The organism is Micrococcus sp. EWR3.9.1 (assembly GCF_052615555.1).
The window spans coordinates 114029-170254 of the sequence record NZ_JBQXFD010000002.1 but is presented as its reverse complement, the minus strand read 5'-3'; the positions used below and the strand labels follow the sequence as shown (position 1 = coordinate 170254).

Here is a 56226-nt window from a genome sequence, read left to right as displayed (position 1 = left end):
AGGTCTCCCGCTCGCTGGCCGCATGCGAGGGCGCGATCCTGCTGGTGGACGCCGCCCAGGGCATCGAGGCCCAGACCCTGGCGAACCTCTACCTCGCCATGGAGCACGAGCTGGAGATCATCCCCGTGCTCAACAAGATCGACCTGCCCGCCGCGGATCCGGACCGCTACGCGGCCGAGCTGGCCTCCCTGATCGGCTGCGAGCCCGAGGACGTGCTGCGCGTCTCCGGCAAGACGGGCGTCGGCGTCGAGGACCTGCTGGACCGCGTGGTCCGCGCCATCCCCGGCCCGGAGGGGGACGCGGACGCCCCGGCCCGCGCGATGATCTTCGACTCCGTGTACGACACCTACCGGGGCGTCGTCACGTACGTGCGCGTCGTGGACGGCCGGCTCTCCCCGCGGGAGAAGGTCCGCATGATGTCCACGGGCACCACCTACGAGCTCCTCGAGATCGGCGTCTCCTCCCCGGAGCCCGTGCCCACGAACGGTCTGGCCGCGGGCGAGGTGGGCTACCTCATCACCGGCGTGAAGGACGTGCGTCAGTCCAAGGTGGGCGACACGGTCACCAACCACGCCCACCCGGCGGAGCAGTCCCTGGGTGGCTACGAGGACCCCAAGCCCATGGTGTTCTCGGGCCTGTATCCCATCGACGGCTCGGACTATCCCGTGCTGCGTGACGCCCTGGACAAGCTCAAGCTCAACGACGCCGCGCTCGTCTACGAGCCGGAGACCTCGGTCGCGCTGGGCTTCGGCTTCCGCGTCGGCTTCCTCGGTCTGCTGCATCTGGAGATCGTGCGCGAGCGCCTCGAGCGCGAGTTCGACCTCGATCTCATCTCCACCGCGCCCAACGTGGTCTACGAGGTCACCCGGGAGGACCGTGAGGTCGTCACCGTGACCAACCCCTCCGAGTTCCCCGAGGGCAAGATCCTCGAGGTGCGCGAGCCCATGGCCTCGGCCACGATCATCGTGCCGGCGGAGTTCATCGGCGCCGTCATGGAGCTGTGCCAGGCCAAGCGCGGCAACCTCAAGGGCATGGACTACCTCTCCGAGGAACGCGTGGAGATCCGCTACTGGATCCCCCTGGCCGAGATCGTGTTCGACTTCTTCGACCAGCTCAAGTCCCGCACCAAGGGGTACGCCTCGCTGGACTGGAAGGCCGACGGCGACCAGGTCGCCGACCTCGTCAAGGTGGACATCCTGCTCCAGGGCGAACAGGTGGACGCGTTCTCCTCCATCACCCACAGGGACAACGCCTACGCGTACGGCGTGATGATGACGGGCAAGCTCAAGGAGCTGATCCCGCGCCAGCAGTACGAGGTGCCGATCCAGGCCGCCATCGGCTCGCGCATCATCGCCCGCGAGAACATCCGCGCGATCCGCAAGGACGTGCTCTCCAAGTGCTACGGCGGAGACATCTCCCGCAAGCGCAAGCTGCTCGAGAAGCAGAAGGAGGGCAAGAAGCGCATGAAGATGGTCGGCCGGGTCGAGGTCCCGCAGGAGGCCTTCATCGCCGCCCTATCCTCGGACGGCGCCGGCGCCGACCAGGCCGCGAAGAAGTAAGTGCCCGCCCTGCCCCTCGGCGAGCCCGTCCCCGACGACGGCCGGCTGCCGGCCGACGTCGGGCAGCGGGTGCGCGCGGCCGCCCGCGACGGCGCGGCGCGCACCTTCAGCCTGTACGTCCACGTGCCGTTCTGCACGGTGCGCTGCGGCTACTGCGACTTCAACACGTACACGGCCGTCGACTTTGGCCCCGGCGCGGGTCGCGGCGACTACTGGGAGTCGGCGGTCGCGGAGCTGGACTTCGCCGCGGACGTGCTCGCGTCCTCGGACGTGCCCGCCCGCCCGCTGCACACGGTGTTCTTCGGCGGCGGCACGCCCACGCTCCTGCCGGCCGCGGACCTCGTGCGCATCCTCCAGGCGGCGGTGGACCGGTTCGGGATCGCGCCCGGCGCGGAGGTGACCACCGAGGCCAACCCGGACACGATCACCCCGGAGTACGCCCGCCAGCTCGCGGCCGGCGGCTTCACCCGCCTCTCCCTGGGCATGCAGTCCGCGATGCCGCACGTGCTCGCCACGCTCGAGCGCACCCATCGGCCCGAGTCCGTCCCCGCCGCCGTCGCCGCGGCCCGCGAGGCCGGCCTGGAGGTGTCCCTGGACCTGATCTACGGGACCGCGGGGGAGTCCCTCGCCGACTGGCGGGCCACGCTCGAGGCCGCAGTCGTCCTGGCCCCGGACCACGTGAGCGCGTACTCGCTGATCGTGGAGGAGGGCACCAAGCTCGGGGCCCAGGTGGCCCGCGGCGAGGTGGCGGACGTGGACCCCGACGACCAGGCGGACAAGTACCTGCTCGCCGAGGAGCTGCTCAGCGCCGCCGGCTACCGCTGGTACGAGGTGTCCAACTGGGCGCGGGATCCGCGGGGGTCCGGGGTCCACCGCGCGCGGCACAACGTGGCGTACTGGGAGGACCAGGACTGGTGGGGGATCGGCCCGGGCGCGCACTCGCACCTCGCCGGCGTCCGGTTCTGGAACGCCAAGCACCCCGCCGCCTACGCGCAGCGGCTGGCCACGGGGGTCACCCCCGCCGTCGGCCGCGAGCGGCCCGACGCCGACGCGCGGCGCCTCGAGCGCATCATGCTCGCGGTGCGCACGGTGGGCGGGCTCCCGACCGCGGAGCTCGTCTCGGAGACGCCGGGGGAGGCCGCGCGGATCCGCGGGGCGATCGCCGAACTCATCGCCGCGGGCCTGCTGGACGGGCGCGCCGCCGTCGACGGGCGCATCATCCCGACGCTCGAGGGGCGGCTGCGCAACGACGCGATCGTCCGGGCGCTGGCCGGCTTCTGACCGGCCGACCCCGGGTCAGCGCAGGATGCGCAGGTTGAACGGGTACCGGAACGGACGGCCCTTGGACACGTGCGAGGCGCCCATCACGCCGTAGACCGCCATGGCGGCCCACGTGAGCGCGCCGAGGATCGCGAAGATCGGGCCGACCACCGGCAACAGGGACAGGAAGAAGAACAGGAGCGTGATGAGCGTGGGCGGCCCGGAGAAGTTCAGGGCCTCCCGCGACTCCTGCGAGGTGAACGGGCCGCGGTCGCGATAGAGCAGCCACACGACCAGCGGGCCGAGCACGCCGAACGCCAGACTGAGATGGGCCAGCGCCGCGCGGTCACGGTCCTGCTTCGCCGTGAGCGGGGCGCCGCGGCCGCCGGCCGAGACGAGCCAGGCGGGCGGGCCGTGGCCGGTGCGGCCGGCGTCGGGCTGCGCGCGGGTGTTCACGAGGGGCTCCTCCTGGATCGCGGGACCCGCGCGCCGGGGACCGGGCGCAGGGCATGGGCCAGCATAGCGCGGGCGGGCGGGGGCCGCGCCGAGATCAGTGCTCGGGTGCGGCGGTGAGGAAGTCGATGAGCTCCTCCACGCGGCCCAGCAGGGACGGCTCGAGGTCCGCGTACGTGGTGACGTGGGAGAGCAGCCGCTTCCACCCCAGCCCCGTGGCCTCCTTGCTCCCGTGCGGCCAGCCCAGTCCCCGCAGGATCCCCGTCTTCCAGTCCTGCCCCTTCGGCACGACGGGCCACGCGGGGATGCCGAGGACGGAGGGCTTGATGACCTGCCAGACGTCCACGTAGGGGTGACCGAGGATGAGCACGTTGCCCGCGGCCCCCGGCACGCGCATGGCCTCGGCCGCGAGGCGCTCCTCCTTGGACCCGGTGACGAGATGGTCCACGAGGATCCCGAGCCGGCGCCGCGGACCGGGGGCGAACGCACGGATCGCCCCGGCGAGGTCGTCCACGCCGTGCAGGGGCTCCACGACGATGCCCTCGAGGCGCAGGTCCTCGCCCCACACCTTCTCCACCAGCTCGGCGTCGTGCACGCCCTCCACCCAGATGCGAGAGGCGCGGGCAGTGCGGGCCCGCGCCCCCTCGACCCGTCGCGAGCCGGAGGCGGTGCGGGCCGGCGCCGCCGGGGCCGCGGCGGTCGGGGGGACCAGGGTCACGGGCTCGCCGTCGATCCAGAAGCCGCCGCCGAGGGGGAAGCCGCGGCGCACGCCGCGGCGGTCCTCCAGGACCACCACGTGCACGCCGCCGGAGCGCTCGATGCCGCTCACGGCCCCGGTGAACCCGGAGGCCACGTCCTCGACCACCGTGCCGGGGGTGGCGGGCACATCGGGGACGGTCCGGGCGGGGCGGCGCGTCAGGTCGTCGTGGCCCGCGGGGCCCCAGCTGCTCCAGTCCATGGGAGAGCACGGTAGCAACGGGGGCGGGCGATCACCGTGAGCGAAGCCGTGCGGGCCGGTCGGGTCGTCCCCCGGGTCGGACGGTAGCATTGGCACTTGACCCGCCGGAGTGCCAGCCAGGGGCACCTCCGGGGTCGCCCCGGATCCCGACGGACCAGAGGAGGACCGAGATGTCGGAGCAGCCCCGCCGCCTGCAGGTGCTCCAGGCGATCGTGGAGGACTACGTGGCGCTGCGCGAGCCCGTGGGCTCCAAGGCGCTCGTGGAACGGCACGCCCTGGGCGTGTCCTCCGCGACCGTGCGCAACGACATGGCTGCGCTCGAGGAGGAGGGCCTCATCGTGGCCCCGCACACCTCCGCCGGGCGCGTCCCCACGGACAAGGGCTACCGCGTGTTCGTCGACCGCCTCTCCGAGGTGAAGCCGCTGTCCCCCGCCGAGCGCCGGGCCGTGCGGACCCTGCTGGACCCGGAGACGGACACCGAGCACATGATGGAGTCCACGGTGCGCCTCCTGGCCCAGCTGACCCAGCAGGTCGCCGTCGCGCAGTTCCCCCACGAGGACGGCTCCACGATCCGCCACCTCGAACTGGTCTCCCTCGCGCCCACGCGCGTGCTCGTGGTCCTCATCCTGTCCACGGGGCGGGTGGACCAGCGGCACGCCGTGCTGGACCGTCCGGTCGACGAGGCGGAGCTGTCCGTGCTCCGCGGCCTCCTGCTGGACGCCCTGCTGGGGCTCGGTCCGGTGCAGGCGGCCACCGTGGTGGACGACGTCGTCACCCGGGTCCGCCCGGAGCACCGGCCGGCCGCGGCCCTCGTGGCCGCGGCCGTCCAGGACCTGCTCGAGGCCGGCCGGCAGGACCGCATCGTCCTGGCCGGCACCGCCAACCTGGCCCGCTCCCCGGGGGACTTCGGCGCGTCCATCGGGCCGATCCTGGAGGCGCTCGAGGAGCAGGTGGTGCTGCTGCGCCTGCTCACGGAGATGGAGCAGGACGCCCACGGGGTGTCCGTGCGGATCGGCTCCGAGAACGCCGGATCGCTCGCGGACACCTCGGTGGTCGCGGCCGCCTACGGCCCCGGCGCCGTGGCGAAGCTCGGCGTCATCGGTCCGACCCGGATGGACTATCCGGGCACCATGGCCGCCGTCCGGGCGATCGCCCGCTATCTCTCCCGCATCCTGACCACCTGACGTGCCTCCGCGCGTCCTGGCGGGCCCCGTCCCGCACCGCCCCACGTCCCGCTCGCCCCGAGAGGAATCCCCACCGTGACCGACCACTACGAGACGCTCGGCGTCAGCCGTGACGCCAGCACCGAGGAGATCCGCCGCGCCTACCGCAAGCTCGCGCGCACCCACCACCCGGACGTCAACCCCGACCCGGAGGCGGCCGAGCAGTTCAAGCGCATCTCCCACGCCTATGAGGTGCTCTCGGACGAGGACCGGCGTCGGGCCTACGACACGACGGGCAATGAGAACGGCCAGGCCGGCTTCCCGGGCGGCTTCGGTGGGGCGGGCGGCTTCGGGGGCTTCGCCGACATCTTCGAGACCTTCATGAACGCGGCCGGCCAGGGCGGCCGCGGTGGCCCCGCCAGCCGCGCCCGCCGCGGCCAGGACGCGCTGGTGATCGCGCGGATCGACCTGCGCGACGCGGTCTTCGGCGGCGAGCAGACCATTGAGCTGGACACGGCCGTGCGCTGCGAGCGGTGCGGGGGCTCGTGCTGCGAGCCCGGCACCCAGCCGGAGACCTGCCAGACCTGTCAGGGCCACGGCATGATCCAGCGCCCCGTGCGGTCGCTGCTGGGCACCGTCATGGCCACCGAGGCCTGCCCCGCCTGCCAGGGGTTCGGCACCGTCATCCCGACGCCCTGCCACGAGTGCGACGGGCAGGGCCGCGTCCGCACCCGGACGTCGCTGACCCTGCGCATCCCCGCGGGCGTGGACGACGGCACCCGCATCCACCTCGCCGGCCGCGGCGAGGCCGGCCCGGGCGGCGGCCCGAACGGCGACCTCTACGTGGAGATCGCGGTCCGCCCGGACGAGACCTTCCGCCGCGAGGGCGACCACCTGGCCACCACCGTGACCGTCCCCATGGCGGCCGCGGCCCTGGGCACCACCGTCACGCTGGACACCCTGGACGGCAAGCAGTCCGTCAGCCTGGACCCGGGTGTGCAGTCCGGCCACGTCGAGGTCCTCCAGGGCCTGGGCGTCGGCCGCCTGCGCGGGCAGGGCCGTGGTGACCTCAAGGTGGACGTGGTGGTCACCACGCCCACCGACCTGGACGACGAGCAGCGCCAGCTCCTGGAGCGCCTGGCGGAGGTGCGCGGCGAGGAGGTCGTGCACGGCGCACCCCAGGCCAGGGGCATGTTCGCCCGGCTGCGGGAGAACCTGAGGAACCTGTGACCGCCCCCCTGTTCCACCTCGAGCCGGGCGCTCTGGCCGGCGCGAGCGCCGGCGTGGAGGTCGTCTTCGGTGGCCCCGAGGCCCGCCACGCCGCCGCGGCCATGCGCCTGGCCCCCGGGGAGGCCGTGATCCTGGCCGACGGGTCGGGCACGCTCGGCCACGGCACCGTGCTCGCGGCCGCCCCGGACGGGGTGTCCGTGCGGCTGGACGCGGTGGCGGAGGAGCCGGCACCCACCCCGGCGCTCGTGCTCGTCCAGGCCCTCGCCAAGGGCGATCGGGACCTCATGGCGGTCCAGGCCGCCGTCGAGCTCGGCGTGACCGCCGTGGTGCCCTGGGAGGCCGAGCGCTCGATCGTCCGCTGGAAGGGCCCCAAGGCCGCCAAGGCCCGCCAGAAGTGGGCGGACACGGCCCGCGCGGCCGCCAAGCAGGCGCGTCGCGCCCGGGTGCCCGCGGTCCGGGACCACGTCTCCGGGACGGCGGTGGCCGGGCTGGTCCAGGACGACGACGGCGGCCGGCTCGTCCTCGTGCTGCACGAGGACGCGGAGCACGGGGTGTCCTCGGTGCCGGCGGAACGACTCTCCGAGGCCGCCGAGATCGCCGTCGTCGTGGGCCCCGAGGGCGGGATCGGCGCGGCCGAGCTCGAGGCCTGCGTGGCAGCGGGGGCCGTGCCGGTGCGGCTCGGCCCGCACGTGCTGCGCGCCTCCACGGCCGGCCCCGCCGCCCTCGCCGTGCTCCAGCACCGGCTCGGCCGCTGGTGAGCCCCGGCAGGACCGCGCACCGACGCCTAGACTGGATTCGATGTCCCGCCCCCGCGACCCCGAGGTGATCCGCCCCATCGTGACCGTGCCCCCCACGACCCCGACCCCGCCCGCCACTGCGCACGAGGGCGTCGCGTTCGAATCCGCCGACCTCATGGTCCGCACCCTCGGACCGCAGGACGCCCTGCTGCGGATCCTCGGCGGCGTGTTCCCCACCGTGGACGTCACGGTCCGCGACCAGCGGCTGGACCTGGCCGGGCCGGTGGCCGACGTGGCCACGGTGCGGCGCGTCGTCGAGGACCTGCGCTCGATCGCCCGCCGCGACCAGGCGGTCACCCCCGAGGTGATGGGCCAGGTCGTCCATCACGTCCGCGGAGCCGCCACCGGGCGCGGCGCGGGTCAGCTGCACCTGGACTCGATCCTCTCGGGCCGGGGTCGCCGCATCCGCGCGAAGACCCTGCACCAGCAGGACTACGTGGAGGCGATCGACCGCTCCACCGTCGTCTTCGGCGTCGGCCCGGCCGGCACCGGCAAGACCTACCTGGCCATGGCCAAGGCCGTGCAGGCGCTGCAGGCCAAGGAGGTCAACCGGATCATCCTCACCCGCCCGGCCGTCGAGGCCGGCGAGCGTCTCGGCTTCCTGCCCGGCGGGCTCTCCGAGAAGATCGACCCGTACCTGCGCCCCCTGTACGACGCGCTGCACGACATGATCGAGCCCGAGTCGATCCCGCGGCTGATGGAGGCCGGGACCATCGAGGTCGCCCCGCTGGCGTACATGCGCGGCCGCACCCTGAACGACGCGTTCGTGATCCTCGACGAGGCCCAGAACACCACCGGCGAGCAGATGAAGATGTTCCTGACCCGCCTCGGCTTCGGTGCGCGCATGGTCGTCACGGGCGACACCTCGCAGGTGGACCTGCCGCGCGGCACCCAGTCCGGCCTGGCCCAGGCCGTCGAGGTGCTCGAGGGGATCGAGGGACTGGAGATGGTCCGCTTCGACTCCTCGGACGTGGTCCGGCACTCGCTGGTGAGCGCCATCGTGGACGCCTACGACGCCGCCCGCGGCCCCGCGGAGCGGTCCCAGAAGCGAGGAGGGGCCCGCCGTGGCCGTTGAGATCCTGAACGAGTCGGGGATCGAGGTCCCCGAGGACGCGCTGCTGCGCATGGCCCGGCACGTGTACGCGCGCCTGCACGTCCACGAGCGCGCCGAGACGGCCGTGACCGTCGTGGACGCCGCGCGCATGGCCGAGCTGCACGAGGAGTGGATGGACCTGCCCGGGCCCACCGACGTGATGAGCCTGCCCATGGACGAGCTGACCCCCGGCTCGCCCGAGGCGCCGGCCGAGGGCGTGCTGGGCGACGTCGTGCTCTGCCCCGAGGTCGCCGCCGAGCAGGCGGCGCGCGGCGGGCACTCCCGTGACGACGAGCTGCTCCTGCTGCTCACCCACGGCATGCTCCACCTGCTCGGGTACGACCACGTCGAGGACGCCGAGCGCGAGGAGATGTTCACGCTCCAGGATCGGCTCGTCTCCGAGGTCCTCGGCCGGCCCGCCCCGGCCCCCACCGTCGAGGATTGACGGCACCGCCCATGCTGACACCCGCCGTCCTCTTCGCCCTCTTCCTGGTCTTCCTCGGCCTGACCTGGACGCTGTCCCTGGCCGAGTCCGCGTTCTCCTACCTCTCCCGGCGGGATGCGGAGGACATCGTCCGCGAGCAGCCCGGCTCCAAGGTCCTGGAGATCGCCCGCGAGCGGGAGAGCCACCTCGGGGCCCTGCGGGTCTGGCGCTTCGTGGCCGAGGCCCTGTCGGCCGTCTGCCTGACCGCGGCCGCCGACGCGGTGGTGGACGACACGTGGCTCGCCGTGGCGATCGCCGCGGTCGTGCTCGTGGGCGTGGCCGCCCTGCTGGGCGTCTGGAGTCCGCGGCCGATCGGCTCCCGCAACGAGGCCGCCGTCGCCCGCCGCCTCGGCGGGCTCGTGTGGGTGCTCCGCCGAGCCCTGGGCCCGCTCGCCGCCCGCCTGGACCGGGACCGGCGCCGTCGCGAGGTCGAGCCGGAGGACGAGGACGACTTCCAGGAGCGCCACCTGCGCGAGTTCGTCGCCCGCGCCCACGACGCGGACGTGCTCGCCGACTCCGAGGCGGAGCTGATCCAGTCGGTGTTCTCCATGAACGACACCATCGTCCGCTCCGTCATGGTGCCGCGCACCGACGTCGTCACGATCGACGCGGACCACACGCTCGGCCAGGCCATGGCCCTGTTCCTGCGCTCCGGCAACTCCCGCATCCCGGTGATCGGCGAGGACGCCGACGACATCCGGGGCATGCTGCACCTCAAGGACGTCACCCGCGCCCTGCACCACGACGGCGCTGCGACCGACACCCCCGTCACCGAGGTCATGCGCGACGTCCGCTTCGTCCCCGAGTCGAAGTCCGTGGCGACCCTCCTGCAGGAGCTGCAGCGCGACTCCACCCACGTCGCCGTGGTGGTGGATGAGTACGGCGGCACGGCGGGGCTCGTGACGCTCGAGGATCTCATTGAGGAGATCGTCGGCGAGATCTACGACGAGGACGACCACCCGGACCGCCCCGAGGTGGAGTTCGTCGCGCCCGGCGTCTACTCCGTCGACGCGCGCATGGGCATCCACGACTTCCGCGAGGAGTTCGAGCTGCCGGAGGAGGACGAGGACGACGACGTCGACACGGTCGGCGGCCTCCTCGCCAAGGAGCTCGGCCGCGTCCCGATCCAGGGCTCGCGCGTCGTGGTCCAGGGGATCGAGCTCGTCGCGGACACCCTCGAGCCCCGCCGCAACCGGGTCGCGCGCCTGCGCGTCTCCGAGACCCCCGACCGCCCGGTGCGGCTGCGCCGGCGCGAGGAGCGGGCCCACGGCGCCGCACCCGCCGACCCCGTGGCCTGAGCCGGCCGCCCCACCCCACGCCCCGCCTGACAAGGATGACCCCATGACCGATCTCGTCGATCCGGCCCGCGCCGCGGACGGCTTCCGTTCCGGCTTCGTCTCGCTCGTGGGCCGGCCGAACGCCGGCAAGTCCACGCTCACCAACGCGCTGGTGGGGGAGAAGGTGGCGATCACCTCCTCCAAGCCGCAGACCACGCGCCACACCATCCGCGGGATCGTCCACCGCGAGGACTTCCAGCTCGTGCTCGTGGACACCCCGGGCCTGCACCGGCCCCGCACCCTGCTCGGCGAGCGCCTCAACGACCTCGTGGCGGAGACGCTCAACGAGGTCGACGCCGTGGGCATGTGCCTGCCGGCCGACGAGGCGATCGGTCCCGGCGACCGGTTCATCGCCCAGCAGCTCTCGTACCTGCACCGCACCCCCGTGGTCGCCGTGGTCACCAAGACGGACAAGGTGGGCCCGGAGCAGCTCATGGCCCAGCTCGTTGCCGTGACCGCCCTGGGCGAGGAGGTCCTCGGGCCGGAGAACGGCGGGGAGGGCTTCGCGGCCGTCGTGCCGGTCTCGGCGGTGGCCGGCCGCCAGGTCGACGACGTCCTGGGCGTCTTCGCGGGCCTGCTGCCGGCCGGGCCGCCCCTGTACCCCGACGGCGAGCTCACGGACGAGCCGGAGGCGGTCATGGTCGCCGAGCTCATCCGGGAGGCGGCCCTGGAGGGAGTGCGCGACGAGCTGCCGCACTCGGTGGCCGTGGTGGTCGAGGAGATGTCCCTGCGCGAGGACCGCCCCGCGGATCGGCCCCTCATGGACGTGTGGGCGAACGTCTTCGTCGAGCGGGACAGCCAGAAGGGCATCATCATCGGCAAGGGCGGCTCCCGGCTGCGTGAGATCGGCGCGCAGGCGCGGGCGGGCATCGAGCGCATGCTCGGCACCAAGGTGCACCTGGACCTGCGGGTCAAGGTCGCCAAGGAGTGGCAGCGCGACCCCAAACAGCTCGGCCGACTCGGCTTCTGAGCCCGAGGCCCCGGCCCGGGCGCGCACGCGCCGGAGCGGGCCGCCGTCGTCGTGCGTCACACGGGGACGGCCTCCTGTGGCCCGGCCCACCTCGGTGCTAGGGTCGGGGGCATGTCCCTCCGCCTCGCGACGACAGCGCCGGCCACGGCCCGCCTGCTACTTCCCGGCCGCACGGTCCCCGTGCCAGGCCGTGATCCACGCCGCCTGAGCGCATGCGGAGGCAGGACGCCTCCCACCGGACCGGACACCCCGTGCGGAGCCCCTGACCTCCCGGTCCGGCCACCGACCACCCACCTTTCGCGCGCCCGCCGCGCGCACGTCGAGGGAGAACACGCATGAGCGCCCACCTGCAGAAGTCGTCGGGGATGAAGTTCCACAAGTACGTCCCGTTCCAGGACCAGATCGAGGTCGCCCTGCCGGACCGCACCTGGCCGGACAAGGTCATCGAGAAGGCGCCGCTGTGGTGCGCCGTGGACCTGCGCGACGGCAACCAGGCCCTGATCGACCCCATGGGCCCCGAGCGCAAGCTGCGCATGTTCCAGCTGCTCGTCGGCATGGGCTTCAAGGAGATCGAGGTCGGCTTCCCCTCCGCCTCGCAGACCGACTACGACTTCGTCCGCCAGCTCATCGAGGGCGACCACATCCCGGACGACGTCACCATCCAGGTCCTCACCCAGTCCCGTGAGCACCTGATCGAGCGCACCTTCGAGGCGCTCGAGGGCGCCGACCGGGCCATCGTGCACCTGTACAACTCGACGTCGGTGCTGCAGCGCCGCGTGGTGTTCCGGCAGGACGAGGACGGGATCGTGGACATCGCGACCTCCGGCGCGCGCCTGGTGAAGAAGTTCGAGGAGCAGCTCAAGGGCACGCAGATCACCTACGAGTACTCGCCCGAGTCCTACACGGGCACCGAGCTCGAGTTCGCCCGGCGCATCTCGGACGAGGTGGCCACGGTCCTGGAGGCCTCCACCGACCGCAAGATGATCCTGAACCTGCCGGCGACGGTGGAGATGTCCACCCCGAACGTGTACGCCGACTCGATCGAGTGGATGCACCGCAACCTGGAGCACCGCGACTCGCTCCTCCTCTCCCTGCACCCGCACAACGACCGCGGCACGGGCGTGGCCGCCGCCGAGCTGGGCTACCTGGCCGGGGCGGACCGCATCGAGGGATGCCTGTTCGGCAACGGCGAGCGCACCGGCAACGTCGACCTGGTGACGCTGGGCATGAACCTGTACTCGCAGGGCGTCGACCCCATGATCGACTTCTCCGACATGGACCACATCAAGCGCACGGTCGAGTACTGCAACCAGCTGGCCGTGCCCGAGCGCTCGCCGTGGGGCGGCGACCTCGTCTTCACGGCCTTCTCCGGCTCCCACCAGGACGCCATCAAGAAGGGCTTCGAGGCCATGGAGGTCGACGCGAAGGCGGCCGGCACGGACGTGGACGGCATCCCGTGGGCCGTGCCGTACCTGCCCATCGACCCGAAGGACATCGGCCGCTCGTACGAAGCCGTCATCCGCGTGAACTCGCAGTCCGGCAAGGGCGGCGTCGCCTACCTGCTCAAGTCCGAGCACAACCTGGACCTGCCGCGCCGCGCGCAGATCGAGTTCTCCCACGTCATCCAGGATCTGGCCGACGCCCAGGGCGGCGAGGTCTCCGGCGCCGACCTGTGGCGCGTGTTCCAGGACGAGTACCTGCCCGCCGACGCGGCCGAGGCGCAGTGGGGCCGCTACCGGCTCCGCTCGGTCTCCTCGGCCTCCGGCGAGGACGGCGCGTTCCGGATGGAGGCCGAGCTCGAGGTCGACGGCGTCACACAGACCCGCGCGGCGCAGGGCAACGGCCCGATCGACGCGTTCCTGCGCATCCTCGGCGAGGAGGGCGTGGACGTCCGCGTCCTCGACTACTCCGAGCACGCACTGTCCGAGGGCGGCGCGGCCATGGCCGCCGCCTACGTGGAGGCGGCCGTGGGCGACCGTGTCCTCTGGGGCGTCGGCCTGGACCACAACACCACCACCGCCTCGCTGAAGGCCGTGGTGTCCGCGGTGAACCGCGCCCTGCGCGCGTGAGCGGCTCCGGCTCCTCTTGGCGGGGTGCGCGGCACGGCGGCTACGCGGCGAACTCGTTCCGCACCGAGGCCATCGTGCTGCGCACCCACCGTCTGGGGGAGGCCGATCGCATCGTCGAGGCGCTCACCCCCGAGCACGGCCTGGTCCGGGCCGTGGCCAAGGGGGTGCGCAAGACATCCTCCCGGCTGGGCTCGGTGGTGGAGCCGTTCATGCACTCCACGCTCCAGCTCGCACGCGGCCGGGGCGAGCTGCACACCGTGAGCCAGGCGCAGCTGCTGCACCCGTACGCGACGATGCTGGCCGCCGACTACGACGCCTACACCGTCGCCGGCGCCCTCGCCGAGGCCGTCGAGCGGGTCCCCGCGGTCGACGACGACGGCCGGCGCGCCCAGTACCGCCTGTTCCACGGCGCGCTGGCCGCGCTGGCCCGTGGCGCGCACGACCCGCGGCTGATCCTGCACTCGTTCCTGCTGCGCGCGCTCGCCCAGGCCGGCTGGGCCCCCACCTTCGACCGGTGCGCCCGCTGCGGCGCCCCCGGCCCGCACACGGCGCTGCACGTGGGCCTCGGCGGGGCCGTCTGCCCGGAGTGCAGGCCACCCGGTGCCGCGCACCCGGCCCCGGAGACCTTCGATCTGCTCTCGGCCCTTGCAGCGGGGGACTGGGCCACCGCGGACGCCTCCGGGGGCCCCGCCCGCCGAGAGGCGGCCGGTATCGTGGCGGCGTACCTGCAGTTCCACGCCGAGCGGCGCCTGGTGTCCCTGTCCGTCCTGGACCAGGACCTCGGCCTCCCCGCCCCGCGCGTCGAGAGGAGACCATGAGCGCCGACCGTGCCCCGCAGCCCCCGCCGCCGCACCCCTCGGGTGCGGTCGCCCCGCGGATCGATCCGCGTTTCGTGCCCCGGCACGTGGCGATCGTGATGGACGGCAACGGGCGGTGGGCCAACCAGCGCGGCCTGCCCCGCACCGAGGGCCACCGGGCCGGCGAGGCGGCCCTGCTGGACGTCGTCGCCGGGGCGGTGGAGCTGGGGATCGGCCACGTGTCCGCGTATGCGTTCTCCACGGAGAACTGGCGGCGCTCGGCGGAGGAGGTGCGCTTCCTCATGGGCTTCTCCCGGGACGTGCTGCGCCGGCAGCGGGACACCCTGCACTCGTGGAACGTGCGGATCCGGTGGAACGGGCGGGCCCCGCGCCTCTGGACCCCCGTGATCCGGGAGCTGCAGGAGGCCGAGGAGCTCACGCGCCACAACACCGGCACCACCCTGCACATGTGCGTGAACTACGGCAGCCGGGCCGAGATCCTGGACGGCGTCCAGGCGATCGCCGAAGAGGTCCGGGCCGGCCGGATGCGGCCGGGGGAGATCAGCGAGGACGTCATCACCCGCTACCTCGACCGCGGTTTCCGCACGGGTCAGGACGTCGACGTCGTCCCGGACGTGGACCTGTTCCTGCGGACCTCGGGGGAGCAGCGCCTGTCCAACTATCTGCTGTGGCAGTCCGCCTACGCGGAGCTGCTGTTCCTGGACGTGCTGTGGCCGGACGTCGACCGGCGGACCCTGTGGGCCGCCGTCGAGACCTACGCCCGACGGGACCGCCGCTACGGCGGCGCCGTGGACACCCCTCAGCCGGCGCCGTCGTCCGGCGCGCCGGACTCGGCCTCGGACGCCGACGGCGGCGCGTAGGCCCCCAGCCACGTGAGCGTCGCGGCACCGGCCGCCTCGCGCACCGACGCGGGGGAGGCGAACACGTCGTGCAGCGCGTCGGGGAGCCGGTGGACGGTCACCCGGTCGCCGAGCCGCAGGGAGCGGCGGGCCATGGCGTCGGGGTCCAGGACGATGTCCGAGGTCAGCATCGCCTCGGCGTAGGACGTGCCCCGATGCCCGCGCGCGGAGACGAGCACGAGGATCGGCACGGTGACGTGGAGCCGCCCGGCCACGGCCCGGTGCCCCGAGAGGACCGCGCTCAGCCAGGCGGCCGGCACCTCGAACGCGTGCGGGGGACGCCAGAGCGGGTGCAGGTCCCATTCGCCCTCGGCCTGGTCCGAGAGGGTGCGCCAGTAGTGGTCGATGCGCGGCAGTGTGAGCATGGCGTAGGGCTTCATGGCGGAGACGGGCCCCACGATGGACTTCGCCAGCAGGCGCACCCCCGCGCTGCCCTGCATCTCCAGCCACGGGCTGTTGAGCACGAGCGCGGCGAGGCGGCCGGGATTCCGGTCCGCCCACAGCGCGGCGATCAGCCCGCCGGTGGAGTGTCCCATGAGGATGGGCGGCAGCGGGTGGTCCTGGGCGATGGTCTCGAACGCGGCCTCGAGGTCCGCGTCGTAGCGGGCCAGGTCGTCCGTCCAGCCGGGCGTCTGTCCCGCGCGCAGCGAGCGGCCGTAGTGGCGGAGGTCGACGGCGTGGAAGGCGTAGCCGGCGGCCTCGAACGCGCGGGCGAGCGGGGCGTTGTAGAAGTAGTCGCTCCAGCCGTGCACCGAGAGGATGGGTCGCCGGGCCGGGTCACGGGCGGCGTCGGTGCGCGGACGCACCACTGTGACAAGGTTCTGTCCTTGTTCATCGGTGTCGAGGCCGAGCGTGCATCGTTCGAAGCCCGGCAGCCCGTCCGGGACCCAGCCCAGGCCCGGCGGATCGTCGAGGAACGGGCGGGTGTCCTCCTCCGTCGGTCCGCCGGCGGGTGCGCCGTGCGGGGCGGAGGGGTCCGGGGGCGGCGGCTGGAGCGGGTCACGGGCCATCCGACCACTGTAGGAGGACCCCGGGCGGGCGGTAGGCCCGTGCGAGGATGGGGGCATGCAGCTGCCTGATCCCAAGTCCGCCGTCGACGGCATCCTGACCTCCCGCGCGCCTCGCCTGTACCCGCCCTTCTTCCGTGCCGTGTTCGGCGGCATGGACGCGGAGCAGGCGCACCATCGGGGCTTCGACGCGATCCGGCTGGTCGAGCGCACCGGGGCGTCCGCCGCCCTGCGCGCCGCCTTCCGCCCGGACCCGCTGCTCGCGCGCACGGTCATGGGCCTGCGGTTCCCGACGCCCTTCGGCCTGGCCGCGGGGTTCGACAAGGACGGCCGGGGGACCGCCGCCCTGGCCGACCTCGGGTTCGGCCACATCGAGGTCGGCACGATCACGGCGCAGCCGCAGCCCGGCAACCCGCAACCGCGACTGTTCCGTCTCGTGGACGACCGGGCGCTGGTCAACCGCATGGGCTTCAACAACGACGGCGCGGCGGCCGTCGCCCCCCGCCTGGCGCGGACCCGGCAGACACTGGAGCGCCGCTTCGGCCCGGCCCGGCCGGTCCTGGGCGTGAACATCGGCAAGACCAAGGTGGTCCCCCTCGAGGACGCGGCGGACGACTACCGGGCCTCGACCCGCCTGCTCGCGCCCCACGCCGACTACCTGACGGTCAACGTGTCCTCGCCGAACACGCCGGGGCTGCGCCAGCTGCAGGAGATCGACGCGCTGGAGCCGATCCTCACGGCGGTGCGCGAGGAGGCCGACCGTACGGTCCCGGACCGTCGCGTGCCGCTGACCGTGAAGATCGCCCCGGACCTGGCGGACGACGACGTGCGCGCCGTCGGGGCGCTCGCCGAGCGCCTTGGGCTCGACGGCGTCATCGCGACCAACACGACCGTCTCCCGGGAGGGCCTGCGCACCCCGCGTGCCGACGTGGACGCCCTGGGCGCGGGCGGCCTGTCCGGCGCCCCGCTCCAGGAGCGGTCGAGGCGGGTGCTGGAGGTCCTGCGGACGGCGCTGCCGACGGGCACCGCCGTCGTCAGCGTGGGCGGGGTGACGGACGCCGACGACGTCCAGGCCCGGCTCGACGCGGGCGCGGACCTCGTCCAGGGCTACACCGCGTTCCTCTACGAGGGGCCGTTCTGGGCCGGCCGGATCACCGCCGGGCTGGCGCGGTCCCTGCGGGGCTGACGGTCTGCTCGCCGGGGCCGCGACGGCCCGGACCCACCGGGGTCCGGGCCGTGGCGCGGTGTCGTGTCAGGCGGGGTACTCGCCCCGCTTGACCTGGGGCTTGGGCAGACGCAGGCGGCGGAACTGCAGGGCCCGCATGATGCCGTAGAAGCCGGTCCCGGGCTCCGGCGTGCCGAAGCGCTCCGTCAGGCCCTTCTTGATGTGCCGGCTGACCAGGAAGCTCTCGATGAGCACGAGGGCCACGAGGACGTACAGGCTGATCATCAGGATCAGCTGCGCCTCGCGGCCGGGGATGAACATGAGCAGGACGTAGGCGAAGACGACGGGCATGAGCCACTCGCCGATGCCGGTGCGCGCGTCCACGTAGTCACGGACCCAGCGCTTCTGCGGTCCCTTGTCGCGTGCCGGGAGGCCGCGCTCGTCCCCGGTCTCCAGCGCGGCGCGCTGGCGCATCCGCTCCTGGGCCATCGCCTGACGCTCGGCCTTGCGGGCCGCCTTGCGATCTTCGGGGACCAGGGTGCGACGGCGCGCGGCCTCCTGGTCGCGGCGCCGTGGAGTCGGGCCCTTCTTGCCCTGCGAGCGGTCGCGCGGCCCGGCCTCGGCCACGGCGGCGCCCTCGGCGGGAGCGGCCGAGGAGCCGTGAGTCGAGGGGGCGGGCGCGGTCTCGGGGGTCTTGTCTCGCTTGAACACCCGTCCAGTCTAGTGGTGGGGCGCGTCCGGCCTGGCCGGAGGCGCGGCCCTCGGCCCGGCCGCCGTCTACGCTGGCCGTCATGACTGACATCACCTCCCGTGCGCCGCAGGACGCGGCCCTCGTCTCCGCCGTCCGTGAGGCCGTCGAGGCCCGTTTCCCGACGACCCTCCAGACCCTCACCGACCTCGTGGCGATCCCGGGCATCGCCTGGGACTCCGCGGACCGCGCCCAGCTCGAGCGGTCCGCGGAGGCCGTCGCGGGCCTGCTGCGCGAGGCGGGCCTGCAGGATGTAGAGATTGTGTCCGAGATCCGCGACGACGACCGGCCCGGCGGGCCGGCGGTGATCGGCGAGAAGCCCGGCACCTCTGACAAGCCCACTGTCTTGTTTTATGCCCATCATGACGTGCAGCCGATCGGGGACGAGGACCTCTGGGACACCCCGCCGCTCGTGGCCACCGAGCGCGGCGGGCGGCTGTACGGCCGCGGCGCCGCCGACGACAAGGCCGGCATCATGGTCCACCTCGCCGCCCTCGCCGCCCTGCGGGACGTCCTGCCCGACGCCGGCGTCGGCGTCCGCGTCTTCATCGAGGGCGAGGAGGAGGCCGGCTCGCCCACCTTCCGCACCTTCCTGGAGAAGCACCGGGCGCGCCTCGACGCCGACGCGATCGTGGTCGCGGACTCGTCCAACTGGGCTGTGGGGGAGCCCGCGCTGACCACCTCCCTGCGCGGGCTGGTGGACGGCACGGTGACCGTCCGGGTGCTCGACCACGCCGTGCACTCCGGCATGTTCGGCGGGCCGGTCCTGGACGCCGTCGTCCTGCTCTCGCGGCTGATCGCCACGCTCCACGACGCGGACGGCGCGGTCGCCGTGCCCGGCCTCGAGCCGCGGCAGACCGCGGGCCTGGACTACCCCGAGGACGTCTTCCGTGCGGACGCGGGCGTGCTGGACGGGGTGACCCTGGCCGGCCGCGGCCCGGTCGCGGACCGGCTGTGGAACGCTCCCGCGCTGAGCATCATCGGGATCGACGCGCCCTCGGTCGCGGAGTCCTCGAACACGATCCAGCCCGCGGCGCGCGCGAAGTTCTCGCTGCGCCTGGGCCCCGGCATGGAGCCCGCGGAGGCCTTCGAGGCGCTGCGCACCCACCTGGAGGCGCAGTCCGCGGCGGTGCTCGGCGCGGAGATCACGGTCACCGAGGGGGAGTTCGGTCAGCCGTTCACGACGGACACCTCGGCCCCCGCCGCGGCCGCGATGATGGCCGCCCTGGAGGACGCCTGGGGCGTCGAGCCCCGGGCGATCGGCATGGGCGGCTCCATCCCGTTCACCGCGGACCTCGCCGAGGTCTTCCCGGAGGCCACCCTCCTCATCACGGGCGTGGAGGACCCGGACACGCGGGCGCACTCGGCCAACGAGTCGCTGCACATCGACGACTTCAAGCGGGCCGTCGTGGCCGAGGCGCTCTGGCTCGCGCGGCTCTCCGCGTGAGCGCCGCCCGGCCCGTCGGTGCGGCGGGCCGGGAATGCCCCGTGGGCGGCTAGTGTTGCCCGGGAGACCACACGCGCGTGACGGCCCCGTCCGCGCCCCATGATCTGAGGAGGTCACGATGGCTCTGTCCGCAGAGGAGACCGGCGTCGAGATCGGCGCAACCCAGGACGCCGAGGGCCTGCCCCCGCACGAGGTCGAGCTGACCGACGTGGCGGCCGGCAAGGTGCGCTCGCTGCTCGAGCAGGAGGGTCGCACGGACCTGCGGCTGCGCGTCGCCGTGCAGCCGGGCGGCTGCTCCGGCCTGATCTATCAGCTCTACTTCGACGAGCGCGTCCTCGACGGCGACACCGTCCGTGACTACGACGGGGTCGAGGTGATCGTCGACAAGATGAGCGTGCCCTATCTCATGGGCGCGACCATCGACTTCGAGGACACCATCTCGAAGCAGGGCTTCACGATCGACAACCCCAACGCGGGCGGCTCCTGCGCCTGCGGCGACTCCTTCCACTGATCTGCGGGCGCCCGGAGCGCCTCGGACCACGAACCGGCGGGTCGGCCTCGGTCGGCCCGCCGTCGTCGTGCCCGGGCACCGTGCCCAGGATGCTCGGACCCGACTCCCAGACACGATCGGCACGTGTCACGGTGCGGAGAATCCGCGCGTTTCGGCGTAGACTGGCTCTGAATCATCAGGGCATACCCGTGCTCCCTGCGAGGACGCTGCGAGAAGTCGCCGAATCGCCGGGGGAGCGGGGACGCCCCTCGCACACGAGATGAAGAGGAAGGCCGTCTGTGAGAGCACAGAATGACGCCGGACGTCGGACTCGCCGCCGCTGGACCGCCGGTGCCGTGGGCACCACGGCGCTCCTGGTGCTGACCGGCTGTTCGGCAGAGGTCCAGCGCGGCTGGTACCCCGGCACCCGGGACACCACCAACCACAACGCCCAGCTCACCGACCTGTGGGTGAACTCCTGGATCGCGGCCATGGTCGTCGGCCTGCTCGTCTGGGGCGCCATGATCTGGTGCATGGTGGCCTACCGCCGCCGCAAGAACGACCAGGGCTTCCCGAAGCAGACGGCCTACAACGTGCCGCTCGAGACCATGTTCACGGCCATCCCGATCCTGACGGTCTTCACCCTCTGGGGCTTCACCGACCGCGTCCAGACCGAGGTCGACCGCCCCGTGGACGACTCGCCGCTGACCGTCACCGTGTACGGCAAGCAGTGGTCCTGGGACTTCAACTACTCCTACGAGCAGGAGAACGGCGAGGTCATCGAGGCCCACTACTCCGGCATCCAGGCCCAGCTGGACGGCACCGAGGGCGTGCGTGACACCCTTCCGGTCCTGTACCTGCCGAACGACGTGCCGGTGCACTTCGAGCTGAAGTCCCGCGACGTGGCGCACTCCTTCTGGATCCCGCAGTTCCTCCAGAAGCGCGACATGATCCCCGGCAAGACCAACCACCTCTACCTGACCCCCCAGGAGCTGGGCAGCTACGACGGCAAGTGCGCCGAGCTGTGCGGCGAGTACCACTCCGAGATGCTCTTCAACGTCGAGGTCGTGGACGAGGCCGAGTTCGTGGACCGCCTCGAGGAGATGGAGCCGGGTCAGGTGGGCGAAGAGTACAGCCGCAACCCCAACAACAACCCTGACGGCGCCGGGACGATGGAGCGCGATCTCCAGACCCCCCGCGGTGGAGGTAGCCACTGATGACCACTTACGAGTACGCAACGGATGAGGTGCGCTCACAGGCGCAGCCTCGTGTGGTGCCCCGTTCGCTGGGCAAGATCGTCGTCAGCTGGCTGACGACGACCGACCACAAGGTGCTCGGGTACATGTACCTGATCACGTCCTTCATCTTCTTCTGCATCGGCGGCGTCATGGCCCTCATGATCCGCGCGGAGCTCTTCGAGCCCGGCATGCAGATCCTGCAGACGAAGGAGCAGTACAACCAGCTGTTCACCATGCACGGCACGCTCATGCTGCTCATGTTCGCGACCCCGCTCTTCGTGGGCTTCGCCAACGTGCTGGTGCCGCTGCAGATCGGCGCTCCGGACGTGTCCTTCCCGCGTCTGAACGCCCTGGCGTTCTGGTTCTTCCTGTTCGGCTCGCTCATCGCGACCGCCGGCTTCCTCACCCCGCAGGGTGCGGCCTCGTTCGGCTGGTTCGCCTACGCCCCGCTCTCCAACACCACGTACTCGCCGGGCGTCGGCGGTGACCTCTGGGTGTTCGGTCTGGTCCTCCAGGGCTTCGGCACGATCATGGGCGGCGTCAACTTCATCACCACGATCCTGACGATGCGTGCTCCTGGCATGACGATGTGGCGCATGCCGATCTTCACGTGGAACACGCTCATCACCGGCATCCTGATCATGATGGCGTTCCCGCCGCTGGCCGCCGCGCTCTTCGCGCTGGGCCTGGACCGTCGCTTCGGCGGCCACATCTTCAACCCGGAGAACGGCGGCGCCATCCTGTGGCAGCACCTCTTCTGGTTCTTCGGCCACCCCGAGGTGTACATCATCGCCCTGCCGTTCTTCGGCGTCGTGTCGGAGATCATCCCGGTGTTCTCCCGCAAGCCGATCTTCGGCTACAAGTCCATCGTGTTCGCGACGACGGCGATCGCCGCGCTCTCCGTGACGGTGTGGGCGCACCACATGTACGTGACCGGCGCCGTGCTCCTGCCGTTCTTCTCCGTAATGACCATGCTCATCGCGGTCCCGACCGGCGTGAAGTTCGTGAACTGGATCGGCACCATGTGGCGCGGTTCGATCACCTTCGAGACCCCGATGCTGTGGACGCTCGGCTTCATGGTCACCTTCCTGTTCGGTGGCCTGACCGGCGTCATCCTGGCGTCGCCGCCCCTGGACTTCCAGGTGTCCGACACGTACTTCGTCGTGGCGCACTTCCACTACGTCGTCTTCGGCACCGTGGTGTTCGCGATGTTCGCCGGCTTCTTCTTCTGGTGGCCGAAGTTCACCGGCAAGATGCTGAACGAGCGTCTCGGCAAGATCCAGTTCTGGATGCTGTTCGTGGGCTTCCACGGCACGTTCCTGATCCAGCACTGGCTCGGTGTCATCGGCATGCCCCGTCGCTACGCGGACTACATGGTGGAGGACAGCTTCCAGGCGATGAACGCGTTCTCCTCGGTGTTCTCCTTCGTTCTCGGCGCGTCGCTGATCCCGTTCTTCTGGAACGTCTACATCACCTCGCGCTATGGCAAGAAGGTCACCGTGGACGACCCGTGGGGCTTCGGCGCCTCGCTCGAGTGGACCACTTCGTGCCCGCCGCCGCGGCACAACTTCCACTCCCTGCCGCGCATCCGCTCCGAGCGTCCGGCGCTGGATCTGCACCACCCGGAGCTCTTCCCGCACTCGCCTCAGAACACGTCTGAGGCCTTCGGAGAGAAGGTCGCCCAGTGAAGGTCGCAGCCAACATCTTCTGGATCATCGGCCTGTTCTTCATCGCAGCCGCCACCCTCTACGGGTTCTGGGTCGAGTGGACCGAGTGGGCAGGCATCCCGGCCATCTACGCCGTGGGCGGGATGTCCTGGATGATCGCGTGGTACCTGAACGTCACCGAGCGGAAGTACGGCGTCGGGCCCGCCGATGATGCGGACGGCCAGATCGCCGACTACGCCGGCACCTACGGCACCTTCGCTCCCTGGAGCTGGTGGCCGCTGGGCCTCGGCCTGGCCTGCGCGATCATCGTGACCGGTCTGGCCGTCGGCTGGTGGATCTTCATCATCGGCGTCATCGCGGGCGCCTACTTCACCTTCGGGTGGGTCTACGAGTTCTCTCGGGGCAAGTACGCCCACTGACCCGACCGTCGTCGAACGCCGCAGGCCGGACCCCTTGGGGTCCGGCCTGCGGCGTTTTCATGCCGCGTGTGCTGCGGAGCGACACGGCGCCGTCGCGGGCAGCCAGCTCCTGCGCCGCGGGGCCGGTCACGGCGACCGGCCTACTCGCCGCTCGGGGGCCAGGCGTGGTGCCCGGGTGAAGGGTTCGCCTGGTGGCCCGTCCCGCTGTCTCGTGGTCTGCGTAGGCCCGGGCATCGACCGCCGCGCAGAGTCAGCGGCGCGCCAGGAGCGCCTCACCGCGCTGCCCATGACGACGTCTGCGTGCCGCGGCGGCACTTGAATGGGCCGTCCCGTCGCGCGTCCCGTTGATGCCCGTGCCCGCGACTCCTACGCCGCTCTCAGCGGCCGGAACGAGCCTCGTCACGTAGAGACCGGGCAGGGGAGTCGCACGGGGTGCAGGCCAGCAGGGCCGTCGCTTGTGACGGTCCACGTGGCGAGGTGAGGGTGACACTTTCGGTGGGCGCCGGACGAGGCCCCCTCCGCCCCCTCTGCACCGTCCGAGGGGGCGGGGCCGGCCCGGCCTCCGGAGAGCCCGTGGCCGCGTCCGCACGGGCACCTGCCACGCACTGTCGACAGCTCCTCGGTCAGGAAGAAAGGGCTGGCCGGTGGTTGCGGCGATGGGCCTCATCATCACCATCGGTGCATCGGTGCATCGGTGCATCGGTGCAGCGGAGTACGGCTTGGCTCTGCACCGGTGCCCACCATGTTGACCGTGACGCCGTGGCCTGCATCCGGGCCGTCGTCCATCTCGGGGCCCAGGGGTGGCGGATGGCCACCCTGCCGGGACAGCCCCCGCCGCCAGGACACACCGTCGGGCACGGGCCCGCGGCACCTGGGAGTCCGGAACCGGGCACGTGGCCGTCAGCAGGGGCCGGGCACGTCCCAGGCTGGCGGGAAACGCTGGGCAGGCCCACGGGGGTGGCCCGGGACCGGCGGGCCTGAACCCTTCGCCGTCCATGCGGGCCGATGCGCGCCGCGGCGTCGGGGCTGCTCAGGGCAGCGCGTCCTCGAGGTCACCCTGGGAACGTCGAAGGGCCCCACGCACCATGGTGCGTGGGGCCCTTCGTCAGGGAATCAGCCGCTCGGGATCAGCGATCCAGGTGAGGGGCGTGCGAGCCGTGCTCGAGCTCGACGGGGTGCTCCTCGTGGCCGTGCTGGCCGTGGGTGCGGGCCTCCACCAGCTCCTCGCGGGAGACCGGGGCGACGCGATCCTGGTAGAACATGCGGTTCAGGCCGGCACGGGCCTTCTCCAGCATGCCCACCTTGCCGTTGCGGCCGGGGATGGCCGGCACCGGGCGACGATCCTCGAAGGACACCAGGCGGTACAGCTCGTAGTCGGTGAGCTGACGGTGCCGCTCGTGGAAGCCGCCCTCGGGGGACATCTCGATGACACCGGCCTCGTGGCCGTGGAGCACGAGCTCACGGTCCTTGCGCTGCAGGGAGAGGCAGATGCGGCGGGTGACGATGAAGGCGATCACCGGGCCGAGGAAGAACAGCGCGCGCAGCACGTACAGCACGTCGTTCAGGGAGAGGCGGAAGTGGGTGGCGATGAGGTCCGAGGACGCGGCCGCCCACATGACGCAGTACCAGACGACGGCGGCCACGCCGATGCCCGTGCGGGCCGGGGCGTTGCGCGGACGGTCGAGCAGGTGGTGCTCAGTGTTGTCCTTGGTGATCCACCGCTCGATCCAGGGCCAGGTGCACATGCCGACGAGCAGGACGCCGACCGGGATCAGCGGCACGAGCACGCCCATGGGCAGGGACACCGAGGAGCCCCACGGCATCGGGATGTTCCAGAGGAAGGAGTAGTCGCCGATCATGCCCGGCATGAGGCGCAGGGCGCCGTCGAACACGCCGATGTACCAGTCGGGCTGGGTGCCGGCCTGCACCGGGGACGGATCGTACGGGCCGTAGTTCCAGTTGGCGTTGATCGTCACCGTGGAGGCGATGAGCGCGAGCACACCGAACACGATGAAGAAGAAGCCGCCGGCCTTGGCCGCGTACACGGGGCCCACCGGGTAGCCGACCACGTTGTCCTCGGTGCGGCCCGGGCCCGGGTACTGGGTGTGCTTGTGCACGACGACCATGAACAGGTGGATGCCGATCAGCAGCAGGATGGCGGCCGGCACGATCATGATGTGCAGGGCGTACAGGCGGCCGATGACCGAGTGGCCGGGGAACTCGCCGCCGAAGAAGAAGGCGGAGAGGTACGTGCCCACCAGCGGCAGCGACTTCAGGATGCCGTCGATGATGCGCAGGCCGTTGCCGGAGAGCACCTCGTCGGGCAGGGAGTAGCCGGTGAAGCCGGCGGCCCAGCCGGCCATCAGCAGGAAGCAGCCGACCAGCCAGTTCAGCTCACGCGGGCGACGGAACGCGCCGGTGAAGAACACGCGCAGCATGTGGACGGACATGGCCGCCACGAACATCAGCGCCGCCCAGTGGTGCAGCTGGCGCATGAACAGGCCGCCGCGCACGTCGAACGAGATGTCCAGGGTCGAGGCGTAGGCCGCGGACATCTCGATGCCGCGCAGCGGGGCGTAGGCCCCGTCGTAGACGACCTCCGACATGGAGGGGTCGAAGAAGAGGGTGAGGAACGCGCCGGACAGCAGCAGGATGACGAAGCTGTACAGGGCGACCTCGCCGAACATGAACGTCCAGTGGTCCGGGAAGATCTTGCGGCCGAAGAACTTCACGATCGGCGACATGCCCATGCGGGTGTCGACGAAGTTGGCGATGCGGCCGGTCGTGGTCGCCGGCTGGAACTCATTCACGGTGGTGCTCATAGGTGTCAGCCACGCTCCCAGTAGACAGGCCCGACGGGCTCATGGAAATCGCTCTGGGCCACGAGGTAGCCCTCGTCGTCCACGGTGATCGGCAGCTGCGGCAGCGCGTGGCTGGCCGGGCCGAAGATGACCTTGCACTCCTGCGTCAGGTCGAAGGTCGACTGGTGGCAGGGGCAGAGCAGGTGGTGGGTGTGCTGCTCGTACAGGGCGATCGGGCAGCCCACGTGCGTGCAGACCTTGGAGTAGGCGAAGATCCCGTCCACGTTCCAGTCCTCGCGACCCGGGGTGATCTTCACCTTGGCCGGGTCGAGGCGCATGAGCAGGACGACGGCCTTGGCCTTCTGGTTGAGCTTGTCAGGGCCCAGGTCGTTCAGGCCGTCGGGGATGACGTGCACGGCGGAGCCGAGCGTGACGTCCGAGGCCTTGATGGGGGAGCCGGTGGGGTCGCGCACGAGGCGCACGCCCTCGGCCCACATGGTGTGGCGCAGACGCTCAGGGCCGAAGTTGTGAGCCTCCTGGTCCGAGAAATTGTCCGAGTCGTCCAGATCGCGGAACACGGCGATGAACGGCAGGGGGGCCAGCAGGGCGGCGCCGATCAGGGTGTTGCGCAGCAGGGGGCGGCGCTTGATCTGCGACTCGTCCAGGATCTCGGAGATCATCCCGGTGGCGGCCACGCGGTCGTCCTCCGAGCGGATCTCGTGACGGTCCTCCACGGTCTCGTGGTCCGGCATCAGGGTCTTGGCCCAGTGCACCACGCCGATGCCGATGCCGAACATGGCGAGGGCGGTGCCCAGGCCGAGCAGCAGGTTCTGCAGGTAGATCTTGCTGAACGCCTCACCGTTGCCGATCTGCCCCACACCGAAGTAGCCGATGAAGAAGAGCACCGTGCCCACGATGGAGATGAGGAACATGACCGAGACCTGACGCTCGGCGCGCTTCGCGGCCTTCGGATCCTCATCGGCCAGGCGCGGACGGTGCGGAGGCAGGCCCGGGTTGTCGATCGCGTACCGGGGCGCGTCCTCGCCGGCGTGCTCGAGGGAACCCGAGCGGTGCTCGGTCCCTTCAAAGCCTTTCTCGCCCATATGTCCTGTTTCCTTTACTCGAGTGATGAATGTCGATGACGGGTGGTCGGCGCGCCTGCGCCGATGGGATCAGGAGGATCGGCTGGTGAGCCAGACCATGAAGCCGATGATCAGCGCCAGGCCCGCGGTCCAGATGAACAGGCCCTCGGAGACGGGGCCGAGCGAGCCGAGGGTGAGGCCGCCGGGGGAGCCCTGGTTCTCGATGGTCTTGAGGTAGGCGATGATGTCGCGCTTGTCCTCGGGCTTGATGTTCGAGTCGGAGAACACCGGCATGTTCTGCGGGCCGGTCTCCATGGCCTCGTAGATGTGCTTCTCGTCCACGCCCTGCAGAGACGGGGCGTACTTGCCGCGGGTGAGCGCACCGCCGGCCGCAGCCGCGTTGTGGCACATGGCGCAGTTGATGCGGAACAGGTCGCCGCCACGGGTGATGTCCACGTCCTCGTGGTTCACATCCAGGTACTCGTCCTCTGGGATGGCCGGGCCGGCGCCGAGGGAGGCGACGTAGGCGGCGAGCTGAGCGGTCTGCTCCTCGTTGAACTGGTTCGGTTTGGCCGGGGCCTGCGGGCCGTTCATCTGCATCGGCATGCGGCCGGTGCCCACCTGGAAGTCGACGGAGGCGGCGCCGACACCGATCAGGGACGGGCCGGAGGGACCCCCCGCGGCACCCGTGCCGTGGCACGAGGCGCAGTTCGCGTTGAAGAGCTTCTCGCCCTCGGAGATGTCATCAGCCGAGGCGGCCGCGGTGACCTGCGTGGCCGCCTGCGCCTGGTTCACGGTGCTCGCGACGGAGTACAGTCCGCCGGTCACCAGGAGTCCCAGCAGGAGGAGCGCCAGCCCCATCAGGGGATGGCGTCGGTTCTGCGAAAGTGCCTTCACGAGGGTTTCCTATCGTTCTCTTCCGGGGCGGGCCGCTCATGCTGCCGGCCCTGGCCTGAAGTCGGTGCGGTGAGTGGGGGTCGTCTTACTTCAGGAAGTAGACGATGAAGAACAGGGCGATCCAGACGACGTCCACGAAGTGCCAGTAGTAGGACACGACGATCGCCGACGTGGCCTCGTGGTGGCCGAAGCGGCGGGCCATGTAGGCGCGGCCGATGATGAAGAGGAACGCGATCAGGCCACCGGTCACGTGGATGGCGTGGAAGCCGGTGGTGATGTAGAACGCCGAGCCGTACGCGTTCGCCGCGACGGTCACACCCTCGGAGACGAGGACCGCGTACTCGTAGGACTGCACCGCCACGAAGATCGAGCCCATGATGAAGGTCAGGATGAACCACTCGACCATGCCCCACTTCCCGAACTGCAGGAAGCCGCCGGTGCGGCGGGGCTGAAGGCGCTCGGCGGCGAGGACGCCGAACTGGGCGGTGACGGAGGAGAGCACCAGGATCGTCGTGTTCACCGCGGCGAGCGGGACGTTGAGGATCGCGGTGTGCTCGGCCCAGAGCTCCGGAGACGTGGAGCGAAGGGTGAAGTACATGGCGAAGAGCCCACCGAAGAACATGAGCTCGCTGGCAAGCCACACCATGGTCCCGACCTGCACCATGTTCGGCCGGCTCGGGAGCCCCGTGGTGGGCTGATGGAGAGTGGGGTTAGCTGTGGTCACCCAGCCATTATGGCCCCAAACACCGCCCGGGCGGTAAATCGAACCTACCGTGTCGCAGGACAGGTCGTCAGCACCGTCGGGGGGTTTCAGTGTCAGTCGGGGGCTGGCGTCCAGGGGATGTCCAGGTTCACGGCGGGCGGCGCATGACACGACGCGGTGCCGGGTGCGGCCGGGCCGCTAGGCTCAGTGCGTGAGCACCCCCGAGAACACCGCAGCAGTCCTGGGGACCTCCTGGCCGGAGGTCTTCCGCGCCCTCACCGTCGGTGAGGACCTCAGCGACGACGTCGCCGCGTGGGCCATGGGGGAGATGATGGCCGGCGATGCCACCGAGGGGCAGGTGGGCGGATTCCTCCTCGCCCTGGCCGCCAAGGGGGTGACGGTGCCGGAGCTGCGTGGCCTGACCGAGGCGATGGTGCAGGCGGCGAACCCGGTGCACGTGCCGGGGGAGACCCTCGACGTCGTGGGCACGGGCGGCGACCGCCTGGGCACCGTGAACCTGTCCACGATGTCCTCGCTCGTGGCCGCCGGCGCGGGCGCGCGGATCGTCAAGCACGGGAACCGCGGCGCCTCGTCCACGGCCGGCGCGGCCGACGTGATCGAGGCCCTCGGTGTGGACCTGTCCATGCCGGCCCGGAAGGCCGAGGAGTGCGCCGAGGCCGTGGGCATCACGTTCCTCTTCGCCCAGAACTACCACCCGTCCATGAAGTACGTGGCCCCGGTGCGCAAGCAGCTCGGCGTGCCCACCGTGTTCAACTTCCTCGGCCCGCTGAGCAATCCGGCCCAGGTCACCGCCCAGGCCCTGGGCTGCTCGAGCGAGGCCATGGTCCCGCTGCTCGCCCAGGTGCTCGCGGACCGGGGGGTGCGCGGCTTCGTCTTCCGCGGGGCGGACGGCCGGGACAAGATCACGACGTCGGGGCCGTCGACCGTCATGGAGGTCCGGGACGGTGTGCGCACCCACGAGCTCGATCCCCGGGAGCTGGGCATCGACCTGGCCCCCGTCCAGGCTCTGGCCGGGCGGGACGGCGCCTACAACGCGACCCTCGTCCGCGCTCTGCTGGCGGGGGAGAAGGGCCCGATCCGCGACGCCGTCCTCCTCAACGCGGCCGCGGGCCTGACGGCCTGGGACCGCGACGCGGACGCTCCGCTGATGGAGCGACTGGCGGCCAACATGACGCGGGCCGCCGAGTCGATCGACTCCGGCGCCGCGCGTGACGTCCTGGACCGCTGGGTCGCCTTCTCCCGGTCCTGATGGTGCGACCACGGGCCCTCACCGGCGAGGTGGGGCCCGTCGTCGAGAGGATGCTCAGGAGTCGAAGCCGAGCGCCCATCCCTCGCCGAGGTCCTCGGACGAGTAGGTCCGGAAGGCCAGCATGGTCTCGGTGTCCTGGATCCCGTCGACCTTGGAGAGGTGGTCGGCGATCACGTCGGCGAGGTCCTCGTAGCGGCGCACCGTGACCATCGCCACCAGGTCCCACGCGCCGGTCACGGAGTAGACCGACCCGACCCCCTCGAGCGCGGCGAGGGTCTCGGCGGTCTCCGGGATGCTGGATTTGTCGGTCTTGATCAAGACGATGGCGGTGACCACGGGCGGTCCTCATTTCCTCGATGCTGCGGGTCCGGTGTCCGCGATGATCCTAGCCGCGCGCCGACCCCTCACCTCCGGGTGCGGCGCACCAGCCAGGCGGTCACGGCCCGGCGACCCAGGAGCAGGACGCCCAGCACCCCGAGCGCCACGAGCACGAAGGACACGGGTGCGCCACCGAGGCCGAAGGCCACGCGCAGGACCATCCCGACGGCGACGGTCCCCAGCCACACGATCACGCCGTGGGGCCACACGCGGGCCCAGGTCCGGTGTCCGGAGGTCAGCCCGGTCATGAGCAGGAGACCCGCGAGGAACGGCGCCGCCGTGACCAGCAGCCCCAGCGGCCCGCGCTCCGTCGCGTGCTGCCCCTGGCCCAGGGCCACGAAGAGGAGGGTGAGCAGGAGGTCGACGGACAGCGCCGGCAGGGCGCCGCGCGGGTCACGGTGCTCGGCGGGCACGGCACGACGGGCGGAGGGGGAGGACGTCATGCATCCAGTCTGGCCCACCGACTCGTCCGGACGCAGCGTCCGGCCAGGGGCGGCTCGGCGGACGCGCCCTACGACAAGACAGGACAATTGTCAGAGATAGGCTCTCTGTATGGTGTCCGTGCATCTGGTGCCCATCCGACCGACCGCCGCCACGGCCGACGACGCCCGACGTCTGGCAGCGGCGCTGCTCGACGATCCCCGCCCGGACGCGGCTGTGACCTCGGCGGCGTGGCGTGTCGACCAATCCGACCCGGACGGCGAGGCGGCGTCGCACGACGGCGAGCTGGCCGTCGTCCTCGACGACATGACGGCTGCGGTGGGCCTGGCGCTGTGGGCCGTGCGGACCGGGTCCTGGGCGGTGCTGCTGAATCCCGAGGGTGCCTCCGACAAAAACTCATCGTTATCACACCTGACTCCAGCCGAGCGACGACGCGCCCGGCGGGCACCGGGACGGCTGGTGCTGCCGCACGGACGTGGCCCGGGCCGCGCCGCGGAGGCCGGCGGAGAGGCTGATCTGCGCTGTGCGGAGGCCACCCTGCAGCTGGTCGCCACGGTGGAACGGCGCCGGTCCGGTGACCAGCATGCAGCGGGGCGGCTGGTCGAAGCCGGTGCCAGTCAGCGAGAGGCGGCGGCGGAGCTCGGGATCAGTCAGCAGGCCGTCCATTCCCGGTTGCGGCACGGGCTCTGGCACGAGAGCCGGACGGCGGTGTCGGCTGTCCTGCCGTTGCTGGAAAGGCTGTCTGCAGACCCGGGGGAGTGAACCCCGGCACGCGGCGTCTGTACCGCCCGGCGCGGCCACCTTGCCCAGCTTACGACGCAGCGCGTGCCACGCAGGGTGGCGCTCGAAGGGGAGGCGAAGAACGGGCTAGTTGACATAATGTACATTATCGGCGCACCACAGAACGGCAGGCGGGGCGCCGCGCGGCGGGTCTCGCGCGTAGCCTGGACCCATGACGATCATGACCGACCAGCGCGTCCACCGTGTGGGCGGTGTTCTGGGTGAACCTGCTCACCGGGTGGACCGTCCTCGGCTGGTGCATCGCGCTGTACATGTCGCTCACCAGCCATCGCCGGCTGCGGTTCTGGGGCGGTCCGCGCGGCCTCTGACCGCGCGGACCGCCCCTCAGGAAAGGCGCGCGACGACGGCCCGCACACCGTCTCCCTCGGCGATCAGGCATCGCGGGCCGTCGACGTCCGCCTCATCCGTCTCCGACAGCTCGACCGGCACCTCGAGCTCCCCCGTCGCATCGGCGCCGATCACGCGGAGGGTGAGGTCCGGGGCGCGCGTCTCGAGGTAGGTCCCGGACTCGTCGTGCATCTCGAGTCGGGCCTGCGGGATCTCGCCGCGCACGCCCGCCGCGAGGATGCGGCGCGCGTCCGGGTCGGTGGCGGCGTCCACGACCCAGCGGTGTCCCAGGACGGAGTGCTCCGCCTCGGCCACGACGTCCCCCTCGAGGGGTGCGTCGCCTCGGTAGGCGAACGCGGTCTGATACAGCTGGTCCCCCACGCGCACGAGCATCGACTCGACGCCGATCTCGCCGGCGGGATCGTCGAACCGGTACGAGCCGACCTTCTCGGCGGTCACGTCCGCGGGCAGTCCGTGCGCCACGAGGCGGCGGCGGATCCATTCGGGCTTGTCCGGGTCCAGGCGTGCGGTGTAGATGAGAGCCATGCCCCGACCGTAGCCCCGACGTCGCTCGCCCGCGAGGGCCCGCCGGCCGGCGGCGCGGCTCAGCCCTGCACGGCCCGCACGGCGTGGTCCATGGCCCGGTAGGCGTCGAGCTCGCGGGCTTCGGCCGCCCCGCCGATCAGGCGCACCGCCTCCGGCGCGTAGCCCGCGGCCACGAGGTCCTCGACGAGATCCGTCTCGGACACCTGCCCGGCGCACACGACGACGTCCGTCACGTCCAGGGTCAGCGCCACGCGGGCCTCGGGGTCCTCCGGCGACGGCGCGGTCACGCGCAGACCGTCGGGGCCGACGCCCTCGTAGGTCACACCGGAGTGCAGCTGGACCCCGTGCTGCCGCAGCTCGGCGCGGTGCACCCAGCCGGTGGTGGGACGCAGTCGGGCGCCGATGGGTCCGGGGCTGCGCTGGAGCAGATGGACCTCGCGTCCGGGGCGGGCCGCGGCCGGCTTCGCGAGCTGGCCCGGCGTCTCCGAGGTCAGGGCCACGCCCCAGCGGGCCCGCCAGTGCGCCTGCGTCTCGGGTGTCCCGTCCGGCCGTTCGGTGCCGGCTGCCAGGGCCTCGGCGACATCCACGCCCACGCCGCCGGCGCCGATCACCGCGACGCGCGGGCCGACGTCGACGTGCCCCAGGACCACGTCGTCGTACGCGTGGACGGCGGGCGCACCCGGCTCCCCCGTCCCGGGTAGAGCGACCGGCCGGGGCCGCACGCCGGTGGTGAGGAGCACCTCGTCGTAACCCGGCTGTCCGTCGTCCGTCAGGAGTGCCTGTGCGGAGACCTCCTCCCCGGTCACGAGCGTCACCCCGGATGCCTCAGCGCGGGCCGCCAGGTGCTCCAGCGCCGGACCGAACTCCTCCTTGCCGGGAATGCGGCGGGCGAGCCGGAACTGCCCACCGGGCTCGGCGTGCCGGTCGAACAGGGTGACCTCGTGCCCGAACCGGGCCGCACGCTCCGCGGCCGTCAGGCCCGCCGGCCCGGCACCGACCACGGCGATCCGGCGCCGGCGACCGAGGGCCACCGGGACGGGCGCGGCGTACTCCGGCTCCGTCTCTCGCCCGGCGCGGGGGTTCATCAGGCACGAGACCTTGGCCCCGGTGAACACGTGGTCGAGGCAGGCCTGGTTGCAGGCGATGCACGGGGTCAGGGTCCGAGCGCGCGGGTCGCTGATCGCGGCCATCCACTCGGGGTCCGCCAGCAGGGGCCGGGCCAGCCCGACGAGCGCGGCGGCCCCGGACGTCAGCGCCTCCTCCGCCTCGGCGGGGGTGGTCAGCCGGTTGGAGGCGATCACGGGGATGTCGACGGCGGCGGTCAGGTCAGCCGAGGCGGGGAGGAACGCGGCGCGCGGCACGGAGGTCACGATGGTCGGCACACGCGACTCGTGCCACCCGATGCCGGTCATCAGGACGTCCGCTCCGGCGGCCTCGAAGGCCCGGGCGGTGTCCGCGATCTCCGCGCGCGTCTGCCCGTCGGGGACGAGGTCCGCCGCCGAGGTGCGCACCGAGAGCACGCCGCGCTCCCCCAGCGCCTCGCGCACGGCCGCGACCACCGCGACCGGGAACCGGCGTCGGCGCTCGGCGTCGCCCCCGTACTCGTCGGCGCGTCGGTTCGTCGCCGGGGCGAGGAACTGGTTGAGGAGGTAGCCCTCCGAGGCCATGATCTCCACGCCGTCGTATCCGGCCTCCAGGGCCAACGTGGCCGCGCGTGCGAACGCGTTCACGGTCCGCTCGATGTCCGCGGCCGTCATCTCCCGGGGCGTGTGCCGCGAGATCGGGGCGCGCACCGCGGAGGCCGAGACCAGGTCGGGGCTGGGGGCGTAGCGTCCCGCGTGCAGCAGCTGGGCGAGGATCCTGCCCCCGGCTGCGTGGACGGCGTCCGTGACGACGCGATGGGCGCGCGCGTCCTCCTCGCTGGCGAGCATCCCCCCGCCCAGCGTCACCGTGCCCTCGGGGACGACGCCCAGGCCGCCGGTGACGATGAGCCCGACGCCGCCGCGTGCCCGCTCCGCGTAGAACGCCGCCAGCTGCGGCAGGTCGTCGTGCCGATCCTCCAGTCCCATGTGCATCGAGGCCATGACCACCCGGTTGGGCAGCCGGAGGGGGCCCAGAGTGATCGGCTGGAGCAGGGGCGAGACCGCGACGGGTGAAGATGTCATGCCGCTCACATTACCGGGCGGTAGCCCCCTCCTTCCAGGACCGCCTGGGGACACGCTGTGTCCGGCGCCACTGCGTAGGGCAGGATGGGGATCACACGTCGACGCGCGGCAGACCCGTCCGCGCACCCGACACGGAGGGGAGCGCACGCATGGAGTGGATCGAGGCGAACGCGGGCTGGCTGTGGCTGGTGCTGGCCGCCGGCCTGGCCGGCGTCGAGCTGCTGACCCTCGACCTCGTCTTCCTGATGATCGCCGCCGGGGCCGGCGCGGCGGGGGTGGTCGCGCTCGTGGGCGGCCCGCTGGCGCTCCAGCTCGCGGCGTTCGCCGCCGTCGCCCTGCTGATGCTCGCCGCCGTGCGCCCCGTCGCCCTGCGCCACCTGCGCAAGGACACCGGCGCCGGTGCCTCCTACCTGGACACGCTCCCGGGGCGCCGCGTCGCGGCCCAGGGAGCGATCACCGGCGACGCCGGCACGCTCGCCGTCGACGGCGACACCTGGTCCGCCCGCGTCGAGCCCGGGGCGCCCGAGGTCGCCCCCGGCGACGAGGTGACCGTCCTGCGCATCGACGGGGCCACCCTGGTGGTCCGCCCGCTCCCCCGCATCGACTGGGAGGCGGACGGCGCCTGAGCCGCCCCACGTCCTCGTTCCGACCGCACCGACCCCAGAAGAAGGGACCCCGATGGAAACCCTCATCGTCCTCGTCGTCCTCGCCGTCCTCGCGGCGGTGATCGTGGCCTCCTCGGTCAAGATCATCCCGCAGGCGCGGACGGCCAACATCGAACGCCTCGGCAAGTACAACCGCACGGCCGGCGCCGGGCTGACCCTGATCATCCCGTTCGTGGACCGCATGCTCCCGATGGTGGACATGCGCGAGCAGGTCGTCTCGTTCCCGCCCCAGCCGGTGATCACCGAGGACAACCTCGTCGTCTCCATCGACACGGTCGTCTACTTCCAGGTCACGGACGCCAAGGCCGCGACCTATGAGATCGCCAACTACATCCACGCGGTGGAGCAGCTCACCACCACCACCCTGCGCAACGTCGTGGGCGGCATGAATCTCGAGGAGGCCCTGACCTCTCGCGACTCCATCAACTCCCAGCTGCGCGGCGTGCTGGACGACGCCACCACGCGCTGGGGCCTGCGGGTCTCGCGGGTGGAGCTCAAGGCCATCGACCCGCCCATGTCCATCCAGGACTCGATGGAGAAGCAGATGCGCGCCGAGCGCGACCGTCGCGCCGCCATCCTCACCGCCGAGGGCACGAAGCAGGCCGCCATCCTCACGGCCGAGGGCGAGCGCCAGTCCCAGATCCTTTCCGCCGAGGGCGAGGCTCAGGCCCGCGTGCTGCGCGCCAACGCCGAGGCGGAGGCGATCGAGGTGGTCTTCGACGCCATCCACTCCGGCGGCGCCGACTCCGAGGTCCTGGCCTACCAGTACCTGCAGTCCCTGCCCAAGATCGCCGACGGCCAGGCCACCACCATGTTCGTGGTCCCTGCCGAGCTCACCCGCGCCCTGCAGGGCCTCGGTGAGGCGTTCGCCCCCGGCGACGGCGGCCGCCCCACCCCGGAGCACGCACCCCGGCGTCGGGACTCCGGGGACCGCGCGGGCGAGTCGGGAGCCGAGCACGCCGGCGTCACCCCGGAGCGCGCGCGGCGGCCGCGTGGGTCCCGTCCCACCACCGCCGATGCCCTGCGCGCCAGTGGCGTCATGGACGCGATGACCGCCGGTGCGGTGACGGCGGAGGACATGCCGCAGACCTCGCTCGACGAGGCCCTGGCCACGCCGCAGGAGATCGAGCCCGACCCGTCGGCCGGCCGCACCCCCGGCACCCGTCCGGCCGGCGAGGCCGACGGGAATGCTGTGGGACACTGAATGGTTCCATCAGTGAGGACGACCCGCCGCGCCTCGATCGGCCCGCGCCCCCGCGCGGGCCTCGGCGCGGCCTGACGAGGAGGAAACGTGAGCGATCGCAGCCTGCGGGGCATGCGCCTGGGCGCGCAGTCCCTGGAGTCCGAGGCCGGCGTCGAGCCCGCCGCCCGGCAGCGGGTGGAGTACCGCACGGAGGACGGCGAGCAGGTGTTCGTGACCTTCTCCGTGGAGGCGGACGTGCCGGCCACCTGGACCTCGAAGACCGGCAAGGAGGCGTTCCTCGTCAGCGGCGAGAAGCCGGCTGAGACCGAGGGCAAGCCCGTGCGCACCCACTGGGACATGCTGCGCGAGCGCCGCAGCCTCGAGGAGCTGGAGGAGACGTACAAGATCCAGCTCAACAAGCTGCGCGCCAGCCGCGGCGAGGACGTCGACGCCTGACCCGCCGCTCCCCCACGCACGACGGGGCCGGATCCGCCATGGATCCGGCCCCGTCGTCGTTCGGGGGCTGTGCGCCTCAGAGGCCGAGGCGGGCGCGCAGGCCCTCCCAGCGCGCGGCCAGGCCCCACCGGGTCACGTTGACCACGGCCTCGCCGACGATGCCGCCGCTCATCTTGGACTCGCCGAGCTCACGCTCCACGAACGTGATCGGGACCTCGACGATCCGCTTGCCGAGGCGGGCCGTGCGGAAGGTCATGTCCACCTGGAACCCGTAGCCCTTGGACTCGATCGCGTCGAGGTCGATCGCACGGAGCGTGTCGGCCCGGTAGGCGCGGTAGCCCGCCGTGATGTCCGTCAGGTTGAGGCCGAGCATGATCCGCGGGTACAGGGATCCGGCCCACGAGATCATCTTGCGGGAGGTCGGCCAGTTCACCATCTTGCCGCCCGGCACGCGGCGCGAGCCGATCACCAGGTCCGCGGTGCGGACGGCCTCCAGCAGGCGCGGCAGCTGCTCCGGCTGGTGCGAGCCGTCTGCGTCCATCTCGACCAGGACGTCGTAGCCGCGCTCCAGGCCCCAGCGGAACCCGGCGATGTAGGCGCCGCCCAGGCCGTCCTTGGTGGTGCGGTGCAGCACGTGCACCGAGGGGTCCTCGGCGGCGCGGGCGTCAGCCCAGTCGCCCGTGCCGTCCGGGGAGGCGTCGTCCACCACGAGAACGTCGGACTCCGGGACGGCGTCACGGAGTCGGCCGAGGGTCAGCGGCAGCGACTCGATCTCGTTGTACGTGGGGATGATGGTCAGCACGCGCATGTGCGGTTCTCGCCTTCCGGCCGGGGTCGTGGGGGCGGCCCGCCGGTCGGACGGGCCATCGCATCCGTTCGAGTATAGGAAGCGGAGGTCTCAGACCGGCGTCGCGGCGTCGCGCGCCACGTCCTCCGCGGCGATCCGGCCGTCCACCCAGGTGGCCCGCCAGCGGGGCAGGGTGGTCTCGGCATCGAGGGCCGGCAGCAGCGGCGTGCCGGCCCGGGTGTCCGTGCTCCACGCCGCCACCCGGCCGTCCGGCGACTGCACAGCCACCGCGTCCGCGTCCCAGACGCCGAACACGGCCGGGGCCGACACGCTCAGGCGCGGGGCGACGGACAGGCGTGCCGCCGGAGCGTCGGGCAACGCGCGCAGCGGGGTGCGGGTCGCGGCGGCGAAGGCGGAGCGGGCGGAGATGCGCTCGTCCGGGTCGGGGTGGGACAGCGCCGACCGGACGGCGGCCCACGGGTCCCCGGCCGGGCCGGCACCGAGGCACACGGAGACGGCGTCGGCCAGCAGGCTCGCCACGGGTGCGTGCAGCACGCCGTCCGCGTCGGGCACGACGGTGGCACTGACCCCGGCGGCGGCCAGGAAGGCGCGGTCCTCGGCGGTGACCGGGTGGGTGACCACGAGCCGATGGCGCACGCGCCCCAGGGCGGCGGTGCCGAGTTCCTCTGCGACCGAGCGCAGGGCGGTCAGGGCCACGTCCTGGGCGCCGGGCCCGGCGTCCGCGTCGTCGTCGGGGACGAGGTAGGCCTGCTCCCCCGCCTGGGTCGAGGCCGTCAGGAGAGCGGCGAGCGTGGCGGGGTCGGTCCCGATGGGCAGCCACACCCCGGCCGCCTCGGCGTCCACGCGGTCCGCGTGCCGGTAGACGACCGTCTGGACGTCCTCGTCGGCAGGCGCGGCGCCCGTGTCCTCGGGCGCGGCCAGGACCGTCACGACGGCGGTGCCGCGACTCAGCGCGTCACGCGCGTCCGCGGGCCGGGCCAGCGGCTCGACGAACACCGGCACGACGACGGCGCCGTCGAGGTCGCGCCGTTCGTCGCCCGGGTCGGCCACGCGGTCCGCGGAGTCGTCCGCGCCGAGCCAGGCGATCATCCCGTCCCGGACCAGCAGCGCCTGTGCGTACGGGTCCGTCGTCGAGTGGATGATGCCGTGGGTCAACAGGTGTGCGCTCACCCGCCCACCCTAGCCCGTGTCAGTCCTCGTCCGCGCGCGGGGCCGAGGCCGCCGGCAGCGAGGTGGCCACGACGCCGCGGGAGACGAGGTCCGCGGCCCGGCGGCAGGCACGGCTGCGACGGGCGTCCCCGGGGACGTTGGCCAGCTGGTCCAGCACGTCGATGACCTGCCGCGCCCAGCGGACGAAGTCGCCCGCGGCGAGGTCCGCGCCCTCGAGGGTGCGGCGCAGGGTGGCCCCCCGCACCCAGCGATGCATGGGCGCCACCAGGCCGGGGTCCGTCCGGGGCGTGGGCTCGAGCCGTGCCTGGGCCTCGTCCGTGCGCAGGCGCTCCTCGATGCGCTCGGCGGCCTCCGCGACGCGTGCGAGCCGGGGGGTCGGCATCGGGACCAGTCCGGGCTCGGTCTCCCCCTTGCCCTGGTACACGAGCAGCGCGGCGACGGCGGCCCACTCCTCCGGCGTCAGGCCGTCCGTGGCCGGATCCTGCAGCACCAGGGAGGTGAACAGGTCCCGCTCGCCGTAGATCCGGCGCAGGGCCTCGCCGCGCTCCGTGAGCGCCGCACGGGGCGAGGACGCGTCCTCCTGGACGTAGCCGTAGGCGCGCAGCAGAGCGACCACGCGGTCGAACGTGCGGGCGATGGTGTTGGTGCGGCCCGCGATGCGTTCCCGCAGGACGAAGACCTCCCGCCGCATGGCCCACCAGCGGTCGCCCCAGCGGGCGTGCTCCTCGCGGTCCTGGCAGCCGTGGCACGGGTGGCGGCGCAGCGCCCGGCGCAGCTCCTCGACCCGGGGTGCGGCCGGGTCCTCCCGGAGGCGGAAGCCCGCCGTGCGGCGGCCTCCGGCGGGCGGGCGGCCCGTGCGCACGGCCTCGCGCATGAGGGCGGCGACGTCCTTGCGCTGCGTGGGCGTCTTCACCTGCACCACCTGGGGCAGGGCGGCGCCCGCCACCGGCTCGACCGGCCCGGCGACGTCGTCCACCGTGATGCGGCGCAGCTGCGCCTTGTCCGTGACGACGCCGACGCGCGGGTTCTGGGGGTTGCCGGCGGGGAACACGACGACGGCCCGCCCGAGCGCGCGGCCGGCGTCGAGCTCGACGACGTCCCCGACCGCGAGGTTCGCGAGCGAGTCCTTCACGGCGGCCAGGTGGGCCCGACGGCGCCCCTGCGAGCCGGACTTCTCCGCGGCCGCGAGCTCCTTGCGCAGGGTGAGGTATTCGGCGAAGTCGCCGAGGTGACACTGCATGGCCTCCTCGTACTTCTCGAGGCTGGCCTGCTTCGAGCGGACTTCGCGGGCCAGCCCCACCACGGAGCGGTCCGCCTGGAACTGGGCGAACGAGGACTCGAGGATGCCCCGCGCCCGCTCCGCGCCGACCTGCGCCAGCAGGTTCGCGGACATGTTGTAGGTGGGCCGGAACGAGGAGTGCAGCGGGTAGGTGCGGCGCGAGGCCAGGCCCGCGACGGCGGCCGGGTCCAGCCCGGGACGCCACATCACCACGGCGTGGCCCTCGACGTCGATGCCGCGGCGGCCCGCCCGGCCCGTCAGCTGGGTGTACTCCCCCGGCGTGATGTCGACGTGGTTCTCGCCGTTGAACTTGACCAGCTTCTCGATCACCACGGAGCGGGCCGGCATGTTGATGCCGAGGGCGAGGGTCTCCGTGGCGAACACGGCCTTGAGCGCGCCGGCGGTGAACAGGTCCTCGACGGCCTCCTTGAACGGGGGCAGCATACCGGCGTGGTGGGCCGCGAAGCCCCGGGACAGGCCGTCCCGCCACGCCCAGAACCCGAGGATCTCCAGGTCCTCGACGGGCAGCAGGCGCGCCGCCTCCTCGACCCGCTCGGCCACGAGCGCCTTCTCCCGCGCCGTGGTGAGGTCGAGCCCGGCCCGCAGGCACTGCTCCACGGCGGCGTCGCAGCCGGTCCGCGAGAAGATGAAGGTGATGCATGGCAGCAGCCCGTCGCGGTCGAGGACCCGGATCATCTCCGGACGCGACGTGGACAGCCGCGGTCCGCGCCGCGGGCCGCCGTCGTGACCGCCCGGCCGACCGGAGACCGGCCGCTCCCGGTCCAGTGCGGACGAGCCGGTCCGGCCCCGGCCGCCGTCGCGACCCGTGTGCCGGCCGCCCCTGGCCCGCCCCTTCGTGCCGCCCCCGCGCCCGTCGCGGTGCTGCTGCCGCCCGGGGCGCCCCCAGTCGGCGCGCTGGAACCGGCGCTCGGCCTCCTCCCCCAGGCGCTTGAGCTCGGGGTTGAGCAGGGCCTCCCCGTCCCGGTCCGCGGCGTCCTCGAAGGCGATGTCCTCGGCGAACAGGTCGTAGAGCCGGCCCCCGGCCATGATGTGCTGCCACAGCGGCACCGGCCGGTGTTCCGAGACGATCACGGTGGTGGCGCCCCGGACCGTGTCGAGCCAGGCGCCGAACTCCTCGGCGTTGGACACCGTGGCGGACAGGGAGATCAGCTGCACGTGCTCGGGCAGGTGGATGATGACCTCCTCCCACACCGGTCCCCGGAACCGGTCGGCGAGGTAGTGGACCTCGTCCATGACGACGAAGCCGAGGTCGATGAGGGTGTCCGACTGCGCGTACAGCATGTTGCGCAGCACCTCGGTGGTCATCACGACGACGGGCGCGTCCGGATTGACGGAGGTGTCCCCCGTGAGCAGGCCGACGTTCTCCGCGCCGTGCACGCGGGCGAGGTCCGCGTGCTTCTGGTTGCTGAGGGCCTTGATGGGGGTGGTGTAGAACGCCTTCGTGCCGCGGGCCAGGGCCAGGTGGACGGCGAACTCGCCGACCACCGTCTTGCCGGCACCGGTGGGCGCCGCGACGAGGACGCCGTGGCCGTCCTCGACCTCGGCGCACGCGCGGCGCTGGAAGTCGTCGAGGGGGAAGCCCACGCGTGCGGCGAACCGGCCGAGCTCGGAGCCGGCATGGTGCCGGGCCGCCCGGGCACGGGCGTAGCGCTCCGCCGGGCTCAGCTCGGGTTCGTCGTGCGGGGTCGCGGACGCGGGATGGTGGGCCATGGCCCCACCCTACTGGCGGGTCCGGACGCCGTCGTGGTCGTGCGTCCGGGCGTGAGGGCTGCGGCGTACGACGCTCAGATCTGATCGAGCGGCTTCGGGCCTTCGGCGAGCTCCGCCTCGACGTCCACCTCGCGCTGCCCCGAGCGGCGGTCACGACGACGGTCCCCCCACAGACACAGGACGATGGCCACGCCGAAGAGGACGACGAGCGGGATCGCCATGTAGAACATGGAGATGGCGTCCGCACCGGGGGCGGCGATCGCGGCGATCAGCATGATCACGAAGACGGTGATGCGCCAGTGGTGGACGATCGTGCGGCCCGGCAGGATGCCGAGCATGTTCAGTCCCACCAGCAGCACCGGCAGCACCATGGCCACGCCGAACGCGAGGTAGAGACGCGTGACGAAGCTGATGTACACCGACGCCGTCGGGAGATTCGCGCCGCCCTCGGGAGTGAAGCCCACGAAGAACTGGACGGCCTGCGGCATCACGAGCCACCCCAGCGCGATGCCGAAGATGAACAGGGGCACGGCCGCGGCGATGAAGCCCAGGGCGTACTTCTTCTCGGCCTTCTTCAGACCCGGCACGATGAACGCCCAGATCTGGTAGAGCCAGACCGGGCTGGACAGGATGAGCCCGATGAACATGCTGCCCTTGAGCATGAGGTCGAACGGCGAGGCCACCGTGTCATAGGCGACGGCCGCCGTGTGCCCCTGGCTGGCGATCTCCTTGACCGGGCGGAACAGCTCCGCCATGACCGGCTGGTAGACGAGGAAGCCGACCACCATGCCGACCGCGACGGCGAGTCCCGACTTCAGCAGTCGGTTGCGCAGCTCCGTGAGGTGCTCGCGCAGCGGCATCTCGCCGGTGGGGTTGTCCCGCCGCTTCCGGCGGCGCCGGGTGCGGCGGGCGACCTCGTCGACCTCGGTCATCGGGTGGGGGTCCTTCCGGCTCAGCGCGGGTCGCGCGGGTCGGTCTCGTCACGCTCGACGACGCGGCCCTCGACCGGCTCGTCCGCGGCGGTGGAGCCGGCGCCGGAGCGCTCGTCCGTGGTGCCCTTGCCCTCGGTGCGCATCTGCTTCACCTCGGAGGAGAAGATGCGCATCGACTGGCCGAGGTTGCGGGCCATCGCGGGCAGCTTCGGCGCCGCGAAGAGCAGGATCGCGAGCAGGATGATGATGACGAGCTGCCAGCCCTGGAGTCCAGCCATGATGAGGGGTCCTTTCGATGGGGTTCCGGGGTCCAGGCTACCGCGCCGGCAGGGCCGCGAGGGCATCGCCCAGCGCGTCCGCCACGGACGCCCGGAGGTCGGCGGGGGCCAGCACCTGGACGGCTCCGCCGTGGCGTCCGACCAGCGCGGCGGCCACGCCGGCGTCGGTCAGATGCACCCGGGTGAGGCGGTCGCCGTCGGGCAGGTCGGCCTGGGCGTCCGGGCGGTAGCCGGCGGCCGCGTCGCGGACGGGATGGGCCCAGCGCAGCAGCACGGGCACCCCCACGGCGTCGTCGGGGTGGACCCGCCAGCGTGCGGGCCGGGCCCGGGGCGCGAACGTCTCCCCCGTGGGTGCGGGCGCGCTGATCCGGTCCACCCGGAACACCCGGTGGTCCTCGGCGCGACGACACCACGCCTGCAGGTAGAGGCGCGCCCCGTCCTGCACCAGGGCCAGCGGCTCCACGTCCCGCTCGGTGAGGGCATCGGCATGCACGGAGCGGTAGGTCAGGTGCACGACGGCCCGCTCCGCCACGGCGGCCAGCAGGGTGCGCACCGTCGCGGGGTCCACGGCCACGTCCCAGTGGGCGGCGACGGCGACCGGGGGCCCGCCGGCGGTGTGCGCCTCGGCCTCCCGGAGGGCGGCGTCGTCCGCGTCGTCCGCATCCGGGGCCCCCGCGTCCAGGACCGCGGCGCGGATCCGGCGCTGGGCGGAGCGGGCGGCCTCGCGGTCGGCCTCGTCCAGCACCGGCAGGTCCGCGACCGTCTGCAGGGCGGCCACGAGGCTGTGCGCCTCGGGGCGCGTCAGCCGCACGGGACCGGCCAGGTCGGCGGCGCGCTCCACGTGGACGCGGCCGGCCACCTCCGCCACCTCGAACTGGAAGCCGGGGAAGTCCCGCTCGGGCATGCCGCAGTAGCGCAGCGTCTCGAGGTCGGCGTCGAGGCGCTCGTCGGTGACCCCGAGACGCGCGCGCAGCTCCGCCCGGTCCACCCCACCGGCCCGGTTGGCCAGCCCCACGATGTCCAGCAGGCGGCCCACGAGGTCCTCGCTCGAGTCGCGGGCGCGGCGCCGGACGGGCGCGGCGAGCGCCACCTCGAGCAGGGCCGGGTCGGCGGGGCCGGCGTGGGTCTCCGCCGCGGCGGCCAGGCCCGCGCGGACGCGGTCGGTCAGGTCCGGGTGCGCGGCCGAGGGCACGGCCCGGCCCAGCAGGCCGCCGATCTCCGCGGCGAGGCCGTCCTCGCGCGGTCCGGCGGGGGCCTCCCAGAGCTCCCAGTCGGGCCCCGGTGCGGCGCCGTCCTCGACCCGGGGCTCGGCCGGCTCACCGACCGCGCGGACGCCCTGACCCCGGCCGGGCGCGAGCCACACCCGGACCCGCTCGGCGTCGGCCTGCCCGGCCAGGCGCGCCACGAGGCCGGCGTGGTCGTGGTCCTCGGGACGGCCGGGGGCGTCCGTCGCCCGCTCGACGCGGCGCGGCTCCCCCTCCATCCGGGTGAGCCGGAAGCTGCGCTCGGCGCCGCGGTCGAGGTCCCAGCCGGTGAGGTACCAGCGGCCGCGCACGAGGGTGAGGAACCAGGCCCGCACGGTGCGCCGGGTGGCCCGCCCCCGCGCGTCGCGGTAGGGGAAGCGCAGCACGGCCTCGTCGGCCACGGCCTGGGTGAGGGCCTCGAGCCGGGGGTCGGCCCGGGGCATGAGGGTGTGGTACCCGGCCAGCTCGTCGTCGCCCGTGAGGTCGGTGGCCGGCTGGAACAGCAGGCCCACGGCGCGGACGACGTCGGCGCGCAGCGGCGAGTCACCCCACAGGCGACGCGCCCGCACGAGGGCGCGGCGCTCGTCCACGGTGAGGTCGAGGTCGCGCAGCAGCAGCGCATCGCGGACGACGCGGTGCCGCACCCCCGCCTCGCCCTCGTCGAAGCCCGCGGGTTCGAGGGTCTCCAGCGGGACCCCCACGGCGCGCAGCACGCGGCGGTCCCGCTGGAAGAGCTTCTCGAAGGCGGCGTCCGTGAGCCCCTCATAGCCGACGACCTGCCGTCGGATCCGGTCACGCTCGAGGCCATGCGGTGCCGAGAGCAGCAGCCACAGCAGCGAGATGATGCGCTCGGCGGCCTCGTCGCCGGCGCGCCGCGGGGCGGGTGGGGTCACGGGGCCCGGGGTCAGTCGACCGAGACGAGGTCGCAGACGAAGATGAGCGTCTCGTTCGGCCCGATCGCGGAGCCGGCGCCGCGGGCGCCGTAGCCCAGGTGCGGCGGGATCTCGAGGCGGCGGCGGCCGCCGACCTTCATGCCGAGCAGGCCCTGGTCCCAGCCGGCGATGACCTGGCCGACGCCGACGGTCAGGGGCAGCGGGGTGCCGCGGTTCCACGAGGCGTCGAACTCCTCGCCGGTGGACCAGGCCACGCCCACGTAGTGGACCTGCACGCGGGAGCCGGCCTCGACGGCCGGGCCGGAGCCCTCGATCAGGTCCTCCACCACGAGCTCGGTGGGCGGGGTCTCGCCCGGGAAGTCGATCTCGGGCTTGGTGCGGTCGTAGTCGCGCTGTCCGAAGGACACGGTGCTCTCCTCTGGGGTTCTCGTGGACGGGGTCAGTTCGCCGACGGGGTGGCGGACGCCTGGGCGTCCAGGATGTCCACGACGAACAGCAGGGGCTCGTTCTCGCCGATGTCCGGCGGGCTGCCCTGCTCACCGTAGGCCTTCTCGGCCGGGATCGACAGGAGGACGCGCGAGCCCACCTTCTGGCCGGCCAGACCCTCCTTCCAGCCCTCGATGACCTGATTGAGGGAGAACGTGATCGCCTGGCCCGTCTCCCAGGACGAGTCGAAGACCTCGCCGTCGGACCACGTCACCCCCTCATACTGCACGGTCACGGTGTCGTCCGCCCCGACTTCGCGGCCCTCGCCCTCGATCAGGGGCTGGACCACCAGCTCCTGGGGCGCCTCGCCGTCGGGCTTCGCGATGCTCGGCCGGCCGCTCTCCTCGTCCACGGTGACGTCGGGCAGGCGCTCGTCCCGCTCGGTCACCTCCTCGCCCTCGGCCTGCTTCGGCAGGATGGCGTCGATCTTGTAGACGAACAGCTGGGCGGGCTGCGTCTGGGTGGAGGGGGAGGCGCTCGGCGACGCGCTCTCGGTCTGCGGGACGGGGACGTCGTACTGGGGGCTGTACGCGGCGACGATCGTGCCGGCGCCGCTGCCCACCAGCATCTCGTGGATCTCCGGGTTCATGGACTTGAGCTGGTCGTCCACGGGCACGGCCTCCGGTTCGCCGCTGAAGTTCTCGGCGACCACCTCGCCGCTGGCCGGATCGACGACGGCGATCGACATCTTCAGGACGTCGCCCTCCTGCACCTGCTCCCCCTCGCCGGCGGTCAGCACGCGCGTGGTGGGCTGGTCGGTGTCGATCTCCCCGTCGATCTCGACCGTCGGCGCCCCGCCGTCGCCCTCCGTGAAGGTGACACCCGTCAGGGCGTCCGGCTCCCCCTCGCCCTCGCCGACGGCCGCCCGCTCGGGGGCGGCCGACGTGGAGGCCGACGCGGTGTCGCTGTGGGGCTGGTCCGCGCCGTCGTCGCCGGTGGCGCAGGCGGTGGCCAACATCAGGCCCGCGGCGCCGAGGGACAGCAGCGGCAGCAGGCGGCGACGGCGGCGGGCCGTCGGGGGCTGGGGGGTCTCGAACGAACTCATGCGGGTCACCCTAACGGCGCGTCCTGGACGCGCGCTGTCAGGCGATCCGCTCGAACAGCCGGTCGACGGCGGCCGACGACGTGTCGAACGGGTCCTTCGTCACGATCGCGTGCAGCGGATGGTCGGTGAGCTTCAGGGTCGTCCAGTCGACGGCGTAGTCCAGGCCGCGCTCCCGGGCGCGGGCCACGAAGTCCGCGCGCACGCGGGCCCGGGTGGTGGGCGGGGCGGCCTCCACGGCGGACCGGGCGGCGTCCTCGGGCAGCAGGCGCGCGACGGCGCCGCGCCGCAGCAGCAGGCGGAACAGCCCCCGGTCGGGGTCGATGTCGTGGAAGGCCAGGTCCAGCTGGGCGAGGCGGGGCGCGTCCCAGCCCAGGTCGTGGCGGGCCCGGTAGTCCTCCAGCAGGCGCAGCTTGATCGCCCAGTCGATGCGGTCCTCGATGCGGGACCGGTCACCGGTGCGGACGGCGTCGAGCACCTCGCCCCACAGGGTGAGGACCTCCCCCACCCGGTCGTGGTGGGCACCCTCCGCGGCGACGAAGGCGCGGGCCCGCTCGAGGTAGTGCTCCTGCAGCTCGAGGGCGGAGGCCTCCCCCTCCCGGAGCGCGATGCGGGCCGTGCCGGTGAGGTCGTGCGAGATCTGCCGCACCGCGCGGGTGGGGTGGGCGACGACGCGGTCCCCGAGCGGGAAGCCCGCCTCGATCATCCGCAGCAGCAGGTCGGTGGCGCCGAAGCGCAGCAGGTGGGTGTGCTCGGAGAGGTTCGTGTCCCCCACGATCACGTGGAGGCGCCGGTACTCGGAGGCGTCCGCGTGCGGTTCGTCCCGCGTGTTGATGATCGGCCGGGACCGCGTGGTGGAGGAGGACACGCCGTCCTGCACGAAGTCGGCGCGCTGGGAGAACGCGAAGTGGGCCGGGCCCTCGCCCTCGGGCCACGTGCCGGCGGGCACGACGCGGCCCGCGCCCACGAGGATCTGCCGGGAGACGAGGAACGGGACGAGCGCCTCGGTGAGCCGCCGGTACTCGGTGCGCCGGCGCAGCAGGTAGTTCTCGTGGGAGCCGTAGGAACTGCCCGAGGAGTCGGCGTTGTTGCGGTAGAGGTGGATCCGGCCGCCGACCCCGTCCGCGGCCATGCGCTCCTCGGCCTGGACCACGAGGTCGTGCAGCAGCAGGTCCCCCGCCCCGTCCGAGGCGATGAGCTCGTCGAGCGTCGAGCACTCGGCGGTCGCGTACTCGGGGTGGGACCCGACGTCGAGATAGAGCCGGGAGCCGTTGGCCACGAACACGTTCGAGGACCTCCCCCACTCGACGACGGGCCGGAAGAGATAGCGGACGACCTCTTCGGGGCTCAGCGGGCGCCCCTGCGGGTTCCAGTGCTGGACGCCGTACTCCGTCTCCAGCCCGAAGATCCGGCGGGCGCGGTCCGCGTCGGTCACTGGCCGCCCTTCTGGACGAAGCCCTTGACGAACTCCTCGGCGTTGGACTCCAGCACCGAGTCGATCTCGTCCAGCAGGCTGTCCAGGCCCTGGTCCTGGGCCGCGGGCTTCACGTGCGCCTGGCCCGCCGCGGCGCCGGTCTCGTCGTCGCCGCCGGACGGGCGTGGGCGGATCTGCTCCTGGGACATGGTGGCCTCCTCGTGCGTCGACGCGGGTCGGTGTGCTCCGTCCGCGTCCACCCATCCTGCCCCACGCGCGGGCCACGTTTCAGCCCCACGTCCCCGGGTTGCCCCACGCTGGCAGGATGGGGGCATGCGCCTGTGGACCCTTCATCCCCGCCACCTCGACCGCCAGGGCCTGACGGGCGCCTGGCGCGAGGCCCTGCTCGCGCAGGCCGTCCTGGCCGGCCGCACGCGCGGGTATCGGGACCACCCGCAGCTGCTGAGGTTCCGGGAGCACCCGGACCCGTCCGGCGCCGTCGGTGCGTTCCTCTCCGGCCTCGAGGCCGAGGCCACGGCGCGCGGCTATCGCTTCGATCACTCCCGGATCGACCGGCCGTGCCCCGCCCCCGACGGCGCCGTGCGCATCCCGCCCGCCGGTCTCGCACCGATCCCGGCCACCACGGGCCAGCGCGACCTGGAGTGGCGTCACCTGTGCGCCAAGCTGGCCGCGCGCAGCCCCGCCTGGCTCGAACAGTGGTCGGACACGCCCGTCCCCGACGTGCACCCGCTGTTCACGATCGTCCCGGGGCCGGTCGCGTCCTGGGAGCGCGCCTGAGGGCGGGCCGCGGTCGGGCCCGGTCTGGCACCGTGGGGGCATGATCCGCGACGAGAGCATCGAGAGCTATCTGGGCCGCCTCGCCTCCGGCGAGCCCACCCCCGGTGGCGGCGCGACGGGCGCGCTGGCGGTCGCCGAGGGCGCCGGACTGCTGGCCATGGCGGCCCGGTTCAGCGCAGCCGAGGAGGACGCCCGGGCATCGGAGGGCCTGATCGCGGCGTGCCTCGGCCTCGCCGACGGCGACGAGCGGGGCTTCGGCGCCGTGGCCGAGGCGTTCGGGCTGCCCCGCGACACCCCGGAGGACCGGGCCCGGCGCTCGGCCGCGATCCAGGCCGCCCTGGCCGAGGCCGTCCGGCCACCCCGCGGGATCGTCGATGCCGCCGCGCGTGCACTGGACCTGGCCGAGCGTGTGCTGGACGCGGCGAACCCGAACGTGCTCTCCGACGTCGGTGCGGCGCTCGGCTGCGTCCGGGGCGGCCTCACCGCCGCCGCGGTGACCCTCGAGACCAACCTGGGCCCCCTCCGCGACGAGGGCCTGGAGGGCATCGTGCGCACCGACGTCGACCGGGCGGACCGTCTCGTCGCGCGGGCGGACGCCCTGCTGGGCCGCGTGCGCGCGGCCGTCACGGGCTGAGCGCCCGCCCGCACCTTCAGGCCCGCGCGCCGAACAGCGGCGGCAGCGTGGCCGCGAGCGTCTCGTCGTCGGGCCGGGGCGCGGCGGCGTCCTCCCACCAGCCGGGCAGGTCCACGGCGGCGCCGACCAGCGGCTCGGCCAGGTGCAGCCGGTGCACCCGCTCCCCCGCCCCGCGCAGCAGCAGCGTCTCCCACGCGGCGCCGGCCACGCGGTCACCGTGGCGGCCCACGAGGTTGCCGCGGGTCCACGCGCGGGTGGCCCGCGGCGGCGTGGCGACGGCGGCACGGATCTCCGCCTCATCGGCGAGCGTCCGGAGGGCGCCGGCGGCCACGAGGCGGCGGTGCAGGGAGCGGGCCGGGCGCAGGTCGGCGTACTGCAGGTCCACCATCGCGAGGCGGGGGTCGGTCCAGTCCGCGCCCGTGCGGGCCCGCAGGCCCTCGAGGACGCGCAGCTTGGCCGCCCAGTCGGCGCGGTCGCTCAGGGACAGCGGATCCGCGGTGGCGTCGTCGAGGTCGATGGCCCAGGCCTCCAGCACCTCGCGCGTCTGCGGATCCGTCACCCCGAAGGCGGCGCAGTGGGCGCGGGCCGCGTCCAGGTAGGACCGCAGGATCTGCAGCCCGGTCCAGTGCCGGCGCACGGGGCCGTCCGCGGTGCGTTCGAGCAGCGGCACCGTGGCCCGCAGACCCGGGTCGTGGCTGATCGTCTGCAACGCGGCCACCGGGTCGTCCAGGGTGAGCCGGGGCGCCGTCCCGGCCTCGGCCATCGCGAGGACGAGCGCGGTCATGCCCATCCGCAGCCACGTGGCGTGCTGGCTCAGCGTCGCGTCGCCGATGATCACGTGGAGCCGGCGGTAGGCCTCGGGACGGGCGTGCGGCTCGTCCCGCGTGTTGACGATCGGCCGGTGGATCGTGGTCTCCAGCCCCACGGGCTCCTCGAAGTAGTCGGCCCGCTGCGACAGCTGGAAGCCCGGCCGCTCCCCCGCCGGGCCGAGCCCCACGCGGCCCGCGCCCACGAGCACCTGCCGCGCCGCGAAGAACGGCAGCAGGACGGCGGTGAGCTCCTCGAAGTCGAGGGACCGGGCCACGAGGTAGTTCTCGTGCGCGCCGTAGGACTGGCCCTTGCCGTCCACGTTGTTCTTGTAGACCAGCACCTCCGGGGCGCCCTCGGCCTGGCCGATGTGCTCGGCCGCCGCCTGCGCGACCAGGTCCCCGGCGGCGTCCCACACCATGGCGTCCCGCGGGGTGGTCGTCTCCGGCGACGAGTACTCCGGGTGGGCGTGGTCCACGTACCAGCGCGCACCGTTGGCCAGCACGGTGGACAGGAGCAGGTGCACGGGCTCCCCGTCCGGGCCCACGAGCGCCTCGTCGGTCAGCTGCGAGGGGTGCGCCGCCGAACGCGGCAGCCGCCAGCCGCGGGCGTCCACGAGCGGCGACTCCCCCGTGTAGTCCCACTCCGTGCCGGCCACCGCCGAGCCGGACCGGGTGACCAGGTCCGCGTACGCGTTCACGAGCTCGACCGAGAGCACGCTGTGGTGCGCCCCCGGGTTGGCCGGCGCGTGGATGCCGAACTCGGTCTCCGTGCCCATCACGCGGTGCACGCCCCAGCCCGCGGCGTCCCTCCCGTTCGGGGGCACCGCCGCGCCGTGGAACAGCCGGCGCTGGCCCTCGAAGGCGGGGGTCGGGCCGACGTCGACGGCGGCGGCCCGGGCGAAGCCGTCCGCGGCCCCGCGGCCGAACGCGCTCATGCCTCGACCCCCCGGACCATGCGCAGCGAGCGCAGCCGAGGACCGCGCCAGCCGGAGGTGCGCGCCCACTCGGCGGGCGCGACCGTGGCCAGCAGGTCCGTCTGGTCCTCCAGCACCGCGGCCACGGCCTCGCGCAGGTGGCCCTCGCGGACGCCGAGCGCGGCCGGGGCCTGGCCGGCGGCCAGGTAGTCGCGCACCGCGTGCCGCTTGGCGCGGTCCACGACGTCGGCCACCACGGCGCCCGAGACGAGGTCGGCCAGGTGCAGGGCGTGGGTCGTGCCGGACACGTCCGTCAGCTCCGCCAGCGCGGTGTCCGCGCCGCGGTCGTAGAGGGCGGCGACCGTCCGGGCGATGAGCGTCGCGCGGGCCGCGTCCGCGGAGCCGGCCGCGACGACGTCGTCGGCGTGCAGGGGCACGTCTACGGTGAGGTGCTTGGCCATGATCTCCGCGGCGCCGTCGGCGTCGGGACGGTCCACGCGGATCTTCACGTCCAGTCGGCCGGGGCGGAGCACGGCCGGGTCGATCATGTCCTCGCGGTTGGAGGCGCCGATGACGATCACGTTCTCGAGGGCCTCGACGCCGTCGATCTCGGTGAGCAGCTGCGGGACGATCGTGGTCTCCACGTCCGAGGAGACGCCGGAGCCGCGCGTGCGGAACAGCGACTCCATCTCGTCGAAGAAGATGACCACGGGGAAGCCGGCGTCGGCCTTCTCGCGGGCCCGGTCGAAGATGACGCGGATCTGCCGCTCGGTCTCGCCCACGTACTTGTTCAGCAGCTCGGGTCCCTTGACGTTGAGGAAGAACGAGCGCTCGCCGTCCGCGCTGCGGGCCGAGAGGGCGTTGGCCACGGCCTTGGCGAGCATGGTCTTGCCGGTGCCGGGCGGGCCGTACAGCATGATCCCCTTGGGGGCGCGCAGGCCGTGCTCGCGGTAGACCTCGGGGTGCAGGAACGGGATCTCGACGGCCTCGCGGATCCGGTCGATCTGCGGGCCGAGGCCGCCGATGTCCTCGAATGTGACGTCCGGGACCTCTTCCAGCAGCACCTCGTCCACCTCGGACAGCTCGACCCGCCGCAGCGCCCATTCGACGCGGGCGTCCACGGTGACGGCGTCCCCGTGGCGCAGGTCGACGCCCTCCAGCGCGGGCGCGCGCCGCACCACGCGCTCCTCGTCCGCCGTGCCGGCCAGGACGAGGCCGCCGTCGGGCAGCGCCTCCTTGACGCGCAGCAGCTGACCCGACCCCGTGCCCGGGGCGACGCCGACGATCGAGCTGGACTCGTCCAGCAGCACCTGGGCGCCGGGGGTGAGGCGGGCGGCGTCGAGCAGCGGGGAGACCGTCACGCGCAGCCGCCGGCCGTTCTGCATGACGTCCGCTCCCCCGCGCACCACGGCGCCGGTCTCCACGCCCTCCTCGGGCTCGCGCGGGGCATGGACGGCCTCGAGGGTGGCGAAGGTGAACGGCGGATGCGTGACGGCGTCCAGGTTCTCCTTGAGCGTCGTGATCTCGGCGCGCGTGGCCTCGAGCAGCTCGACCATGCGCCGGTTGTTGCGGGCGGCCGTCTGCGTCTGGGCCTCGGCGGCCCGACGGCGTTCGCTCAGGCCGGCGGCGTGCCGCTGGGCGGACTGCAGCTGGTGCCGCAGCCGTTCGGCCTCGGCCTGGGATTGCCGCAGCAGCTCCCGTGCCTCGGCGAGGCGCTGCTCGGCGTGCTCCGTGCCTGATTGCGCGTGGTGGTCCACCGGTGCTCCGTCCACTCAGTCCTGCTCCCCGGTCGGGGTCCTCCCACCGTACGCGTCCACGCCCTGCTCGGCGGCGCGTGACCGCGCGGCCATGAGGCGGGCCTCCTTCGCCGCCTTGCGCGCCTTCTTGTCTGTGATCGGCCGTTCGCCGAGGGCCTCGGGCGTCCACCGGGCCTCGTCGGCCGGCTGCCAGGCCTCGACGTCCTCGGCTCTGAACTCGGAGACCTTGGAGCGCTTCTTCAGGCGCAGCGCCTCCTCGCCCGAGGCCAGGCGGCGGGCCGTGAGGAGGAAGCCGGTGTGCGCGACCATGCGGTGGTCGGGGCGCACGGCGAGCCCGTCCAGGTGCCAGCCGCGCACGAGGGTCTCGTTGGCCTCGACCTGCGTGAAGCGGCCCGAGTCCCGGATGGCCTCGGCCACGCGGGAGAGCTGGGTGGCGGTGGCCACGTAGTTCAGCCACACACCGCCGGGGGCCAGGACCTCGGCGACGGCGTCGAGGCATTCCCAGGGGGCCAGCATGTCCAGGACCACCCGGTCCACGGAGCCCGGCTCGTGGACCTTGGGCATCTCCTCCTGCGCGTCGCCGAGGTGCACCGACCAGGCGGGGTGCTCGGCGCCGAAGAAGGCCTCCACATTGGCCCGGGCGACGTCCGCGAACTCCGGGCGGCGCTCGTAGGAGTGCAGGCGACCGTGGTCGCCCACGGCGCGCAGCAGGGACATGGACAGGGCGCCGGAGCCCACGCCGGCCTCGACCACGACGGCGCCCGGGAAGATGTCCGCCTGCTGCACGATCTGCGCCGCGTCCTTCGGGTAGACCACCGTGGCGCCGCGGGGCATGGACAGGACGAAGTCGTTCAGCAGGGGGCGCAGCACCTGGTACGGCTGGCCGGCCGAGTTCTCGACCACGACGCCCTCGAAGCCGCCGATCAGGTCGTCGTGCCGCAGCACGCCCTGGTAGCTGTGGAACTCCCCGCCGGGCAGCAGGGTGATCGTGTTGAGGCGGCCCTTCGCGTCCTTGATCTGCACGCGCTGGCCGGCCCGCAGGGGGCCGCGGCGCGCGCTCACGCCGGTGGGTTCGGTCATGGGGGGGCTCCTTCGGTTCAGGGACGCCGCGTCGCGTCGACGGCGGCGAGGATCGTCTCGCGGGGCACCACGGAGCGCACGAGGCCGTGCGCGTCGGTCAGCACCCACACGGGGGTCTGGGGGTCGGCCAGGCGGGCGGCCAGGTCGGGACCGGCGGCGGGGACGTCGTCGCGGACGAGGACGGCCTCCGGAGCCAGGGCGACGGCGACCGCGGCCAGGGCGGTGGTCGTGCGGCGCGCCGGGGTCAGGCCCGCCGCGGCCGTGAGGTCCAGCACGCCGCGGGGCCGACCGGCCCCGTCCACGGCCACGACGGCGCGGCGGCCGCCGTCCGCCTGGGCCAGGGCCTCGGCGACGCTGAGGTGCTCGGGCAGGGCGATGGCGGGCGCCTCGACCTGCTCGAGCCGCAGGGTCTCCAGCCGGCGGCTCCAGCGCCCGTGGCGCACGGCGTCGTCCGCGCCCCGCCACAGCGTGAGGGCGACCCAGGCCGCCAGGACGACGACGAACAGGTCCGGCGCGCGGCCTGCGAGGGTCGGGGGGCCGAGCACCGCCGCGAGGACGCCCACCGCGACGACGCGCCCGGCCCAGCCGGCCGCCTCGACGCCACGGGCCCGGGAGCCGGTGGCGGCCCAGACGGCGGACTCGACCATGCGGCCGCCGTCGAGCGGGGTGCCCGGCAGCGCGTTGAACGCGGCCAGGAGGAGGTTGGCCCACACCGTGACCTCGAGCAGCAGGGCGGGAACGGACGGGCCGGGCACGGCGCGGGCCGCCAGATGGGCGAGGCCCGCGAGCACGAGGTTCGCGGCGGGGCCGGCCATCGCGGTGAGGACCGTGTCCAGCGGTCGAGCGGACGGGCTGCGGAACTGGGTGTGCCCGCCCCACAGGGTGAGCGCGATCTCCTCGGTGCGCTGGCCGAAGGCGCGGCCGGTGAGGGCGTGGGCGGCCTCGTGGACCAGGACGGAGAGGGCCAGGAGCACGGCGTACCCCAGGGCGACCGCGTAGGCGCCGCCGCCGATCGCGGGCAGCGCGCGCTGGATCTGCGGGCCGAACGCGAGGGTGATGACCGCGGCGATCAGGAGCCAGGACCAGGACAGGCGCACCGGCGCGCCGGCGATCGTGCCCAGCCGGACGGAGGCGGGCCCGCTCATCCGGCCCCGTCCGCCCCGGGCCCGCGCGCGGCGGCGATCCGGCGGACCGCGGCGAGGTCGGCCGGCGTGCGGCCGGCGAGCGTCGTCCACTCGACGGTCGCGAGCCCCGCCGGCAGCGGCAGCACGCTGGGCACGCCGACCGTCGGCAGGCCCGCGGCCACGGCCGCGCCGACGCCCACCGGGGAGTCCTCGACCGCCACACAGTCGGCGGCCGTCAGCCCCGGTGTCCGCTCGGCCAGCAGCTGCAGGCCCAGCCGGTACGCCTCCGGGTCGGGCTTGCCCCGGGAGACCATGTCCCCCGAGACGACGACGTCCAGCGTGCCCGCCGGCGCCCGCTCGGCCAGTGCGCGGGCCAGTGGGGCATGGGACATCGTCACGAGGGCGCCCGGCACGCCGGCCTCGGCGAGCGCGACGAGCAGCTCCCGGGCACCCGGCCGCCATGGCACCCCACGGACGACCCCCTGGACGACCTCGTCCATCGTCAGGTCGATGATCCGCTGCACGGGCAGGTCCAGCCCGGCCTCCTGCAGGCGGCGCGCTCCCTCGTCGAGGGGGCGTCCCACGAGGGAGGCGGCCAGGTCATCCGACCAGGTGCCGCCGTGCTCGACCACCAGGCGGCGCTGGACGGCGTTCCACAGGGGCTCCGTGTCCACGAGGGTGCCGTCCATGTCCCACAGGACGGCGCGTGGCAGGCGGCGGGCACGGTCGTCCGGGGCGGGCGCGGGGTGGCGGGGCATGGAGTGCATCCTATCGAGCGCCGCCGCCGGGGTGTGCGGGGCGGGTCGCGGGCCGTGGCCCCGTCGTCGGGCCGTGTCTAGGCTGGCCG

The 56226-nt window shown here is 73.2% G+C and carries 53 protein-coding genes (1 of these 53 running past the window's edge); 26 read left to right on the top strand and 27 right to left on the bottom strand.

The annotated features are described in order from the left end of the window. On the top strand, positions 1 to 1559 hold the 3' portion of the coding sequence (gene lepA, locus ACUJ8O_RS02375; RefSeq protein ID WP_036317188.1) for a translation elongation factor 4. It extends 301 nt beyond the left edge of the window; 1559 of the gene's 1860 nt are visible here — the last part of the coding sequence; its start codon lies off the left edge, out of view; the stop codon is at positions 1557 to 1559. Next, positions 1560 to 2840, top strand: a complete 1281-nt coding sequence (gene hemW, locus ACUJ8O_RS02370; RefSeq protein WP_036317191.1) for a radical SAM family heme chaperone HemW — start codon at positions 1560 to 1562, stop codon at positions 2838 to 2840. A gap of 15 nt (positions 2841 to 2855) precedes the next feature. On the opposite strand, the gene ACUJ8O_RS02365 is transcribed toward hemW, so the two are convergent. Both ACUJ8O_RS02365 and ACUJ8O_RS02360 read right to left on the bottom strand, forming a co-directional pair. Further along, a complete protein-coding gene (locus tag ACUJ8O_RS02365) occupies positions 2856 to 3275 on the bottom strand; it encodes a DUF4870 domain-containing protein (RefSeq protein WP_002854682.1) in 420 nt (139 codons plus the stop codon). 94 nt (positions 3276 to 3369) lie between these two features. Further along, positions 3370 to 4230 carry a DUF3097 family protein gene (locus ACUJ8O_RS02360; RefSeq protein ID WP_095353355.1) on the bottom strand — a complete coding sequence of 287 codons (861 nt, stop codon included), beginning with the start codon at positions 4228 to 4230 and terminating at the stop codon, positions 3370 to 3372. A gap of 170 nt (positions 4231 to 4400) precedes the next feature. Between ACUJ8O_RS02360 and hrcA the strand changes: the two genes are divergently transcribed. From hrcA to ACUJ8O_RS02310, 10 genes are all read left to right on the top strand, one after another. After that, entirely contained in the window at positions 4401 to 5414 is a 1014-nt protein-coding gene (gene hrcA / locus ACUJ8O_RS02355; RefSeq protein ID WP_445373112.1) for a heat-inducible transcriptional repressor HrcA, read from the top strand. A 75-nt stretch (positions 5415 to 5489) separates the two neighbouring features. Continuing rightward, complete coding sequence (dnaJ, locus tag ACUJ8O_RS02350; RefSeq protein ID WP_036336564.1) at positions 5490 to 6623, top strand: molecular chaperone DnaJ; 1134 nt, start codon at positions 5490 to 5492, stop codon at positions 6621 to 6623. Further along, positions 6620 to 7381, top strand: a complete 762-nt coding sequence (locus ACUJ8O_RS02345; RefSeq protein ID WP_036336562.1) for a 16S rRNA (uracil(1498)-N(3))-methyltransferase — start codon at positions 6620 to 6622, stop codon at positions 7379 to 7381. Before dnaJ ends, ACUJ8O_RS02345 begins: the two co-directional genes overlap by 4 nt. 40 nt (positions 7382 to 7421) lie before the next feature. Further along, on the top strand, positions 7422 to 8495 hold the full coding sequence (locus tag ACUJ8O_RS02340; RefSeq protein ID WP_002854671.1) for a PhoH family protein: 1074 nt from the start codon (positions 7422 to 7424) through the stop codon (positions 8493 to 8495). Next, positions 8485 to 8958, top strand: coding sequence for an rRNA maturation RNase YbeY (ybeY, locus tag ACUJ8O_RS02335; protein ID WP_010078622.1), 474 nt, complete (start codon positions 8485 to 8487; stop codon positions 8956 to 8958). The genes ACUJ8O_RS02340 and ybeY overlap by 11 nt, the downstream gene beginning before the upstream one ends. A gap of 11 nt (positions 8959 to 8969) precedes the next feature. Next, positions 8970 to 10295 carry a hemolysin family protein gene (locus tag ACUJ8O_RS02330; RefSeq protein WP_445373111.1) on the top strand — a complete coding sequence of 442 codons (1326 nt, stop codon included), beginning with the start codon at positions 8970 to 8972 and terminating at the stop codon, positions 10293 to 10295. A 43-nt stretch (positions 10296 to 10338) separates the two neighbouring features. Beyond that, positions 10339 to 11304 carry a GTPase Era gene (era, locus tag ACUJ8O_RS02325; RefSeq protein ID WP_166437570.1) on the top strand — a complete coding sequence of 322 codons (966 nt, stop codon included), beginning with the start codon at positions 10339 to 10341 and terminating at the stop codon, positions 11302 to 11304. Positions 11305 to 11639: 335 nt separating this feature from the next. After that, entirely contained in the window at positions 11640 to 13373 is a 1734-nt protein-coding gene (leuA, locus tag ACUJ8O_RS02320) for a 2-isopropylmalate synthase (RefSeq protein WP_206495815.1), read from the top strand. Further along, a complete protein-coding gene (recO, locus tag ACUJ8O_RS02315; RefSeq protein ID WP_440314634.1) occupies positions 13370 to 14191 on the top strand; it encodes a DNA repair protein RecO in 822 nt (273 codons plus the stop codon). Before leuA ends, recO begins: the two co-directional genes overlap by 4 nt. Then, positions 14188 to 15051: an isoprenyl transferase gene (locus ACUJ8O_RS02310; protein ID WP_049161858.1), complete on the top strand. Its 864-nt coding sequence runs from the start codon at positions 14188 to 14190 to the stop codon at positions 15049 to 15051. Before recO ends, ACUJ8O_RS02310 begins: the two co-directional genes overlap by 4 nt. Here the strand turns inward: ACUJ8O_RS02310 and ACUJ8O_RS02305 are convergent. Next, positions 14991 to 16100 carry an alpha/beta hydrolase gene (locus ACUJ8O_RS02305; protein ID WP_206495813.1) on the bottom strand — a complete coding sequence of 370 codons (1110 nt, stop codon included), beginning with the start codon at positions 16098 to 16100 and terminating at the stop codon, positions 14991 to 14993. The two genes, ACUJ8O_RS02310 and ACUJ8O_RS02305, sit on opposite strands and share 61 nt — an antisense overlap. A 55-nt stretch (positions 16101 to 16155) precedes the next feature. On the opposite strand from ACUJ8O_RS02305, the gene ACUJ8O_RS02300 reads away from it, so the two are divergent. Next, entirely contained in the window at positions 16156 to 17283 is a 1128-nt protein-coding gene (locus ACUJ8O_RS02300) for a quinone-dependent dihydroorotate dehydrogenase (protein WP_123243827.1), read from the top strand. 66 nt (positions 17284 to 17349) lie between these two features. Here ACUJ8O_RS02300 and ACUJ8O_RS02295 read toward each other — a convergent pair whose 3' ends face one another. Next, positions 17350 to 17973, bottom strand: coding sequence for a DUF3043 domain-containing protein (locus tag ACUJ8O_RS02295; RefSeq protein ID WP_078025459.1), 624 nt, complete (start codon positions 17971 to 17973; stop codon positions 17350 to 17352). Between the two features lie 80 nt (positions 17974 to 18053). Between ACUJ8O_RS02295 and ACUJ8O_RS02290 the strand changes: the two genes are divergently transcribed. The 5 genes from ACUJ8O_RS02290 (at position 18054) to ACUJ8O_RS02270 (ending at position 23271) form a co-directional block, all read left to right on the top strand. Beyond that, the gene (locus ACUJ8O_RS02290) at positions 18054 to 19457 is read left to right on the top strand and encodes a dipeptidase (protein ID WP_095346463.1); all 1404 of its coding nucleotides are present in this window, start codon (positions 18054 to 18056) and stop codon (positions 19455 to 19457) included. 118 nt (positions 19458 to 19575) lie between these two features. Then, positions 19576 to 19968, top strand: a complete 393-nt coding sequence (gene erpA / locus ACUJ8O_RS02285) for an iron-sulfur cluster insertion protein ErpA (RefSeq protein ID WP_002854644.1) — start codon at positions 19576 to 19578, stop codon at positions 19966 to 19968. A gap of 278 nt (positions 19969 to 20246) precedes the next feature. Further along, positions 20247 to 21164, top strand: a complete 918-nt coding sequence (gene ctaC, locus ACUJ8O_RS02280) for an aa3-type cytochrome oxidase subunit II (RefSeq protein ID WP_370448943.1) — start codon at positions 20247 to 20249, stop codon at positions 21162 to 21164. Next, positions 21164 to 22873, top strand: coding sequence for an aa3-type cytochrome oxidase subunit I (gene ctaD, locus ACUJ8O_RS02275; RefSeq protein ID WP_095346459.1), 1710 nt, complete (start codon positions 21164 to 21166; stop codon positions 22871 to 22873). Before ctaC ends, ctaD begins: the two co-directional genes overlap by 1 nt. Then, on the top strand, positions 22870 to 23271 hold the full coding sequence (locus ACUJ8O_RS02270; protein WP_036315109.1) for a cytochrome c oxidase subunit 4: 402 nt from the start codon (positions 22870 to 22872) through the stop codon (positions 23269 to 23271). The genes ctaD and ACUJ8O_RS02270 overlap by 4 nt, the downstream gene beginning before the upstream one ends. 1127 nt (positions 23272 to 24398) lie before the next feature. On the opposite strand, the gene qcrB is transcribed toward ACUJ8O_RS02270, so the two are convergent. From qcrB to ctaE, 4 genes are all read right to left on the bottom strand, one after another. Further along, positions 24399 to 26093: a cytochrome bc1 complex cytochrome b subunit gene (qcrB, locus tag ACUJ8O_RS02265; RefSeq protein WP_069941591.1), complete on the bottom strand. Its 1695-nt coding sequence runs from the start codon at positions 26091 to 26093 to the stop codon at positions 24399 to 24401. A gap of 5 nt (positions 26094 to 26098) precedes the next feature. Further along, complete coding sequence (gene qcrA / locus ACUJ8O_RS02260; RefSeq protein ID WP_069941590.1) at positions 26099 to 27175, bottom strand: cytochrome bc1 complex Rieske iron-sulfur subunit; 1077 nt, start codon at positions 27173 to 27175, stop codon at positions 26099 to 26101. Between the two features lie 69 nt (positions 27176 to 27244). After that, on the bottom strand, positions 27245 to 28051 hold the full coding sequence (gene qcrC / locus ACUJ8O_RS02255; RefSeq protein ID WP_123243828.1) for a cytochrome bc1 complex diheme cytochrome c subunit: 807 nt from the start codon (positions 28049 to 28051) through the stop codon (positions 27245 to 27247). Between the two features lie 85 nt (positions 28052 to 28136). Further along, on the bottom strand, positions 28137 to 28775 hold the full coding sequence (ctaE, locus tag ACUJ8O_RS02250; RefSeq protein WP_428842618.1) for an aa3-type cytochrome oxidase subunit III: 639 nt from the start codon (positions 28773 to 28775) through the stop codon (positions 28137 to 28139). A gap of 190 nt (positions 28776 to 28965) precedes the next feature. Here ctaE and trpD point away from each other — a divergent pair, with 190 nt between their 5' ends. Beyond that, positions 28966 to 30024 (top strand): anthranilate phosphoribosyltransferase, encoded by a 1059-nt coding sequence (trpD, locus tag ACUJ8O_RS02245; RefSeq protein WP_123243829.1) that lies wholly within the window; start codon positions 28966 to 28968, stop codon positions 30022 to 30024. Positions 30025 to 30078: 54 nt separating this feature from the next. On the opposite strand, the gene ACUJ8O_RS02240 is transcribed toward trpD, so the two are convergent. After that, a complete protein-coding gene (locus ACUJ8O_RS02240) occupies positions 30079 to 30360 on the bottom strand; it encodes an Lrp/AsnC family transcriptional regulator (protein ID WP_123243830.1) in 282 nt (93 codons plus the stop codon). Positions 30361 to 30428: 68 nt separating this feature from the next. Continuing rightward, positions 30429 to 30845: a DUF3054 domain-containing protein gene (locus tag ACUJ8O_RS02235; protein WP_123243831.1), complete on the bottom strand. Its 417-nt coding sequence runs from the start codon at positions 30843 to 30845 to the stop codon at positions 30429 to 30431. 109 nt (positions 30846 to 30954) lie between these two features. Here ACUJ8O_RS02235 and ACUJ8O_RS02230 point away from each other — a divergent pair, with 109 nt between their 5' ends. Both ACUJ8O_RS02230 and ACUJ8O_RS02225 read left to right on the top strand, forming a co-directional pair. Beyond that, complete coding sequence (locus tag ACUJ8O_RS02230) at positions 30955 to 31605, top strand: hypothetical protein (protein WP_123243832.1); 651 nt, start codon at positions 30955 to 30957, stop codon at positions 31603 to 31605. Between the two features lie 230 nt (positions 31606 to 31835). Then, on the top strand, positions 31836 to 31952 hold the full coding sequence (locus ACUJ8O_RS02225; protein ID WP_233569894.1) for a superinfection immunity protein: 117 nt from the start codon (positions 31836 to 31838) through the stop codon (positions 31950 to 31952). A gap of 16 nt (positions 31953 to 31968) precedes the next feature. On the opposite strand, the gene ACUJ8O_RS02220 is transcribed toward ACUJ8O_RS02225, so the two are convergent. Further along, positions 31969 to 32517: a maltokinase N-terminal cap-like domain-containing protein gene (locus ACUJ8O_RS02220; protein ID WP_123243833.1), complete on the bottom strand. Its 549-nt coding sequence runs from the start codon at positions 32515 to 32517 to the stop codon at positions 31969 to 31971. A 59-nt stretch (positions 32518 to 32576) separates the two neighbouring features. Continuing rightward, the gene (locus tag ACUJ8O_RS02215) at positions 32577 to 34682 is read right to left on the bottom strand and encodes an NADPH-dependent 2,4-dienoyl-CoA reductase (RefSeq protein WP_158184436.1); all 2106 of its coding nucleotides are present in this window, start codon (positions 34680 to 34682) and stop codon (positions 32577 to 32579) included. Between the two features lie 149 nt (positions 34683 to 34831). On the opposite strand from ACUJ8O_RS02215, the gene ACUJ8O_RS02210 reads away from it, so the two are divergent. The 3 genes from ACUJ8O_RS02210 (at position 34832) to ACUJ8O_RS02200 (ending at position 36986) form a co-directional block, all read left to right on the top strand. Then, a complete protein-coding gene (locus ACUJ8O_RS02210; protein ID WP_020624804.1) occupies positions 34832 to 35308 on the top strand; it encodes an NfeD family protein in 477 nt (158 codons plus the stop codon). Between the two features lie 52 nt (positions 35309 to 35360). Then, the gene (locus ACUJ8O_RS02205; RefSeq protein ID WP_020624805.1) at positions 35361 to 36551 is read left to right on the top strand and encodes an SPFH domain-containing protein; all 1191 of its coding nucleotides are present in this window, start codon (positions 35361 to 35363) and stop codon (positions 36549 to 36551) included. 87 nt (positions 36552 to 36638) lie between these two features. Then, a complete protein-coding gene (locus ACUJ8O_RS02200; protein WP_012750883.1) occupies positions 36639 to 36986 on the top strand; it encodes an RNA polymerase-binding protein RbpA in 348 nt (115 codons plus the stop codon). Positions 36987 to 37062: 76 nt separating this feature from the next. On the opposite strand, the gene ACUJ8O_RS02195 is transcribed toward ACUJ8O_RS02200, so the two are convergent. The 10 genes from ACUJ8O_RS02195 to ACUJ8O_RS02150 form a co-directional block, all read right to left on the bottom strand. Then, a complete protein-coding gene (locus ACUJ8O_RS02195; protein WP_115261081.1) occupies positions 37063 to 37794 on the bottom strand; it encodes a polyprenol monophosphomannose synthase in 732 nt (243 codons plus the stop codon). Between the two features lie 90 nt (positions 37795 to 37884). Next, a complete protein-coding gene (locus tag ACUJ8O_RS02190) occupies positions 37885 to 38964 on the bottom strand; it encodes a hypothetical protein (RefSeq protein ID WP_445373110.1) in 1080 nt (359 codons plus the stop codon). 19 nt (positions 38965 to 38983) lie between these two features. Next, positions 38984 to 41974: a DEAD/DEAH box helicase gene (locus ACUJ8O_RS02185; protein WP_095346445.1), complete on the bottom strand. Its 2991-nt coding sequence runs from the start codon at positions 41972 to 41974 to the stop codon at positions 38984 to 38986. Positions 41975 to 42048: 74 nt separating this feature from the next. Beyond that, the gene (gene tatC, locus ACUJ8O_RS02180; RefSeq protein ID WP_445373109.1) at positions 42049 to 42906 is read right to left on the bottom strand and encodes a twin-arginine translocase subunit TatC; all 858 of its coding nucleotides are present in this window, start codon (positions 42904 to 42906) and stop codon (positions 42049 to 42051) included. A gap of 20 nt (positions 42907 to 42926) precedes the next feature. Then, positions 42927 to 43184, bottom strand: a complete 258-nt coding sequence (locus ACUJ8O_RS02175) for a twin-arginine translocase TatA/TatE family subunit (RefSeq protein WP_002855080.1) — start codon at positions 43182 to 43184, stop codon at positions 42927 to 42929. Positions 43185 to 43221: 37 nt separating this feature from the next. Then, positions 43222 to 45321, bottom strand: coding sequence for a helix-turn-helix transcriptional regulator (locus ACUJ8O_RS02170; RefSeq protein WP_095346443.1), 2100 nt, complete (start codon positions 45319 to 45321; stop codon positions 43222 to 43224). 11 nt (positions 45322 to 45332) lie between these two features. Further along, entirely contained in the window at positions 45333 to 45728 is a 396-nt protein-coding gene (locus ACUJ8O_RS02165; protein ID WP_010078659.1) for an FKBP-type peptidyl-prolyl cis-trans isomerase, read from the bottom strand. Between the two features lie 32 nt (positions 45729 to 45760). Further along, a complete protein-coding gene (locus tag ACUJ8O_RS02160; RefSeq protein ID WP_445373108.1) occupies positions 45761 to 46852 on the bottom strand; it encodes an FKBP-type peptidyl-prolyl cis-trans isomerase in 1092 nt (363 codons plus the stop codon). Between the two features lie 37 nt (positions 46853 to 46889). Further along, positions 46890 to 48284 carry a Pup--protein ligase gene (pafA, locus tag ACUJ8O_RS02155; RefSeq protein WP_095346439.1) on the bottom strand — a complete coding sequence of 465 codons (1395 nt, stop codon included), beginning with the start codon at positions 48282 to 48284 and terminating at the stop codon, positions 46890 to 46892. Next, positions 48281 to 48472, bottom strand: a complete 192-nt coding sequence (locus ACUJ8O_RS02150; protein ID WP_017488237.1) for a ubiquitin-like protein Pup — start codon at positions 48470 to 48472, stop codon at positions 48281 to 48283. Before ACUJ8O_RS02150 ends, pafA begins: the two co-directional genes overlap by 4 nt. Positions 48473 to 48596: 124 nt before the next feature. On the opposite strand from ACUJ8O_RS02150, the gene ACUJ8O_RS02145 reads away from it, so the two are divergent. After that, entirely contained in the window at positions 48597 to 49061 is a 465-nt protein-coding gene (locus tag ACUJ8O_RS02145; protein ID WP_036384792.1) for a pyrimidine dimer DNA glycosylase/endonuclease V, read from the top strand. A gap of 40 nt (positions 49062 to 49101) precedes the next feature. Further along, positions 49102 to 49695 (top strand): cyclodeaminase/cyclohydrolase family protein, encoded by a 594-nt coding sequence (locus ACUJ8O_RS02140; protein ID WP_036384793.1) that lies wholly within the window; start codon positions 49102 to 49104, stop codon positions 49693 to 49695. Between the two features lie 16 nt (positions 49696 to 49711). Here ACUJ8O_RS02140 and dop read toward each other — a convergent pair whose 3' ends face one another. Genes dop through ACUJ8O_RS02115 form a run of 5 tightly spaced genes read right to left on the bottom strand, consistent with a single transcriptional unit; the run spans position 49712 to position 56137 of the window. Then, a complete protein-coding gene (gene dop, locus ACUJ8O_RS02135; RefSeq protein WP_095346437.1) occupies positions 49712 to 51439 on the bottom strand; it encodes a depupylase/deamidase Dop in 1728 nt (575 codons plus the stop codon). After that, entirely contained in the window at positions 51436 to 53190 is a 1755-nt protein-coding gene (gene arc / locus ACUJ8O_RS02130) for a proteasome ATPase (RefSeq protein WP_095346435.1), read from the bottom strand. Before arc ends, dop begins: the two co-directional genes overlap by 4 nt. Next, positions 53191 to 54255 carry a tRNA (adenine-N1)-methyltransferase gene (locus ACUJ8O_RS02125; RefSeq protein ID WP_020627227.1) on the bottom strand — a complete coding sequence of 355 codons (1065 nt, stop codon included), beginning with the start codon at positions 54253 to 54255 and terminating at the stop codon, positions 53191 to 53193. Between the two features lie 17 nt (positions 54256 to 54272). Further along, a complete protein-coding gene (locus ACUJ8O_RS02120) occupies positions 54273 to 55400 on the bottom strand; it encodes a site-2 protease family protein (protein WP_036315175.1) in 1128 nt (375 codons plus the stop codon). Next, positions 55397 to 56137, bottom strand: a complete 741-nt coding sequence (locus ACUJ8O_RS02115) for an HAD family hydrolase (protein WP_095695724.1) — start codon at positions 56135 to 56137, stop codon at positions 55397 to 55399. The genes ACUJ8O_RS02120 and ACUJ8O_RS02115 overlap by 4 nt, the downstream gene beginning before the upstream one ends. Between the last annotated feature and the right edge of the window lie 89 nt (positions 56138 to 56226).

Bases quoted from the DNA above. Each gene is read 5' to 3' on its own strand.
- ACUJ8O_RS02360 (WP_095353355.1), bottom strand. From the start codon at position 4,230: ATGGACTGGAGCAGCTGGGGCCCCGCGGGCCACGACGACCTGACGCGC.
- hrcA (WP_445373112.1), top strand. From the start codon at position 4,401: ATGTCGGAGCAGCCCCGCCGCCTGCAGGTGCTCCAGGCGATCGTGGAG.
- ACUJ8O_RS02340 (WP_002854671.1), top strand. From the start codon at position 7,422: ATGTCCCGCCCCCGCGACCCCGAGGTGATCCGCCCCATCGTGACCGTG.
- ACUJ8O_RS02330 (WP_445373111.1), top strand. From the start codon at position 8,970: ATGCTGACACCCGCCGTCCTCTTCGCCCTCTTCCTGGTCTTCCTCGGC.
- era (WP_166437570.1), top strand. From the start codon at position 10,339: ATGACCGATCTCGTCGATCCGGCCCGCGCCGCGGACGGCTTCCGTTCC.
- leuA (WP_206495815.1), top strand. From the start codon at position 11,640: ATGAGCGCCCACCTGCAGAAGTCGTCGGGGATGAAGTTCCACAAGTAC.
- ACUJ8O_RS02310 (WP_049161858.1), top strand. From the start codon at position 14,188: ATGAGCGCCGACCGTGCCCCGCAGCCCCCGCCGCCGCACCCCTCGGGT.
- ACUJ8O_RS02305 (WP_206495813.1), bottom strand. From the start codon at position 16,100: ATGGCCCGTGACCCGCTCCAGCCGCCGCCCCCGGACCCCTCCGCCCCG.
- ACUJ8O_RS02300 (WP_123243827.1), top strand. From the start codon at position 16,156: ATGCAGCTGCCTGATCCCAAGTCCGCCGTCGACGGCATCCTGACCTCC.
- ACUJ8O_RS02290 (WP_095346463.1), top strand. From the start codon at position 18,054: ATGACTGACATCACCTCCCGTGCGCCGCAGGACGCGGCCCTCGTCTCC.
- erpA (WP_002854644.1), top strand. From the start codon at position 19,576: ATGGCTCTGTCCGCAGAGGAGACCGGCGTCGAGATCGGCGCAACCCAG.
- ctaD (WP_095346459.1), top strand. From the start codon at position 21,164: ATGACCACTTACGAGTACGCAACGGATGAGGTGCGCTCACAGGCGCAG.
- qcrB (WP_069941591.1), bottom strand. From the start codon at position 26,093: ATGAGCACCACCGTGAATGAGTTCCAGCCGGCGACCACGACCGGCCGC.
- qcrA (WP_069941590.1), bottom strand. From the start codon at position 27,175: ATGGGCGAGAAAGGCTTTGAAGGGACCGAGCACCGCTCGGGTTCCCTC.
- ACUJ8O_RS02235 (WP_123243831.1), bottom strand. From the start codon at position 30,845: ATGACGTCCTCCCCCTCCGCCCGTCGTGCCGTGCCCGCCGAGCACCGT.
- ACUJ8O_RS02230 (WP_123243832.1), top strand. From the start codon at position 30,955: ATGGTGTCCGTGCATCTGGTGCCCATCCGACCGACCGCCGCCACGGCC.
- ACUJ8O_RS02220 (WP_123243833.1), bottom strand. From the start codon at position 32,517: ATGGCTCTCATCTACACCGCACGCCTGGACCCGGACAAGCCCGAATGG.
- ACUJ8O_RS02215 (WP_158184436.1), bottom strand. From the start codon at position 34,682: ATGACATCTTCACCCGTCGCGGTCTCGCCCCTGCTCCAGCCGATCACT.
- ACUJ8O_RS02210 (WP_020624804.1), top strand. From the start codon at position 34,832: ATGGAGTGGATCGAGGCGAACGCGGGCTGGCTGTGGCTGGTGCTGGCC.
- ACUJ8O_RS02205 (WP_020624805.1), top strand. From the start codon at position 35,361: ATGGAAACCCTCATCGTCCTCGTCGTCCTCGCCGTCCTCGCGGCGGTG.
- ACUJ8O_RS02195 (WP_115261081.1), bottom strand. From the start codon at position 37,794: ATGCGCGTGCTGACCATCATCCCCACGTACAACGAGATCGAGTCGCTG.
- ACUJ8O_RS02185 (WP_095346445.1), bottom strand. From the start codon at position 41,974: ATGGCCCACCATCCCGCGTCCGCGACCCCGCACGACGAACCCGAGCTG.
- tatC (WP_445373109.1), bottom strand. From the start codon at position 42,906: ATGACCGAGGTCGACGAGGTCGCCCGCCGCACCCGGCGCCGCCGGAAG.
- ACUJ8O_RS02175 (WP_002855080.1), bottom strand. From the start codon at position 43,184: ATGGCTGGACTCCAGGGCTGGCAGCTCGTCATCATCATCCTGCTCGCG.
- ACUJ8O_RS02160 (WP_445373108.1), bottom strand. From the start codon at position 46,852: ATGAGTTCGTTCGAGACCCCCCAGCCCCCGACGGCCCGCCGCCGTCGC.
- ACUJ8O_RS02150 (WP_017488237.1), bottom strand. From the start codon at position 48,472: ATGTCCCAGGAGCAGATCCGCCCACGCCCGTCCGGCGGCGACGACGAG.
- ACUJ8O_RS02145 (WP_036384792.1), top strand. From the start codon at position 48,597: ATGCGCCTGTGGACCCTTCATCCCCGCCACCTCGACCGCCAGGGCCTG.
- ACUJ8O_RS02140 (WP_036384793.1), top strand. From the start codon at position 49,102: ATGATCCGCGACGAGAGCATCGAGAGCTATCTGGGCCGCCTCGCCTCC.
- dop (WP_095346437.1), bottom strand. From the start codon at position 51,439: ATGAGCGCGTTCGGCCGCGGGGCCGCGGACGGCTTCGCCCGGGCCGCC.
- ACUJ8O_RS02125 (WP_020627227.1), bottom strand. From the start codon at position 54,255: ATGACCGAACCCACCGGCGTGAGCGCGCGCCGCGGCCCCCTGCGGGCC.
- ACUJ8O_RS02120 (WP_036315175.1), bottom strand. From the start codon at position 55,400: ATGAGCGGGCCCGCCTCCGTCCGGCTGGGCACGATCGCCGGCGCGCCG.
- ACUJ8O_RS02115 (WP_095695724.1), bottom strand. From the start codon at position 56,137: ATGCCCCGCCACCCCGCGCCCGCCCCGGACGACCGTGCCCGCCGCCTG.